Source organism: Escherichia sp. KTE52 (assembly GCF_000408325.1).
GTDB lineage: Bacteria > Pseudomonadota > Gammaproteobacteria > Enterobacterales > Enterobacteriaceae > Escherichia > Escherichia marmotae.
Genome location: NZ_KE138677.1, coordinates 537362 through 595032, shown reverse-complemented (window position 1 = coordinate 595032; position 57671 = coordinate 537362). Strand labels below are relative to the sequence as shown.

At 50.3% G+C, this 57671-nt stretch carries 52 protein-coding genes (1 of these 52 cut by a window edge); 25 read left to right on the top strand and 27 right to left on the bottom strand.

The window, feature by feature from the left end:
• Window positions 1-217 carry the 5' portion of a 50S ribosomal protein L25 gene (rplY, locus tag A1SC_RS14295; RefSeq protein ID WP_000494188.1) on the bottom strand. 68 nt of this gene lie to the left of the window's left edge, so the window shows 217 of its 285 coding nt (coding positions 1-217); the start codon lies at window positions 215-217; its stop codon lies off the left edge, out of view.
• Between the two features lie 124 nt (window positions 218-341).
• A complete protein-coding gene (locus A1SC_RS14300; protein WP_000578097.1) occupies window positions 342-2102 on the bottom strand; it encodes a DNA repair helicase RadD in 1761 nt (586 codons plus the stop codon).
• 148 nt (window positions 2103-2250) lie between these two features.
• Between A1SC_RS14300 and rsuA the strand changes: the two genes are divergently transcribed.
• The 3 genes from rsuA (at window position 2251) to A1SC_RS14315 (ending at window position 4841) form a co-directional block, all read left to right on the top strand.
• Window positions 2251-2946 carry a 16S rRNA pseudouridine(516) synthase RsuA gene (gene rsuA, locus A1SC_RS14305; RefSeq protein WP_001234858.1) on the top strand — a complete coding sequence of 232 codons (696 nt, stop codon included), beginning with the start codon at window positions 2251-2253 and terminating at the stop codon, window positions 2944-2946.
• A gap of 27 nt (window positions 2947-2973) precedes the next feature.
• Window positions 2974-4164, top strand: coding sequence for a multidrug efflux MFS transporter Bcr (bcr, locus tag A1SC_RS14310; protein ID WP_000213385.1), 1191 nt, complete (start codon window positions 2974-2976; stop codon window positions 4162-4164).
• Window positions 4165-4496: 332 nt separating this feature from the next.
• Window positions 4497-4841: a YejG family protein gene (locus A1SC_RS14315; RefSeq protein ID WP_000202798.1), complete on the top strand. Its 345-nt coding sequence runs from the start codon at window positions 4497-4499 to the stop codon at window positions 4839-4841.
• Between the two features lie 3 nt (window positions 4842-4844).
• Here the strand turns inward: A1SC_RS14315 and yejF are convergent, their stop codons facing one another.
• From yejF to yeiP, 10 genes are all read right to left on the bottom strand, one after another.
• Window positions 4845-6434 (bottom strand): microcin C ABC transporter ATP-binding protein YejF, encoded by a 1590-nt coding sequence (gene yejF / locus A1SC_RS14320; protein WP_016262157.1) that lies wholly within the window; start codon window positions 6432-6434, stop codon window positions 4845-4847.
• Between the two features lies 1 nt (window position 6435).
• Window positions 6436-7461 (bottom strand): ABC transporter permease, encoded by a 1026-nt coding sequence (locus tag A1SC_RS14325; protein WP_016262156.1) that lies wholly within the window; start codon window positions 7459-7461, stop codon window positions 6436-6438.
• Window positions 7461-8555 carry a microcin C ABC transporter permease YejB gene (locus A1SC_RS14330; RefSeq protein WP_016262155.1) on the bottom strand — a complete coding sequence of 365 codons (1095 nt, stop codon included), beginning with the start codon at window positions 8553-8555 and terminating at the stop codon, window positions 7461-7463. The genes A1SC_RS14325 and A1SC_RS14330 overlap by 1 nt, the downstream gene beginning before the upstream one ends.
• Window positions 8556-10370 carry an extracellular solute-binding protein gene (locus A1SC_RS14335; protein ID WP_016262154.1) on the bottom strand — a complete coding sequence of 605 codons (1815 nt, stop codon included), beginning with the start codon at window positions 10368-10370 and terminating at the stop codon, window positions 8556-8558.
• Between the two features lie 81 nt (window positions 10371-10451).
• Entirely contained in the window at window positions 10452-12008 is a 1557-nt protein-coding gene (locus tag A1SC_RS14340) for a cyclic di-GMP phosphodiesterase (RefSeq protein ID WP_000470617.1), read from the bottom strand.
• Window positions 12009-12190: 182 nt separating this feature from the next.
• On the bottom strand, window positions 12191-12757 hold the full coding sequence (gene mepS / locus A1SC_RS14345) for a bifunctional murein DD-endopeptidase/murein LD-carboxypeptidase (protein ID WP_000241011.1): 567 nt from the start codon (window positions 12755-12757) through the stop codon (window positions 12191-12193).
• A gap of 421 nt (window positions 12758-13178) precedes the next feature.
• Window positions 13179-13883 (bottom strand): phosphatase PAP2 family protein, encoded by a 705-nt coding sequence (locus A1SC_RS14350; RefSeq protein ID WP_016262153.1) that lies wholly within the window; start codon window positions 13881-13883, stop codon window positions 13179-13181.
• A 38-nt stretch (window positions 13884-13921) separates the two neighbouring features.
• Window positions 13922-14908: a zinc-binding GTPase YeiR gene (gene yeiR / locus A1SC_RS14355; RefSeq protein ID WP_016262152.1), complete on the bottom strand. Its 987-nt coding sequence runs from the start codon at window positions 14906-14908 to the stop codon at window positions 13922-13924.
• A 118-nt stretch (window positions 14909-15026) separates the two neighbouring features.
• Complete coding sequence (locus A1SC_RS14360; protein ID WP_016262151.1) at window positions 15027-16493, bottom strand: mannitol dehydrogenase family protein; 1467 nt, start codon at window positions 16491-16493, stop codon at window positions 15027-15029.
• A gap of 221 nt (window positions 16494-16714) precedes the next feature.
• Window positions 16715-17287: an elongation factor P-like protein YeiP gene (gene yeiP / locus A1SC_RS14365; RefSeq protein WP_001136827.1), complete on the bottom strand. Its 573-nt coding sequence runs from the start codon at window positions 17285-17287 to the stop codon at window positions 16715-16717.
• 154 nt (window positions 17288-17441) lie between these two features.
• Here yeiP and A1SC_RS14370 point away from each other — a divergent pair, with 154 nt between their 5' ends.
• Entirely contained in the window at window positions 17442-17696 is a 255-nt protein-coding gene (locus A1SC_RS14370) for a YkgJ family cysteine cluster protein (protein ID WP_016262150.1), read from the top strand.
• Here A1SC_RS14370 and setB read toward each other — a convergent pair.
• A complete protein-coding gene (gene setB, locus A1SC_RS14375; RefSeq protein WP_000551958.1) occupies window positions 17693-18874 on the bottom strand; it encodes a sugar efflux transporter SetB in 1182 nt (393 codons plus the stop codon). The two genes, A1SC_RS14370 and setB, sit on opposite strands and share 4 nt — an antisense overlap.
• A 367-nt stretch (window positions 18875-19241) precedes the next feature.
• Here setB and fruB point away from each other — a divergent pair, with 367 nt between their 5' ends.
• The 6 genes from fruB (at window position 19242) to A1SC_RS14405 (ending at window position 26652) form a co-directional block, all read left to right on the top strand.
• The gene (gene fruB, locus A1SC_RS14380) at window positions 19242-20372 is read left to right on the top strand and encodes a fused PTS fructose transporter subunit IIA/HPr protein (protein ID WP_016262149.1); all 1131 of its coding nucleotides are present in this window, start codon (window positions 19242-19244) and stop codon (window positions 20370-20372) included.
• Complete coding sequence (gene fruK, locus A1SC_RS14385) at window positions 20372-21310, top strand: 1-phosphofructokinase (RefSeq protein WP_001516719.1); 939 nt, start codon at window positions 20372-20374, stop codon at window positions 21308-21310. The genes fruB and fruK overlap by 1 nt, the downstream gene beginning before the upstream one ends.
• A gap of 16 nt (window positions 21311-21326) precedes the next feature.
• Window positions 21327-23018, top strand: a complete 1692-nt coding sequence (gene fruA, locus A1SC_RS14390) for a PTS fructose transporter subunit IIBC (protein ID WP_001516718.1) — start codon at window positions 21327-21329, stop codon at window positions 23016-23018.
• Window positions 23019-23441: 423 nt separating this feature from the next.
• On the top strand, window positions 23442-24383 hold the full coding sequence (locus A1SC_RS14395; protein WP_001516717.1) for a pseudouridine kinase: 942 nt from the start codon (window positions 23442-23444) through the stop codon (window positions 24381-24383).
• The gene (psuG, locus tag A1SC_RS14400) at window positions 24371-25309 is read left to right on the top strand and encodes a pseudouridine-5'-phosphate glycosidase (protein ID WP_001516716.1); all 939 of its coding nucleotides are present in this window, start codon (window positions 24371-24373) and stop codon (window positions 25307-25309) included. The genes A1SC_RS14395 and psuG overlap by 13 nt, the downstream gene beginning before the upstream one ends.
• Before the next feature lie 92 nt (window positions 25310-25401).
• Entirely contained in the window at window positions 25402-26652 is a 1251-nt protein-coding gene (locus A1SC_RS14405; RefSeq protein WP_001516715.1) for a NupC/NupG family nucleoside CNT transporter, read from the top strand.
• 71 nt (window positions 26653-26723) lie between these two features.
• On the opposite strand, the gene A1SC_RS14410 is transcribed toward A1SC_RS14405, so the two are convergent.
• Complete coding sequence (locus A1SC_RS14410) at window positions 26724-27422, bottom strand: transcriptional regulator YeiL (protein WP_016262148.1); 699 nt, start codon at window positions 27420-27422, stop codon at window positions 26724-26726.
• Window positions 27423-27551: 129 nt separating this feature from the next.
• Here A1SC_RS14410 and rihB point away from each other — a divergent pair, with 129 nt between their 5' ends.
• Window positions 27552-28493 carry a ribosylpyrimidine nucleosidase gene (gene rihB / locus A1SC_RS14415; RefSeq protein WP_000415437.1) on the top strand — a complete coding sequence of 314 codons (942 nt, stop codon included), beginning with the start codon at window positions 27552-27554 and terminating at the stop codon, window positions 28491-28493.
• A gap of 99 nt (window positions 28494-28592) precedes the next feature.
• Entirely contained in the window at window positions 28593-29843 is a 1251-nt protein-coding gene (locus tag A1SC_RS14420) for a NupC/NupG family nucleoside CNT transporter (RefSeq protein WP_000382959.1), read from the top strand.
• Window positions 29844-29949: 106 nt separating this feature from the next.
• On the opposite strand, the gene A1SC_RS14425 is transcribed toward A1SC_RS14420, so the two are convergent.
• From A1SC_RS14425 to A1SC_RS14435, 3 genes are all read right to left on the bottom strand, one after another.
• The gene (locus A1SC_RS14425; protein WP_001064961.1) at window positions 29950-31038 is read right to left on the bottom strand and encodes a sugar kinase; all 1089 of its coding nucleotides are present in this window, start codon (window positions 31036-31038) and stop codon (window positions 29950-29952) included.
• 2 nt (window positions 31039-31040) lie between these two features.
• Window positions 31041-31898 (bottom strand): deoxyribonuclease IV, encoded by an 858-nt coding sequence (gene nfo, locus A1SC_RS14430; protein WP_000873880.1) that lies wholly within the window; start codon window positions 31896-31898, stop codon window positions 31041-31043.
• 73 nt (window positions 31899-31971) lie between these two features.
• Window positions 31972-33021: a YeiH family protein gene (locus A1SC_RS14435; RefSeq protein ID WP_000182053.1), complete on the bottom strand. Its 1050-nt coding sequence runs from the start codon at window positions 33019-33021 to the stop codon at window positions 31972-31974.
• Window positions 33022-33119: 98 nt separating this feature from the next.
• Here A1SC_RS14435 and yieE point away from each other — a divergent pair, with 98 nt between their 5' ends.
• The 3 genes from yieE (at window position 33120) to cirA (ending at window position 37959) form a co-directional block, all read left to right on the top strand.
• Window positions 33120-34001: a DNA-binding transcriptional regulator YeiE gene (gene yieE / locus A1SC_RS14440; RefSeq protein ID WP_000548304.1), complete on the top strand. Its 882-nt coding sequence runs from the start codon at window positions 33120-33122 to the stop codon at window positions 33999-34001.
• A gap of 205 nt (window positions 34002-34206) precedes the next feature.
• Window positions 34207-35676, top strand: a complete 1470-nt coding sequence (gene lysP, locus A1SC_RS14445) for a lysine-specific permease (RefSeq protein WP_000253267.1) — start codon at window positions 34207-34209, stop codon at window positions 35674-35676.
• A 291-nt stretch (window positions 35677-35967) separates the two neighbouring features.
• The gene (gene cirA, locus A1SC_RS14450) at window positions 35968-37959 is read left to right on the top strand and encodes a catecholate siderophore receptor CirA (RefSeq protein ID WP_000489220.1); all 1992 of its coding nucleotides are present in this window, start codon (window positions 35968-35970) and stop codon (window positions 37957-37959) included.
• Window positions 37960-37990: 31 nt separating this feature from the next.
• Here cirA and yeiG read toward each other — a convergent pair whose 3' ends face one another.
• The gene (gene yeiG / locus A1SC_RS14455) at window positions 37991-38827 is read right to left on the bottom strand and encodes an S-formylglutathione hydrolase (protein ID WP_001516709.1); all 837 of its coding nucleotides are present in this window, start codon (window positions 38825-38827) and stop codon (window positions 37991-37993) included.
• Window positions 38828-39084: 257 nt separating this feature from the next.
• Here yeiG and folE point away from each other — a divergent pair, with 257 nt between their 5' ends.
• From folE to mglC, 6 genes are all read left to right on the top strand, one after another.
• Entirely contained in the window at window positions 39085-39753 is a 669-nt protein-coding gene (gene folE, locus A1SC_RS14460) for a GTP cyclohydrolase I FolE (RefSeq protein WP_001139613.1), read from the top strand.
• Between the two features lie 16 nt (window positions 39754-39769).
• Complete coding sequence (gene yeiB, locus A1SC_RS14465) at window positions 39770-40927, top strand: DUF418 domain-containing protein YeiB (RefSeq protein WP_001516708.1); 1158 nt, start codon at window positions 39770-39772, stop codon at window positions 40925-40927.
• A gap of 141 nt (window positions 40928-41068) precedes the next feature.
• The gene (galS, locus tag A1SC_RS14470) at window positions 41069-42109 is read left to right on the top strand and encodes an HTH-type transcriptional regulator GalS (RefSeq protein WP_016248965.1); all 1041 of its coding nucleotides are present in this window, start codon (window positions 41069-41071) and stop codon (window positions 42107-42109) included.
• 278 nt (window positions 42110-42387) lie between these two features.
• Entirely contained in the window at window positions 42388-43386 is a 999-nt protein-coding gene (gene mglB / locus A1SC_RS14475) for a galactose/glucose ABC transporter substrate-binding protein MglB (protein ID WP_016262146.1), read from the top strand.
• Between the two features lie 60 nt (window positions 43387-43446).
• Complete coding sequence (mglA, locus tag A1SC_RS14480; protein ID WP_000255047.1) at window positions 43447-44967, top strand: galactose/methyl galactoside ABC transporter ATP-binding protein MglA; 1521 nt, start codon at window positions 43447-43449, stop codon at window positions 44965-44967.
• Between the two features lie 15 nt (window positions 44968-44982).
• Window positions 44983-45993 (top strand): galactose/methyl galactoside ABC transporter permease MglC, encoded by a 1011-nt coding sequence (gene mglC, locus A1SC_RS14485; protein WP_001275110.1) that lies wholly within the window; start codon window positions 44983-44985, stop codon window positions 45991-45993.
• Window positions 45994-46097: 104 nt separating this feature from the next.
• Here the strand turns inward: mglC and preA are convergent, their stop codons facing one another.
• From preA to A1SC_RS14520, 7 genes are all read right to left on the bottom strand, one after another.
• Window positions 46098-47333: an NAD-dependent dihydropyrimidine dehydrogenase subunit PreA gene (gene preA / locus A1SC_RS14490; RefSeq protein ID WP_016262145.1), complete on the bottom strand. Its 1236-nt coding sequence runs from the start codon at window positions 47331-47333 to the stop codon at window positions 46098-46100.
• On the bottom strand, window positions 47327-48565 hold the full coding sequence (locus A1SC_RS14495; RefSeq protein ID WP_016262144.1) for an NAD(P)-dependent oxidoreductase: 1239 nt from the start codon (window positions 48563-48565) through the stop codon (window positions 47327-47329). The genes preA and A1SC_RS14495 overlap by 7 nt, the downstream gene beginning before the upstream one ends.
• Before the next feature lie 196 nt (window positions 48566-48761).
• The gene (locus A1SC_RS14500; protein WP_000383084.1) at window positions 48762-49001 is read right to left on the bottom strand and encodes a DUF2542 family protein; all 240 of its coding nucleotides are present in this window, start codon (window positions 48999-49001) and stop codon (window positions 48762-48764) included.
• A 2-nt stretch (window positions 49002-49003) separates the two neighbouring features.
• A complete protein-coding gene (gene sanA / locus A1SC_RS14505) occupies window positions 49004-49723 on the bottom strand; it encodes an outer membrane permeability protein SanA (protein ID WP_000920076.1) in 720 nt (239 codons plus the stop codon).
• A 195-nt stretch (window positions 49724-49918) separates the two neighbouring features.
• Window positions 49919-50803 carry a cytidine deaminase gene (cdd, locus tag A1SC_RS14510; RefSeq protein WP_000553575.1) on the bottom strand — a complete coding sequence of 295 codons (885 nt, stop codon included), beginning with the start codon at window positions 50801-50803 and terminating at the stop codon, window positions 49919-49921.
• Between the two features lie 129 nt (window positions 50804-50932).
• Entirely contained in the window at window positions 50933-51628 is a 696-nt protein-coding gene (locus A1SC_RS14515; RefSeq protein ID WP_000968214.1) for a CidB/LrgB family autolysis modulator, read from the bottom strand.
• Window positions 51625-52023 carry a CidA/LrgA family protein gene (locus A1SC_RS14520; RefSeq protein WP_001516704.1) on the bottom strand — a complete coding sequence of 133 codons (399 nt, stop codon included), beginning with the start codon at window positions 52021-52023 and terminating at the stop codon, window positions 51625-51627. Before A1SC_RS14520 ends, A1SC_RS14515 begins: the two co-directional genes overlap by 4 nt.
• Before the next feature lie 273 nt (window positions 52024-52296).
• On the opposite strand from A1SC_RS14520, the gene dusC reads away from it, so the two are divergent.
• Complete coding sequence (gene dusC / locus A1SC_RS14525; RefSeq protein WP_001264859.1) at window positions 52297-53244, top strand: tRNA dihydrouridine(16) synthase DusC; 948 nt, start codon at window positions 52297-52299, stop codon at window positions 53242-53244.
• 180 nt (window positions 53245-53424) lie between these two features.
• On the opposite strand, the gene yohP is transcribed toward dusC, so the two are convergent.
• A complete protein-coding gene (yohP, locus tag A1SC_RS25795; RefSeq protein WP_000691708.1) occupies window positions 53425-53508 on the bottom strand; it encodes a small membrane protein YohP in 84 nt (27 codons plus the stop codon).
• A 223-nt stretch (window positions 53509-53731) separates the two neighbouring features.
• Here yohP and mdtQ point away from each other — a divergent pair, with 223 nt between their 5' ends.
• Window positions 53732-55171, top strand: coding sequence for a multidrug resistance outer membrane protein MdtQ (mdtQ, locus tag A1SC_RS14530; protein WP_024214592.1), 1440 nt, complete (start codon window positions 53732-53734; stop codon window positions 55169-55171).
• 26 nt (window positions 55172-55197) lie between these two features.
• Here the strand turns inward: mdtQ and A1SC_RS14535 are convergent, their stop codons facing one another.
• A complete protein-coding gene (locus A1SC_RS14535) occupies window positions 55198-55767 on the bottom strand; it encodes a DedA family protein (RefSeq protein WP_000365434.1) in 570 nt (189 codons plus the stop codon).
• Between the two features lie 169 nt (window positions 55768-55936).
• Between A1SC_RS14535 and A1SC_RS14540 the strand changes: the two genes are divergently transcribed.
• Entirely contained in the window at window positions 55937-56524 is a 588-nt protein-coding gene (locus A1SC_RS14540) for a Yip1 family protein (protein ID WP_010379386.1), read from the top strand.
• Between the two features lie 173 nt (window positions 56525-56697).
• Entirely contained in the window at window positions 56698-57627 is a 930-nt protein-coding gene (gene pbpG, locus A1SC_RS14545) for a D-alanyl-D-alanine endopeptidase (protein WP_001516701.1), read from the top strand.
• Window positions 57628-57671: the final 44 nt, after the last annotated feature.

The following is a 57671-nucleotide window of genomic DNA, read 5'->3' as shown; positions in this document are numbered from 1 at the left end:
TAACTTTGATTTCTTTACCGTCAACAACGATGGTCAGAACTTCGCTGTAAAATTCAGCTTTAACTTGCATGTTCATGACTTTGTCGTGATCCAGCTCAATTGCCAGCGGCGCTTCGTTGCCACCGTAGATGATTGCCGGGAATTTGTTAGCGGCACGCAGGCGGCGGCTCGCACCCTTACCCTGCTCTTTACGTACTTCTGCGTTGATAGTAAACATTTCTTTCTCTCTTAATTGATTCCTGCTACAGGCGACCCAGCAACAGGTAAGTGATCTGCTTTGCGTATGCAAAAGCGGGCGAGATTCTATACTCAAACGCCTTTCACATCAATCAAAACTACCATTAACCGCGTAATTCGTGCGCCCGACGAAAACGGCCTTCGTAATCGAACACTTTTTCACGAACCTGCCAGTACTGGCCTTTCATTCGTGCAACGACAAAATCCGGGTGGCGCAGCAACGCTTGCTGGGCGAGGATATCGGCGGCGGTTATCCAGCGCAGAGGGATGCCCGGTGTGCGCGTATGCGGGCGGATAAAAAGCTGCTCGAAGGCGGTTCGCTGGGCGGGTGTTTGCAGACGGAAGCGCTCACTCACATCAGCACCATCTTCATCGTAATAGGTGATTTTCAGCCATTCGCCTTTTTCATCGTGCCCATGCTGTAAAGACATGCCGCTACAGCGTAGCACCAGAGCATCTTTCAACCGTAGCGCCGCTTTTAACATATCATCCGGATCAACCAGAATGGTGTCGCACTCGCGGCAGCGGCGCGCGGCAATGTCATTTTCTGCATTGCACTGGGGGCAGTTTTTAAAGCGGAAGCGAAAATCACACTGTTCGCGATGCCCGTCGTCATCTTCGAACCATCCCTGACAACGGCGACCAAAGTGTTCAATCAATGTGCCGTCGGCGGTTGTTTTACCCCAAAACGTGTTGGCAAAGCCGCAGGCAGGGCAGAAAACCTGCACCGGGACGTTGTCACTTTTGCCTTTCGGCGTACCTACTTCCGGGGCGTAGAGATCGTGAGGGTTACCTGCATAATCAAGAATTAAGCAATCTGTCTTACCCGGAGCCAGACGCAGACCACGCCCGACAATTTGTTGGTAAAGACTTACCGATTCGGTAGGGCGCAGAATGGCGATAAGATCGACATGTGGCGCGTCAAATCCGGTGGTCAGTACCGCAACGTTGACCAGGTAGCGAAAACGCTGGGCTTTAAAATCTTCAATTAATACATCACGTTCAGCGCCGGGCGTGTCGCCGGTAATAAGCGCGGCATCTTCGGCGGGCAGTAGACCAACGATCTCTTTTGCGTGTTCGACCGTCGCGGCGAAAATCATCACCCCTTTGCGCGTTGCGGCGAACTCCATAATCTGGCTAATAATGTGTGGCGTAATGCGTTGCTGTTTTTTCAGCTCGCGGTTGAGATCCGCTTCGCTGAACAGCCCGTTGCTCTGTGCCTGTAAGCGGCTGAAATCATATTGCACTACCGGCATATCCAGCCGTTCCGGTGGTGTCAGATAACCGTGTTTAATCATATAGCGCAGCGGTAACTCATAAATGCAGTCCCGGAAAAGGGCTTTCTCGTCGCCGCGCACCATGCCGTGATAATGAAACTGATAGATCCAGCCTTTCCCCAGCCGAAAGGGCGTGGCAGTCAGCCCCAGCAGGCGTAAGTGGGGATTCACTTTTGTCAGGTGAGTAAGGATTTGCTGATACTGGCTCTCTTCGTCGTCGCCAATACGATGGCATTCATCGACAATCAACAGTGAAAATTCACTCTGAAAGGCGTCGAGATTGCGGGCGACCGACTGTACGCTGCCAAATACTACTTTACCGTGGCTCTCTTTGCGCTTTAGTCCGGCAGCAAAAATATCCGCTTCCAGCCCCAGCGCCTGATATTTTGCATGGTTTTGCGCTACCAGTTCTTTGACGTGTGCCAGCACCAGCACGCGACCACGCGCCAGCCGTGCCAGTTCCGCTATCACCAGACTTTTACCCGCACCGGTAGGGAGTACGATAACGGCAGGAGTTTTATGACGACGAAAATGGTTGAGCGTGGCATCCACGGCTTCTTGCTGATATGGACGGAGTGTAAAAATCATGGTCTCGCGTAGGTAGATTATTCTGCTAATAGTATGCCACGGATCTTTTTCCCTTGAGGGAAGTTATTAGACCGCTATACTGGGCAGACAACAGTTCAGATTTTCGGGTCAATGCCCGACCTCCGTTTTTACAGGCAAAATCACACACATGCGACTTGATAAATTTATCGCACAGCAACTCGGCGTTAGCCGTGCTATTGCCGGGCGTGAAATCCGCGGCACTCGTGTCACCGTCGATGGCGAAATCGTCCGCAATGCAGCGTTTAAACTGCTTCCTGAACACAGTGTGGCTTACGATGGTAACCCGTTGGTACAGCAACATGGCCCACGTTACTTCATGCTCAATAAGCCCCAGGGCTATGTTTGTTCCACGGATGACCCGGATCACCCAACGGTGCTCTATTTTCTTGATGAACCTGTAGCATGGAAACTGCATGCGGCAGGGCGGCTGGATATCGATACTACCGGTCTGGTGCTGATGACCGACGATGGTCAGTGGTCGCACCGCATTACTTCTCCACGTCATCATTGCGAGAAAACGTACCTGGTGACGCTGGAATCACCCGTAGCGGACGACACGGCAGAGCAATTTGCTAAAGGTGTACAACTGCATAACGAAAAAGATCTCACTAAGCCTGCGGTGCTGGAAGTGATTACCCCAACGCAGGTTCGTTTGACCATTAGTGAAGGGCGTTATCATCAGGTGAAACGTATGTTTGCCGCTGTGGGTAACCACGTGGTTGAACTGCACCGTGAACGTATTGGCGGCATTACGCTGGATGCAGATTTAGCACCCGGTGAATATCGTCCGTTAACTGAAGAAGAAATTGCCAGCGTCGTTTAATACTTTAATGACTTTCAGGAGCCAGTTGTGACCACCCGACAGCATTCGTCGTTTGCTATTGTCTTTATCCTTGGCCTGCTGGCCATGTTGATGCCGCTGTCGATTGATATGTATCTGCCTGCGCTGCCGGTGATTTCTGCCCAGTTTGGTGTGCCTGCGGGCAGTACGCAGATGACTCTGAGTACTTATATTCTGGGGTTTGCGTTGGGGCAGTTAATCTACGGGCCGATGGCGGATAGCTTCGGGCGCAAGCCGGTTGTCCTCGGTGGTACATTGGTGTTTGCCGCGGCGGCGGTGGCGTGCGCGCTGGCGCAAACCATCGATCAGTTGATTGTGATGCGTTTCTTTCACGGTCTGGCGGCGGCAGCGGCCAGCGTGGTTATCAATGCCCTGATGCGCGATATTTACCCGAAAGAAGAGTTCTCGCGGATGATGTCGTTCGTTATGCTGGTGACCACCATTGCGCCGCTGATGGCACCGATTGTTGGCGGCTGGGTGCTGGTGTGGTTGAGCTGGCATTATATTTTCTGGATCCTCGCTGTAGCGGCGATTCTGGCTTCGGCAATGATCTTCTTCCTGATCAAAGAAACCTTGCCGCCGGAGCGTCGCCAGCCGTTTCACATCCGTACCACCATTGGTAACTTTGCCGCGTTGTTCCGCCATAAGCGTGTCCTGAGTTATATGTTGGCCAGCGGTTTTAGCTTTGCCGGGATGTTCTCGTTCTTAAGTGCCGGACCGTTTGTCTACATTGAAATTAACCATGTCGCACCGGAAAACTTCGGTTATTACTTTGCGTTAAACATTGTTTTCCTGTTTGTGATGACCATTTTTAACAGTCGCTTTGTTCGCCGCATTGGCGCGCTGAATATGTTCCGCTCGGGGCTGTGGATTCAATTTATTATGGCGGCGTGGATGGTCATCAGCGCATTACTGGGGCTAGGATTCTGGTCGCTGGTAGTGGGTGTGGCGGCGTTTGTTGGCTGCGTATCGATGGTGTCTTCTAACGCGATGGCGGTAATTCTGGATGAGTTCCCTCATATGGCGGGAACCGCGTCGTCGCTTGCAGGAACTTTTCGTTTTGGCATTGGCGCAATTGTTGGCGCGCTGCTTTCGCTGGCGACCTTTAATTCCGCATGGCCGATGATTTGGTCAATCGCATTCTGTGCAACCAGTTCAATTCTCTTCTGTTTGTACGCCAGCAGACCCAAAAAACGGTGAACTATTGCTCAACAGGGAAGCTAAAAGGCTTCCTTTGTTGATGCATATCAACCACAAATCTATCAATCCCCCGTCATTTGTTTGTTTTATGTAAAATCAATTTATGTAAAAAGTCACATCATTGTAGTTAAAAAGGTTGAGTTAGATCTCAGAAACGGGTACATATAGCCCCGCAAACGTGACCACGCCCGCAGATATTATTTAAATCAGAGCCATAGAGGCCACGCAGGCGAGGCATCAATCTTTACGATCTGTTTAAAGACGGGTTGTTGATGATGTGTTAAAATTAATGTAAATAAATTGTGAATTAAATGTGCTTCCGGGGAAAATAAGTGACTTCATTACAACTCTCAATCGTCCATCGACTGCCGCAGAACTATCGTTGGTCTGCTGGTTTCGCAGGTTCAAAAGTTGAACCGATTCCGCAAAATGGACCGTGCGGTGACAACAGCCTGGTGGCGCTTAAATTGCTTAGCCCGGATGGCGATAACGCATGGTCGGTGATGTACAAACTCAGCCAGGCATTAAGCGATATTGAAGTTCCGTGCTCGGTACTGGAGTGTGAAGGTGAGCCATGTCTGTTTGTTAATCGGCAGGATGAGTTTGCCGCCACCTGTCGACTGAAAAATTTTGGTGTGGCAATTGCCGAACCTTTCTCAAACTACAATCCTTTTTAAGCATCAGCTCAACGCCAGTAGCTGACGCGTATACTCCTGCTGCGGTGCGGCAAACACGCGCGCGCACGGTCCTTGTTCCACTACTTCTCCCTGTCGCAGCACGATAACCTGATGACATAATGCGCGAACAACATGCAAATCATGGCTGATAAACAAATAGGCTAGTTGGTGCTTTTGTTGCAATGATTTTAATAGCGCCAATATTTGCGCCTGTACCGTTTTGTCGAGCGATGATGTTGGTTCATCAAGAATGATCAGCGAAGGTTTCAGAATCAATGCTCGGGCAATCGCAATACGTTGTCGTTGACCTCCCGAGAACTCCGCCGGATAACGGTGGCGCGTTTCAGGATCTAACCCCACTTCCTGCATTACGGCTTTCACTTGCTCTTCGCGTTGCGTGGCTGAAAGGGTGGGTTGATGCACACGTAACCCCTCCTCAATAATCTGCAACACGTTGAGTCGTGGGTTGAGTGAGGAGTTTGGATCCTGAAATACCACCTGAATGCGATGGCGAATGGGCAATAGCTGGCGACGAGTTAGATTTTGCAATGGCTGACCGTCAAAAACGATGCTGCCCTGAGAGTCAATTAATCGTAGCAACGCCAGTCCTGTGGTGCTTTTGCCGGAGCCGGACTCGCCCACTAAACCCAGCGTTTCACCCGCCCGAAGCGTAAAACTGACGCTTTTCACCACCACGTTATGATCGACGACGCGTTTCAGGAGTCCCTTACGAATGGGGAAAGCGACCTGAAGCTGTTCAACATCAAGCAACGTTGAGGCTGGCTCTGGCAACGGCACTGGATCGCCTGACGGTTCGCTGTTGAGTAGTTTTTGCGTGTAAGGATGAACGGGGGAGGCAAAGAGCGCAGTGGCGCGATTTTCCTCCACACAGCGACCGTTTTGCATCACTGCCACGCGGTGGGCCAGTTTTCTGACAATGCTGAGGTTATGAGTAATAAATAACATGCCCATATTCAGTTCATGTTGCAGTTCGCGTAATAATTGCAAAATCTGCGCCTGGACAGAGACGTCCAGCGCGGTAGTCGGTTCATCAGCAATCAATAATTCCGGTCGAGTGAGTAGCGCCATTGCAATCATCACCCGCTGACGTTCGCCGCCGGAGAGCTGATGCGGGTAGTCTGTCAGCCGTTTTGCTGCCTGGCGGATACCGACGCGATCGAGGCAATTAAGGATTTCACCACGCGCCGCTTCCCGACGCATCCCGCGATGCAGTGAAAGCACTTCATAAAGCTGTTTTTCCAGAGTATGCAATGGGTTTAACGATACCATCGGCTCCTGGAAAATCATGGCAATCTTATTTCCCCGCACACCACGCAACGTTTGCTCGCTGGCATGAAGCAGCGATTCGCCATGAAAACGAATATCGCCAGAGAGATATTCAACAGGCGGGGAAGGGAGAAGACGTAAAATCGACAGCGCAGTAACGCTCTTGCCGGAGCCAGACTCACCCACCAGCGCCAGCGTTTCGCCAGCTTCAATGCGTAGCGAAACATCATTCACTACGGTGCGAACGGTTTGCTGATGGCGAAAACCCACCGACAAATTTTCAATCGCTAACAGAGTTTGCGTCATGCTACACCGCCTTATTAGGATCAAATGCGTCGCGGACTGCTTCACCAATAAAGATCAGCAATGACAATAATATCGCCACCGACAAGAAGGCGGTGATCCCAAGCCACGGTGCCTGAAGGTTATTTTTCCCTTGTAACAGCAGTTCTCCGAGCGATGGTGAACCGAGTGGCAAGCCGAAGCCGAGGAAATCGAGCGAGGTCAGGGTGGTGATCGAGCTACATAAAATAAACGGTAAAAAGGTGAGGGTAGCGACCATTGCATTTGGCAACATATGACGCAGGATAATACTGCGATCGTTGACGCCAAGCGCCTGCGCTGCGCGGATGTAGTCGAAATTACGGGTACGCAAAAATTCCGCACGCACTACGCCCACCAGACTCATCCAGCCAAACAAGACGGTAATCGCCAGCAGCCACCAGAAGTTAGGTTGAACGACACTGGAAAGCAGAATTATCAGAAACAGCGTCGGCATCCCCGACCACACTTCAATGAAGCGCTGCCCCCAGAGATCCACTTTTCCGCCGTAATAACCTTGCAGCGCCCCCGCCAGCACGCCCATCACACTGGAACAGAGTGTCAGCATCAGACCAAACAGAACCGAGATCCGTGTGCCATACAGAATACGCGCCAGCACATCGCCGCCGTTGGCATCCGTCCCCAGCCAGTTTTGTGGTGAGGGTGGGGAGGGGAAGGGTTTATCGGTCGCAAAATTGATACTGGTAGCACCAAAGCGAATCGGTGCCCACAGTACCCAGCCTTTATCCTCCAGTCGTTGTTTTAGCCACGGATCCTGATAATCCGCCTGGCTTGCCAGCGGGCCGCCAAAATTACTTTCACTGTAGTTTTTCAGCAACGGGAAATACCAGCTACCGTCATAACGTACCAGCAACGGTTTATCGTTGGCGATCAGTTCAGAACACAAACTCAAACTGAATAAGAAGAGGAAAATCCATAACGACCAGTAGCCGCGACGATTATGACGAAAACGCGCCCAACGGGCCTGATTGACGGGGCTGAGTTGCGGCATTAGCGTCCCTCAAAATCAATACGAGGATCGACCAGTGTATAGCTGATATCACTGACGATATTCAGGAGCAGGCCAATCAGGGTGAAAATATACAAGGTGCCAAACATCACCGGATAATCGCGCGAGACGGTCGCTTCATAGCCCAGCAAACCGAGGCCATTGAGTGAAAACATCACCTCAATCAACAGCGAACCGGTGAAAAACATGCTGATGAAAGTCGCTGGAAAACCGGCAATCACCAGCAGCATGGCGTTGCGGAACACATGTTTCCAGAGAATGTTTTTCTCACTCACTCCTTTCGCGCGCGCGGTAACCACATATTGCTTGCGCACTTCATCAAGAAAGGCGTTTTTTGTCAGCATGGTGAGCGCCGCAAAGCCGCCAATCACCGTCGCCAGCACGGGTAGCGTGATGTGCCACAGATAATCGGTGATTTTCTGATACCACGGTAGTGAATCAAAATTAGCGGAAACCAGGCCGCGCAGAGGGAACAGGTCGAAATAACTGCCGCCCGCGAAGAAGACAATCAGCAGGATTGCAAACAAAAAGGCCGGAATAGCGTAGCCGATGATAATAAATGTGCTACTCCAGACATCAAAGCGACTACCGTTATAAACGGCTTTGCGAATACCCAGCGGAATTGACACCAGATAGATAATCAACGTGCTCCACAATCCGAGGGTGATGGAAACCGGCAGACTGTCTTTAATCAATGTCAGCACTGAGGCGCTACGAAACAGGCTGTCGCCAAAATCAAAACAAATGTAGTCCCGGAGCATTTTGAAGTAACGTTCGTGGATCGGTTTATCGAAACCGTAGCGATGGGTGATCTCTGCGATCACTTCTGGATCCAATCCGCGTCCACCGCGGTAGTTGCTGTCGCTGATGTTGCCGACGCCCGTTTGTGCATGGCTGGCACGCACGCCTTCGCCGCCTGCACCTGGTAATACTCCGGCATTACCAAACTCAATGGCGGCGATGGCCTGGTCGACCGGACCGCCAGGCGCAATTTGCACGATAAAAAAGTTGATGGTGATAATCGCCCATAACGTTGGGATCACCAGCAACAGACGGCGAATCAGGTAAGCGCCCATCTACTCTCCCTGTTGTCTGGCTGACGGCAGTTTGGCCGCTTTATTGACGTCATACCACCAGGTATCAATACCGAGACTATAAACGGGACGCACTGCCGGGCGGGAGAATTTATCCCACCAGGCGAGACGGTCTTCCGCCATGTACCACATCGGCAACATGTAATAATTCCACGTTAATACGCGATCCAGGGCGCGCCCCAACGGCAGTAATTTTTCTTTATTTCCCTGGGCGGCAATAATTTGGTTGATCAGCGAGTCGATGACCGGACTTTGTACGCCGGGAGCATTATAAGTAGAGTTGATATATTCCGATGACCAGGAAATCTGTAAATCGGAGCTGGGCCACGGCATCGCCCGCCACACGCGTGGCATCATGTCATAGTCGCGGCTGCGCATTCGGTTGGTGATTTGTGAGTTATCCACCTTGCGAATGTCCATGTTGATACCAAGCCGTTGCAGGCTGTGCTGGAACGGCAATACCCACTGGCTATTACTGCTGGCTGGAAGCAATAATTCAAAGCTGAGAAGCTGACCCGTCGTAGCGTTAACGCGTTGCTGACCCTTCAGTACCCAGCCTGCTTCGTTGAGAAGTTTGTCGGCTTTTAACAGATTATCACGGTCGTAGCCATCGCCTTTGGATTCTGGCGGCTGGTAGATTTGTGTGAACACCTCTGGCGGTAGATCTTTTTTCATTGGTGCCAACAGCACCAGTTCCGCAGCGTCGGGGTAATTTCTGGCAGCGTATTCGGTATTCTGAAAATAGCTGTTAGTGCGACTCCAGGCATTGTAAAACAAGGCCTTGTTCATCCATTCAAAGTCGAAGGCGAGGGTGATGGCTTCCCTAACCCGGCGATCGTTGAATACCGGGCGCTGAATATTAAACGCCAGCCAGCGTGTATCCTGGGCTGATTCGTTCTTTTGCTCATCTTTGATAATGTATTTTTTGTCGAAATTTTTACCGGTATAGCGCGTGGCCCAGTTTTTGGCGTCGTTTTCCATGCGCAAATCAAAGGCACCAGCTTTAAATGCTTCAAAAGCGACGTTATCGTCAAGGTAATAATCGTAGCGAATGGTGTCGAAATTCCAGCGTCCACGGTTTACCGGTAAGTTTGCCGCCCAGTAATCTTTCACGCGGGAATAGACAATATTTTGCCCCATTTTCCAGGCCGTAATGCGATACGGACCACTGGCAAGTGGAGGCGTAGCAAGCGGGTCGCTCAGTTTGTGACCCTTCCAGTATTTTTCTGGAAATACCGGCAGTGAAAACAGGCTAAGCATATCTTCTTTGCCGGGTTTAGCTAATTCGATGCGCACGGTTAACGGCGCAATGGCTTTAACTGTGGTGCCTTTGTATACCAGGCGAAATTGCGGCACGCCTTCAGTCATAAACTTTTGAAAAGTGAACTCAACATCGCGGGCAGTAATGGGCGAACCATCATGAAAACGGGCGCGCGGATTAATAGCAACTTCAACCCAGGAATAATCGTCGGCATAGCGCGCGCTTTCGGCAATTAGCGGGTAATAACTACCCGGCTCGTCATCGGAGGTGGTAAATAGTGTGTCGTACAACTGCTCGGTACGTGCACCGGGGTTTCCGCGTAGTGCATAGCGGTTGAAATTATCGAAGGTGCCAATGGAGGATAACGTTATCTGCCCGCCTTTTGGCGCGGCAGGATTAACATAATCAAAGTTGTTGAAATTAAAGGCATATCTGGGTTCTCCCAGTACTGCAAAGGCATAGCTTTCCTTAATAGCCTGCGCCTGCACACCGAAGGTGAACAGGGTGATAAACACCAGCAGTATGCGCACAATCATCTGCAATGGATTTCCTTTTACTCATCATTAGCCGCAATCCGGCATGCTTTCTCTATGAATAATAAGGGACACAAGCACTCCTTACCACTGCGGCGTATGCGGTTTCTCCAACCAGCGGATAAAATCATCCAACGGCAGAGGGCGACTAATCCAGTAACCTTGCAGGAAATTAACACCACGTTCGCGTAACCAGCGTGCCTGTTCCGGCGTTTCAACCCCTTCAGCAACTGTCAGCATATTGAGACGCTTCGCCAGCGTCAGCACCGCGTCAAGCACTGGTGAGGTGACCGTTTCCGTACCTATGGCATTGATGAAACCGCGGTCAATTTTCAGGTAATCGAGCGTGAAACGTTCCAAATAGATAAGCGCGCTGTGTCCGGTGCCGAAGTCATCAATGGCAATTTCCACGCCGACAGAATGCAGCCATGCGAAGAGTTGTGACGCTTCATGTTCTTTCAACATATCGCGCTCGGTAATTTCCAGCACAATCTGGAAATGGTGAGCGGGCAGGGAGGCAAGCAGTCGATGTATATCGGCTTTAAAGCTCTCGTTGTGCAAATGGTCCGGCGCAATGTTAATACCAAACTTTACGCCCACCGGCAGTACGTTGTGTAATTCTGCCGCGTCACGAGCAATCAGCTCAAACAGGTGCTGGGTCAGTGGCACAATCATCTTTTGCGATTCGGCATAATGAATGAAGGCATCCGGGGGGATTTCACCCACTACCGGATGACGCCAGCGCAGTAACACTTCCAGACCCGTTACCCGCAGCGTTTGTGTATCAACCACCGGTTGATACACCACGTAAAACTGCTCACGCTTGATGGCCATCATAATCTCTCTGCCAGGGCGCATACGCACGCTCATCAGGTAATAGCAGAGCAGGCCAACGACAGTTCCACTCATTCCACCCAGTAAAAACGCGTACCACACATCACTCCATGTCCAGTCGTTAGCATAAAGTCGAACAGTCAGCGGAATGCCTGCGATTTTGGTTTCACGTACCGGCGTGCCGGTTAACTCGCGGACGTTCATCAAATGCGGCGTAAAGGTCGATATCGCAGTATTACCAATAATGAGTGCTATACCATCGAAATCTTGCTGGTGAGAGCTATAGAGAAGATACGGCGTCAGGTTCAGGTTCAATGCTGCAAAAACGCCGCTATTTTTTAATAAAGGATTGCGATACCAGATGACGATCGTGGGTTTGTTGGGCACCATCGGTGTGCCAGGCAACATTGCCATATCAATATTTTTACTAATGTCGAGCGCCGGAATCAGTTCATTGAGCGGAATGTCCATCTCACCAGTCGCAGAAGAACAGAAACTCTTTTTATCCTTTACCAGCACAAACGTTCGTACATTCATACTGAATGCCGCACGTGCAGTCAGTTCAGGGTTGGCTTGCTGACAGGTATCTAAGGTGAGTGGCTGGAGGTGATCAGTAGTGGACTTCAGCTCGGTGAAATAGGTGTCGAGATATTTTTGTACGTCGGTAATCAAGGTGTCGTATTTGACTTCATGTTTATGCCAGGCCACTAAAAACTGAAGGCAACTGACAAGTATCGCGATCATCACGCCCGCAATAATGCAGGTAAGCAGGATCTTACGTCCGGAAGAGGGAGCGCGTATGAACATAGTTCCGTTAATATTCCTGAGATTACGATAACGCTGAAGTAGAAGAGAATGACGGGACTATAGCCTGGATCAAGGCATGGAAACATCATTTTCTATAATGGATGAAAATAAAAAAGCACTGCTTAAGCAGTGCCTTCAGTTAACTCGTCAGGATAGCCAAGGGATTGCATCCAAACGGTTTATTAGCTGCGACTAAGAACCCGACGTGCTTCGTTGTAACGCTTTTTCCAGTACGGCTCATTCATGCTGGAAATAATAACACCACTGCTGGTGGAAGCATGAACGAACTGATTATTGCCGATATAAATACCGACATGGCGTCCCGTTGAACCGGCACGGAACAGAACTAAGTCACCTGTACGCAAATTACTGCGGGAAACTGACTTGCCCATTTCCTGTTGTTCATAAGTTGAACGAGGGAGTTCTAAGCCAAATTGTTCGCGGAATGTACGCTGTACGAAACCAGAACAATCGATACCTTTTTTGGTGCTGCCGCCCAGACGATAACGCACGCCTTTCCAGTCAGCATACTGATCCATAATTCGCGATTTTACGTCGACATTACGAACCAGGTTTTCAAATTCATCCTGAGAAGCTTGCAGTGATGATGTTTCACTACCCACTGCACGTGTCTCAGGATGCATATTCTTTGCGGTGTTGTTTGCACTACATGCAGAAAGCAGAACCGCTACTGCAATCGCGGGAATGCCGCGCAAGATATATCTCAAAATCGGTTGAGATTTGACCATGTTGTTTGTTTTCCCTTGAAGTCCTTAACGACAAATATCGTTATAAAAAAATGCCAAGCGAGACGAGACTAATTACCTGGGCATGTTGAAACAATTCCCTAAGGCCAAATCTGTGGACTAACGCACAAAATTATATGCTGTGAGGGTAATTTACCGCCGAGGCAAAACGAGTTCGAGATTACCCGATTGGCGCGGTCTTGGCGAGGGGTTTTACATGATTTTTTATAAGAAAAAGTGATACAGAAAGTTAATAACCGGGATTGGTCAATTAAAGAACGATTGAGCAAAAAGCATGCAATCCATTCATTTAGTTAGAGAATGACTATTTTACTCGATGAACGAAAGCAACGCAGTGCATCATCAGGATTATCCGGTCTATGAAAATAAACCTGATGATGTTAATTACTGTGAGTTATTTGTTTTAGGAATGTTTTCTTTTTCCTGGCAATGATTTGTCAAAGAAGGTGATTAATCGATCACTTAATGGCGTCATCAACCACCAGGGCAAACCAATCAATATCACAGTCAGGGAACCGACAATGATATCGGTAAACCAGTGTGCGCCAATCATCACTCTGGGAAATGCAAATACCACAAAAATAATAAGGGCGATGACGCCTGCGACTTTTCCGAAATAACGCCACATGAATGCAGAAAAAATAAGCAACATCATGCCATGATCGCCAGGAAAACTATCTCGCGAGGCATCTTTTGTTGGCACAGATAACAGTTCGCTGACGCGGTTAATATTCGCAAATGTTAATGTCGGGCTGGCTCGCTTTACCGGAATTAATGCCTGGCCCAACTGGTTTAATACCACTGCGGTTAACAGCATGACGAGACCGATAATCATGATATGGCGTCTGCCGGAGGCGTTTTCTTTCAGCCAGAAACTCAGCATCAGCAGTCCCATTGTCAGCAGTGAACAGCCGTCAAAAGCGCGATTATTGGTCAATGCGACCAGCCATAAAAAAGCCTTGCTTTCGACCAGTTTCTGATTAAAAAAATAGAAAATATCCGCGTCAATCGGCAACCAGAATCCATGATTGACGGGAATGTACCAGGAAAGAAACTGCGCGAGGCCGACAACGTTTAACAACGCTATTTGCGGCAAATTTTTAATCATATTTTCTCTAATCATCTTACTGAAAAACGCAAGCAACCTTACGCGTTGGTCACTAAACGAAGCTTCAACAGCGCGCTCTGTAAGGCATTCCAGTCAGTTTCGCTGCTGGAAATCAGCTCAACGCGACTGTCCGGTGGTGCCACGTTTTGCGTTTCAATGTGCAAGTCATCGCCCTGACGGTTGATTCGCACCAGTCCTTCAGGAATACGCATCACGCCTTTCACGCGTTCCACTGGTGCAAGCCGCGCCCATTCCAGAATGCCAACGGTGTCGAACACCGTATCAGCATCGAATATCCAACCGCAGGCCTGATGCCCTTGTCCGCTGTTGAGACTGCGACGCCAGCGCTGATGCTCTGGCAGGCTTAACGCGGCTAACCCTTTTTTCACGGTATGCTGATGTGAATGGGCGGCGCTGGCGGGTAATTTGATTAAATTGCGACGGGGTAAATCCAGAAGATGACCATCAATTTGCCCATGTTCGCTGTGAATTAATTGCCGATCGCCACCATTTTGTTGCCACCAGCGTTGCAACGCTTGCTCGCTTTCGGACGTCGCTCGGTCGGATTTATTGGCGACAATAATGTCTGCGGCAGCCAACTGGTCACGGAAATTTTCATTATTGACGCTTTTTTCATCCAGCAGCAGGCGAGGATCGAGAATACATAACGTGGCGCGCAGATCGATCCACGGTTCATAAACCGGAGCGGTTAACAGATCGAGGATCTGTTTTGGATGGCCCAGCCCTGTAGGCTCTATCAGCAAGCGGGCTGGTTTTCCCTGGCGCAGTAAGGTATTCAGCCCCACCTGCATCGGTAAGCCATTAACGCAGCACATGCAGCCGCCGGGGATCTCTTTTAGTAATGCACCGCTGTCAGCGAGCAAAGCACCATCTATCCCGACTTCACCAAATTCATTAACCAGCACCGCCCATTTTTCTTGCGGATCTTTGTGGGCTAATAGATGAAGAATTGACGTCGTTTTCCCGCTGCCGAGAAAACCGGTGATGAGGTTGGTCCTGGTCACAACGGCTCCGCAATAATCAGATTAGTTAACTGTGCGTTAATCCTGGCTAAAAAAGCTGGAAAAGAGAAGAGAAGGAGCGGACGAAGCATGCCTCCGTCCACCTTAACCGCAGAAATCGTTAAATTTTGAGGGTATTTAACAGTGCCTGATGCGCTCCAAACTGCGCTATTTGTTGCCAGGCATTTTTGATTGTCTGCACAAAATGCGGGTTATTGGGCAGGTCATCACCGAAAACTTCACGCAGAGAAAGCAGGGCGCTAACGCGTTGTTCACTGCTACTTTCCGCAACCAGATCGCGAATTTTATCGCTGAGCGGATCGCGAACATCAATGGCATTTCCGGCATCATCAACGCCGCTCACATAGCGCATCCAGCCTGCGACTCCTAACGCCAGTAACGGCCAGTTTGTTTCGCGCGCCAGATGAATGCGAATGCTCGCCAGCATGCGTTGCGGTAATTTCTGACTGCCATCCATCGCGATTTGCCAGGTTTTATGTTTCAGTGCGGGATTGGCAAAACGTTCAATTAACTTATCCGCATATTGCGTCAAATCGACATTTTTAATCCGTAGCGTCGGCGCTTGCTCATCCAGCATTAACGTTCTGGCGGCATGGCGAAATGCGCGGTCATGCATGCAATCACTGATATGGGCAAACCCTGCGAGATAACCCAGATAAGCGAGAAAAGAGTGGCTGCCATTAAGCATGCGCAGTTTCATCTCCTCCCAGGGCAAAACATCATCCACCAGTTGTACACCTGCGACTTCCCAGGCTGGACGTCCTGCAACGAAGTGATCTTCCACTACCCACTGGATAAACGGTTCGCAGCTAATCGCACAGGGATCATTGACGGCCAGATGCTGGCTAATTTCTGCCAGCGATTCGTCGGTTGCTGCCGGAACAATGCGATCAACCATCGTTCCCGGAAAGCTGACGTGTTCTTTTATCCATTCGGTGAGTTCTGGTGAGCGTTTTTCTGCCATTCCCAACACCGCATTTTTCACCACATGGCCATTGTCGGGAATATTGTCGCAGGAGAGCACGGTAAATGGCGCAAGGCCGCGTTCACGGCGGCGTTTCAGTGCTTCGACAAGAATGCCTGGTGCGGAATGAGGTTCTTCCGGCGTTTGTAGATCGTGAATAATGCGCGAATTGCTGGTGTCGAGCGTGCCGGTGGCCGGGTCGATGCAATACCCCTTTTCGGTAATCGTCAGGGAAACTATCGCCACCTGCGGTTCGCAAAATTTCTCAATAATCGCTGCTAATGAATCCAGTTTTGCATTCAGGCATTCGTGAACGGCACCGACAATAATCGCCTGATTGCCGTCTGCACCTTTCTCTAACACAGTGTATAAATGGTCTTGTGCGCGAAGCTGGCTCATCAATTGCTCACCGCTGAACAGGCTGATTTCACAAATTCCCCAGTCGCCACCCTGCGCATTCAGCACACGATCGGTTAATAATGCCTGATGTGCGCGGTGAAAGGCTCCAAAGCCAAAATGAACGATACGGGATTTCAATTGCTGGCGATCGTAGCATGGAGTGTGTACGTGATGGGGGTGCGTAACGGAGGCAATAGTATTCATAGAGGTCACGTCTCAGTAACGATTAATTAACAATGGCAGTGTAAAGTTATATGACAGCAATTGAAATTGGTCTGGATTGTTAATGCAATGAAGTGTGAGGGCGATCAATCAACGAGTAAATTTTACGGGCGGAAGGCGTTCAGTAAGCACAAAATAGCAGATTGGTATAATAAATTAAAAAAGGGACAGCCTGAGCAGTCCCTTTTTGAATGTGGCTGAAGTTAGTCAGCACGCCCCATGTAACGGCGTTCTTCGATATGGATACGGATTTTTTCGCCCGGGCTTAAGTATTCTGGCACCTGAATCACCAGACCGGTGCTTAATGTTGCCGGTTTGTTACGTGCGCTGGCAGAAGCACCTTTAATGCCTGGTGCGGTTTCAACGATTTCCAGATCAACGGTCTGCGGCAGTTCAAGTGCCAGCAGTTGGCCGTCCCAGGTCAAAACCTGCATGTCAGGCATACCGCCTTCCGGCATAAACAGCAGTTCTTCTTCAATCTGATCTTTCGTGAAGGTATACGGCGTATAGTCTTCTTTATCCATAAAGACATATTCGTTGCCATCAACGTAGGAGAAGTCAACATAGCGGCGGGTCAGCGTCACGGTGTCAACGATATCATCACCTTTGAAACGCTCTTCTACTTTCAGCCCGGTACGGACATCAGAAAAGCGCATTTTGTACAGCGTAGCGGCACCGCGGGCAGTGGGGGACTGAATATCAATATCCTTAACCAGCAGCAATTTGCCGTTGTAATTCAGAACCATACCTTTTTTAATTTCGTTCGCTCTTGGCATCGAAAAATTCCTGTAGTCGAAAATGTCAAAAATATCGCGACAAACTACTCGCGACGGCCATTTCAGGCAAGAGGTATTCGCACTTTTGCTGGTGCAAAAAAGGTGGTACTGTGCGCGCTCATCAATCCGGTGGTTAACCTGAAGAGAACAATGTATGGAATGCCGTCCGGATTGCGGGGCGTGTTGTACCGCCCCCTCAATCTCCAGCCCTATTCCGGGTATGCCAGATGGCAAGCCCGCCAATACACCCTGCATTCAGCTCGATGAACAGCAACGCTGTAAAATTTTTACCTCGCCACTGCGCCCGAGAGTCTGCGCAGGCTTACAAGCCAGTGCAGAAATGTGCGGCGACACGCGTCAGCAGGCAATGACCTGGCTTATCGATCTGGAAATACTGACCGCGCCTTAAACATCTTTAATCCGCAGTAAGCAGAACAGGGTGGCGATAATCATCACCATCGCAAACCAGAACACTGCATGATAATTCCAGATCTCTGCGACTATTCCGGCTACTGAACCGGCGATAATCCAGCCCACACGTGATGTATTGGTATAGAGCGTGGTTGCTGAACCCGCCTGGCCGGGCATCAGATCCTGAAAATAGAGCATCCCAATACCGCCAAGAATACCGATAAAAATAGCATTCAGCATCTGTAAGCCCAACAGAATGACAGGTGAATGTGCCATCAGCATACCTGCGTAAAAACAGATGCCACCCACGGCTGCTACGCGCATCAAGAACCGCTTACCCAGACGTTTGGCAAAATAACCGGCAATTAACATCGTCGGGATTTCCAGCCCGGCGGCGGTCCCCATCATCACACCCGCCAGTTTTTCTGGAAGATGTAGTTCGTTAATAATAAATAGCGGCATGTTGATGATGTACAGGCTATTTGAACCCCACATCAACGTACAAATGACAAACAGCAATAGCGTATCGCGACGGTTACGCCGCGGTGCTTCAACCGTGCCGGTCGCCAGAGGAACCTCTTTTTGCATCGACGGTAAAAACAGCCACACCATCACGCCGCAAACAATAAACGCTACCGCCGCGCTGAGATACATCACCGTAAAGCTGAAACCCATCGCTAAGGCATAAGCCAGCGGCGGGCCGATGACCCATGCCAGTGAAACCTGGGCGCGCAAAAAAGAGCTGAACATCACTGCTTCACGCCCGGTTTTATCGGCATGTTCACGGGCAAGAGCAAACATCTGCGGGTTGGCGGTAGAGCCAAAGCTGCTAAGAAAAACGCCGACAAACAACAGGATGAAGTAGTTGCGATTCCAGGCGAAAAGGGTGCAGGCCAGCACGCCTAACAGGCAGCAAAAGACAATCAGTGATTTACGATCGCCGCGCTTATCGGAGCGCCCGGCGAGAAACTGGCTGACCAGAATCCCGATGACGGCGCTGCCGGTAAAGAAGAATCCCACCATTGCCGGGCGGGCGTGTACCTCATCGGTAAGAAAAATACTGAGCGTTGGGGTTTGCAGAGCGCCTGCAATGCCGGTGAGAAAGGCAACAATTAAGAATGCCGTTGATGTCAGGTCAAACGATTTCGCGCTGGAGACTGCGGGGGAATTATGCATGCTGGTCGATCACTGAAAGATGAAGACGCGGAGTTTACGCCGCTTGTCAGAAAATAAACAGTCAGTGAAATCAAACTCGCCATGAATAATCAAAATGCTATTTCACTCTTGTTGAACCTTTGCTGACGCTGCTGAAATGATCATGTTGATAACAAATTTCGCCATCAGCGATTCAGATTATCGGCAAAAAAATGTGCAGCACATCAAACTTTTGTACATAATTTAGCGCCATCCCTTGCGTGCTGAAACAGAAGTATTATGCTTTCTTGAAACGTTTCAGCGCGATCTTGTCTTTAACCCTAAGCCAGGTTAGCGCTTTTTTTCTCATAGAAGCTGAATCGTTTCAATTCAGCAAGAGAGGAGAACTATGTTCCAGTTATCCGTACAGGACATCCATCCGGGCGAAAAGGCCGGAGACAAAGAAGAGGCGATTCGCCAGGTCGCTGCGGCGCTGGTGCAGGCCGGTAATGTCGCTGAAGGCTACGTCAATGGCATGCTGGCGCGCGAACAGCAAACCTCAACGTTCCTCGGCAATGGTATTGCTATTCCACACGGCACCACCGACACCCGCGATCAGGTACTGAAAACCGGCGTTCAGGTGTTTCAGTTCCCGGAAGGCGTGACATGGGGTGAAGGTCAGGTGGCGTATGTTGCTATCGGTATTGCCGCCAGCTCGGATGAACATCTGGGGCTGTTGCGTCAACTGACGCACGTCCTGAGCGATGATTCCGTTGCTGAACAACTGAAATCAGCCACCACTGCAGAAGAACTGCGCGCACTGCTGATGGGCGAAAAGCAGAGTGAACAGTTGAAGCTTGATAACGAAATGCTGACGCTGGATATCGTCGCCAGCGATTTGCTGACTCTTCAGGCGCTGAATGCTGCTCGTCTGAAAGAAGCGGGCGCGGTTGATACCGCTTTTGTTACCAAAGCCATCAATGAACAGCCGTTGAACCTCGGGCAGGGGATCTGGCTGAACGATAGTGCCGAAGGCAACCTGCGCAGCGCCATTGCGGTAAGCCGTGCGGCAAATGCTTTTGATGTTGAAGGCGAAACGGCAGCCATGCTGGTGAGTGTGGCGATGAATGACGATCAGCCAGTCGCGGTACTTAAGCGTCTGAGCGACCTGCTGATCGACAATAAGACTGAACGTCTGTTGAAAGCTGATGCAGCAACGTTGCTGGCGCTGCTGACCAGCGATGATGTGCCGACCGACGACGTGTTAAGCGCGGAGTTTGTGGTGCGCAATGAACACGGCCTGCATGCCCGCCCAGGCACCATGCTGGTCAATACCATTAAACAATTTAACAGTGATATTACCGTGACAAACCTTGATGGCACCGGCAAACCGGCAAATGGACGTAGTCTAATGAAAGTTGTAGCACTTGGCGTTAAGAAAGGTCATCGCCTACGCTTTACCGCCCAGGGAGCAGATGCTGAACAGGCGCTGAAAGCCATTGGCGACGCCATCGCCGCCGGTCTTGGGGAGGGCGCGTAATGAGCAGACGTGTTGCTACGATCACCCTCAATCCGGCCTATGACCTTGTCGGTTTCTGCCCGGAAATTGAACGCGGCGAAGTGAACCTGGTGAAAACCACCGGTCTGCATGCAGCGGGTAAAGGCATCAACGTGGCCAAAGTTTTAAAAGACCTGGGGATTGATGTCACCGTTGGCGGCTTCCTCGGCAAAGACAATCAGGACGGTTTTCAGCAACTGTTCAGCGAGCTGGGCATTGCCAACCGTTTCCAGGTTGTCCAGGGGCGTACCCGCATTAACGTCAAGCTGACAGAAAAAGACGGTGAAGTCACCGATCTCAACTTCTCTGGTTTCGAAGTTACTCCAGCCGACTGGGAACGCTTTGTGACGGATTCTTTAAGCTGGCTTGGTCAGTTCGATATGGTCTGTGTCAGCGGTAGTTTACCGTCAGGTGTCAGCCCGGAAGCATTCACCGACTGGATGACTCGTCTGCGTAGTCAGTGTCCTTGCATTATCTTTGATAGTAGCCGTGAAGCGTTAGTGGCTGGTTTGAAAGCGGCACCATGGCTGGTGAAACCTAACCGCCGTGAGTTGGAAATCTGGGCGGGTCGTAAACTGCCTGAAATGAAAGATGTCATTGAAGCTGCACATGCGCTACGTGAACAAGGTATCGCGCATGTTGTAATTTCACTGGGTGCCGAAGGCGCGCTTTGGGTTAATGCCTCCGGCGAATGGATCGCCAAACCACCGGCAGTCGATGTCGTAAGCACCGTTGGTGCAGGGGATTCTATGGTTGGTGGCCTGATTTATGGCTTGCTAATGCGTGAATCCAGTGAACACACACTGCGTCTGGCGACGGCTGTTGCAGCCCTGGCGGTAAGTCAAAGTAATGTAGGTATTACCGATCGTCCGCAGTTGGCCGCAATGATGGCGCGCGTCGACTTACAACCTTTTAACTGACAGCAGGAGAGGCATAATGAAAACGCTGCTGATTATTGACGCTAATCTCGGTCAGGCACGCGCCTATATGGCGAAGACCCTGCTGGGCGCGGCGGCGCGAAAAGCAAAACTGGAAATCATCGATAATCCTAACGACGCTGAAATGGCGATTGTTCTTGGTGATTCCATCCCGAACGATAGCGCGCTGAACGGTAAAAATGTCTGGCTGGGCGATATTTCCCGGGCCGTCGCGCATCCGGAGCTGTTCCTGAGCGAAGCCAAAGGCCATGCGAAACCTTACACTGCGCCGGTAGCTGCTACAGCACCGGTTGCAGCCAGCGGTCCGAAACGCGTGGTTGCGGTTACTGCTTGCCCAACCGGCGTGGCACACACCTTTATGGCGGCTGAAGCTATTGAAACTGAAGCGAAAAAACGCGGTTGGTGGGTGAAAGTTGAAACCCGTGGCTCTGTTGGTGCGGGGAATGCCATCACGCCTGAAGAAGTGGCGGCAGCGGATTTGGTGATTGTGGCGGCAGACATTGAAGTCGATCTGGCAAAATTTGCCGGTAAACCCATGTACCGCACTTCTACCGGACTGGCGCTGAAGAAAACGGCGCAGGAGCTGGATAAAGCGGTTGCTGAAGCGACGCCTTATGAGCCAGCAGGTAAAGCCCAAACGGCAAGCTCTGAAGCTAAGAAAGAGAGTGCAGGCGCGTATCGTCACCTGTTGACGGGCGTTTCTTACATGTTGCCGATGGTGGTTGCTGGCGGTCTGTGTATCGCGCTTTCTTTTGCGTTTGGTATTGAAGCATTTAAAGAGCAAGGGACGCTTGCTGCGGCGCTGATGCAGATTGGCGGCGGTTCAGCTTTTGCGCTGATGGTTCCGGTACTGGCGGGTTATATTGCCTTCTCTATTGCCGATCGTCCGGGGCTTACTCCGGGTCTGATTGGCGGTATGCTGGCGGTCAGCACCGGTTCTGGCTTCATTGGCGGTATTATTGCGGGTTTCCTGGCCGGTTACATTGCGAAGTTAATCAGTACGCAACTGAAACTGCCACAGAGTATGGAGGCGCTAAAACCGATTCTGATCATTCCGCTAGTTTCCAGTCTGGTGGTGGGTCTGGCGATGATCTACCTGATCGGTAAACCGGTTGCTGGCATCCTCGAAGGCCTGACCCACTGGCTGCAAACTATGGGGACTGCGAATGCGGTTCTGCTGGGTGCAATCCTCGGTGGAATGATGTGTACTGACATGGGCGGTCCGGTAAACAAAGCGGCGTACGCGTTTGGTGTGGGTCTGCTGAGTACTCAAACCTATGGCCCGATGGCGGCGATTATGGCGGCAGGTATGGTGCCACCGCTGGCAATGGGGCTGGCTACGATGGTGGCACGTCGCAAATTCGACAAAGCGCAGCAGGAAGGCGGTAAAGCGGCTCTGGTTCTGGGACTGTGCTTTATTTCTGAAGGTGCAATTCCGTTTGCCGCCCGCGATCCGATGCGAGTACTGCCGTGCTGTATCGTTGGTGGGGCGCTGACTGGTGCAATCTCTATGGCGATTGGTGCGAAACTGATGGCACCGCACGGTGGTCTGTTTGTTCTGCTGATCCCTGGCGCAATTACGCCGGTTCTGGGATACCTGGTGGCAATCATTGCCGGTACGCTGGTGGCAGGTTTGGCCTATGCTTTCCTGAAACGTCCGGAAGTGGACGCTGTAGCGAAAACAGCATAATAAAACGTGAACTGCAGGGCAGGAATTTTCTGCCCTGTATCCGTTGATGACCGCAAGATAAGTGAAAAGTGTTTGAAATTAATTCTATGAATTTAAATGGTTTTTACTTCAAATAGAAACCTGAACCTCTCATCAAACAGCAACGTCATTTTCTCAAGGGCAGATTAATTTCTGCCCTTTTTTATTGTTTCAGTTCTGTGCATTACTTCACAATTTCTTCGCTTTTTCTAAAACCGCCAATAATAGAGTTTTGTGAGCCTGCTCAAATCTGCTCATTTTGCCCCTCTGGCAGTAATTTACTTTAAGTAAAACAAGCATACTATGAGCACATGTTTAAATATGAACATATGTTTAAACGGTCTTTGCAGTACCTATATTCTTGTGGATTGACAGGGTTGGTAATTTTTTACCAGAGGACGTGCTATGCGCGAAAAGGAATATGTCGTAATTATAGGTTCGGCTAATATTGATGTCGCCGGATATTCACATGGATCATTAAATTATGCGGATTCAAATCCTGGGAAAATAAAATTTACCCCCGGTGGCGTAGGGCGCAATATTTCACAAAACCTGGCGTTGCTGGGGAAAAAATCCTGGCTACTGAGCGCCGTAGGAAGTGATTTTTATGGTCAATCGCTCCTGACACAAACTAATCAGTCCGGTGTTTATGTCGATAAATGCCTTATTGTGCCAGGGGAAAATACCTCAAGTTATTTATCTCTACTCGATAATACCGGCGAAATGCTGGTTGCTATAAATGATATGAATATTAGCAACTGTATTTCAGCGGAGTTCCTCTCACAGCACCGTGATTTTATTCAAGGGGCAAAGGTCATTGTCGCAGACTGTAATATCAGTGAAGAGGCGCTGATCTGGCTCCTGGATAACGCCGCCGACGCACCTGTATTTGTCGATCCTGTTTCAGCATGGAAATGCGTCAAAGTACGCGAACGGTTAAAGCAGATCCATACACTGAAGCCAAACCGTCTGGAAGCGGAAACCCTGAGCGGTATTGCCCTTTCGGGGCGTGAAGATGTGGCGAAAGTTGCCGCCTGGTTCCATCAAAATGGCCTGAACCGACTGGTTCTGAGCATGGGCGGTGACGGTGTTTATTACAGCGATATCCGCGGTGAAAGCGGCTGGTCTGCGCCGATTAAAACCAATGTCGTCAATGTTACCGGAGCGGGCGATGCCATGATGGCGGGACTTGCTTCGTGCTGGGTCGACGGGATGCCGTTTGCCGAATCCGTTCGTTTTGCACAGGGATGTTCGTCAATGGCGCTCTCCTGTGAATACACCAATAACCCTGATTTATCGGTTGCCAACGTTATATCGTTAGTGGAGAACGCAGAATGTCTGAATTAAAAATTTCCCCGGAGTTATTACAGATTTCCCCGGAAGTGCAGGATGCTTTAAAAAACAAAAAACCGGTTGTGGCGCTGGAGTCGACCATTATTTCTCACGGTATGCCGTTTCCACAAAATGCCCAGACTGCAATTGAAGTAGAAGAAACTATTCGTCAACAGGGAGCCGTACCAGCCACTATCGCTATTATTGGCGGTGTGATGAAAGTAGGCTTAAGCAAAGAAGAAATTGAATTACTGGGGCGTGAAGGACATAACGTAACCAAAGTTAGCCGTCGCGATTTACCTTTTGTTGTTGCGGCCGGAAAAAATGGCGCTACTACTGTTGCTTCAACCATGATTATTGCGGCGCTTGCCGGAATTAAGGTATTTGCCACCGGCGGTATTGGTGGGGTACATCGTGGCGCGGAACAGACATTCGATATTTCTGCCGATTTACAGGAATTGGCGCATACCAATGTTACCGTGGTTTGTGCCGGAGCGAAATCTATTCTCGATTTAGGTTTAACCACCGAATATTTAGAAACCTTCGGTGTGCCGTTAATTGGTTATCAGACCAAAGCATTACCGGCATTTTTCTGCCGCACCAGTCCGTTTGAGGTCAGCATCCGTCTCGATAGCGCCAGCGAAATTGCCCGTGCGATGGCGGTGAAATGGCAAAGTGGTCTGAACGGTGGCCTGGTGGTGGCGAACCCGATCCCGGAACAGTTTGCGATGCCGGAAGAAAGTATTAACGCTGCAATTGATCAGGCCGTTGCCGAAGCTGAAGAGCAAGGTGTAATCGGTAAAGAGAGTACGCCGTTCCTGCTGGCGCGAGTTGCTGAACTGACCGGCGGCGATAGCCTGAAATCTAACATCCAGTTGGTGTTTAACAATGCCATTCTGGCGAGCGAAATTGCCAAAGAATATCAACGTCTCGTGGGTTAATTTCTGACGGGCAGAAAGCCGTCGCCCGTACTTATCATACATACCGAAACCTGGCGTTGACGCCGGGTTTACTGGCATGAAGGGAAATCATTATGGATATAATGAGAAGTGTTGTGGGGATGGTGGTATTGCTGGCAATCGCGTTTTTGTTGTCAGTGAATAAAAAAAGCATCAGTTTACGCACCGTAGGTGCCGCGCTGCTGCTGCAAATCGCCATTGGCGGCATTATGCTCTATTTTCCGCCGGGAAAATGGGCGGTAGAGCAGGCGGCGTTAGGCGTACATAAAGTCATGTCCTACAGTGACGCCGGCAGCGCCTTCATTTTTGGCTCGCTGGTGGGGCCGAAAATGGATGTCCTGTTTGATGGCGCAGGCTTTATTTTCGCCTTTCGCGTACTTCCGGCGATTATTTTCGTTACCGCACTCATCAGTTTGCTGTACTACATTGGTGTGATGGGACTGCTGATCCGTATTCTTGGTAGTATTTTTCAGAAAGCCCTCAACATCAGCAAAATCGAATCATTTGTTGCGGTTACCACTATTTTCCTCGGGCAAAATGAGATCCCGGCGATCGTTAAACCGTTTATTGATCGCATGAATCGCAACGAGTTGTTTACCGCAATTTGTAGCGGCATGGCATCTATTGCCGGTTCGATGATGATTGGTTATGCCGGAATGGGCGTGCCGATTGACTATCTGTTAGCAGCATCGCTGATGGCTATCCCTGGCGGGATCTTGTTTGCGCGTATTCTTAGCCCGGCGACGGAATCTTCGCAGGTGACATTTGAAAACCTGTCATTCAGCGAGACGCCGCCAAAAAGCTTTATCGAAGCGGCGGCGAACGGTGCGATGACCGGGTTGAAAATCGCCGCAGGTGTGGCGACGGTAGTAATGGCATTTGTCGCAATTATTGCGCTGATCAATGGCATTATCGGCGGTATTGGCGGCTGGTTTGGTTTTGCCAATGCCTCTCTGGAAAGTATTTTTGGCTATGTGCTGGCACCGCTGGCGTGGATCATGGGGGTTGACTGGAGTGATGCCAACCTTGCGGGGAGTTTGATTGGGCAGAAACTGGCGATTAATGAATTTGTCGCTTACCTGAGTTTCTCGCCCTATCTGCAAACGGGCGGCACGCTGGACGTGAAGACCGTGGCGATTATCTCCTTTGCGCTTTGTGGTTTTGCTAACTTCGGCTCTATCGGTGTTGTCGTTGGGGCGTTCTCGGCTATTTCGCCAAAACGTGCGCCCGAAATCGCTCAGCTTGGTTTACGGGCGCTGGCAGCCGCGACGCTCTCCAACCTGATGAGTGCGACAATTGCCGGGTTCTTTATTGGTCTGGCGTAATGCTCGATTCGTAGGCCGGATAATACGCATCAAGCGTCGCATCCGGCAATCACGCAGCATTCAAATAATTTTTACTGCATCATCCCGGAGAGTTTATTCTCCGGGTCCATCTCCCGCGCCAGCTCTAACAACTGCTTTCTGTTTTTAATTAAATATCCTTTCTTATTTTTAATTAATAAACCATCGTGAATGAATTGTGCGAGAACATATAACAGGTGTCGATAAGAAACACCCAGATACTCTGCCGCCTGGGTATGCTTTTCGTGATAAAGATCACCTTCCTGCGAGAGTAATATAAATGCGGCCAGGCGATTCACTAACGGAAATGATTGATTCTGCGTTAAAGAAACAATATTGCGATAATTTTTATGGCTTAAGGTGACGCAGAGTTTTCGTAAAAATAGTGTGTCGTTTAATAACAGCGGACGGTAATTTTTCATGGGAAGCGCAATACACCAACACTCTTCAATAGCCTGCACCGCGCGCGGTTTATGGTCTTTATCGATTAACTCAATCTCGCCAATAAAACAGGGTGCGGCAAAGAAATCGAACAGCGACACCCGACCATTAGCAAGCGTGGCGTAGAGTCTGGCGCGGCCTCGCGTCAGGTAAAACAGCCATGACGGTTGTTGTCCTTCCTGCACAATGTAGTCACGCGCTAAAAAATGAAACAGCCGCGTGTCCACTGAAACATCCGTTGCAAAGCACACCTTAAATGCGGATTCGTCAATTAATTGCTGCTTAAGATCATTATTGTGGATTTCTTTCACGATGTTTACCCGCTATGAGATTTCTCATATTTAGCATACGTACGCTGTTGTTAAGATTCAATTATCGGCCCGATTGAATTTTCTTTGCTGTAGAAAAAATAACGCAACTTGAAACAGAGGGAATAAACAATGGAAAAAAGAAAAATTATCCTGGATTGTGATCCGGGTCATGATGACGCTATTGCAATAATGATGGCAGCGAAACATCCGGCGATTGATTTATTAGGTATTACCATTGTGGCCGGTAATCAAACCCTCAATAAGACATTAATTAATGGTCTGAATGTTTGTCAGAAACTGGAGATTAATGTTCCGGTTTATGCGGGGATGCCGCAGCCGATTATGCGCAAACAAATCGTTGCCGATAATATTCACGGTGAAACCGGACTGGATGGCCCGGTATTCGAGCCGCTGACCCGTAAAGCTGAAAGCACCCATGCGGTGAAATACATCATCGATACCCTGATGGCAAGCGATGGCGATATCACTCTGGTGCCGGTTGGTCCACTTTCAAACATCGCGGTGGCAATGCGGATGCAGCCTGCAATTCTGCCGAAAATCCGTGAAATTGTGCTAATGGGCGGCGCTTACGGTACAGGTAACTTTACGCCGTCTGCCGAGTTCAACATCTTTGCTGATCCGGAAGCCGCACGCGTAGTGTTCACCTCCGGCGTTCCGTTGGTGATGATGGGCCTCGATCTCACTAACCAGACCGTTTGCACCCCGGATGTGATTGCGCGGATGGAAAGGGCAGGTGGCCCTGCCGGTGAACTGTTCAGTGACATCATGAATTTCACCCTCAAAACTCAGTTCGAAAATTATGGTCTGGCTGGTGGCCCGGTGCATGACGCCACCTGCATTGGCTATCTGATTAACCCTGATGGCATTAAAACCCAGGAAATGTATGTCGAAGTAGACGTCAACAGCGGCCCTTGTTACGGGCGTACCGTCTGCGACGAACTGGGTGTTCTCGGTAAGCCCGCTAATACCAAAGTCGGCATCACAATTGATACCGACTGGTTCTGGGGATTAGTCGAAGAATGCGTTCGCGGCTACATCAAAACCCATTAAGTGTTGATAGCAAGTCGGGCCTGTATCGCAAGGTGCAAGCCCGGCTATTTATAATGGGCAGAAAGCCGTCGCCCAAAATGACATGAAGAGATAATAACTATGGATGTCATGAGAAGTGTTCTGGGAATGGTGGTATTGCTGACGATTGCGTTTTTGCTGTCGGTGAATAAGAAGAAGATCAGCCTGAGAACCGTCGGCGCGGCGCTGGTATTACAGGTCGTGATTGGCGGTATTATGCTTTGGCTTCCGCCTGGACGTTGGGTTGCAGAAAAGGTCGCTTTTGGTGTCCATAAAGTGATGGCGTACAGCGATGCGGGTAGTGCCTTCATCTTCGGTTCTCTGGTTGGGCCGAAAATGGACACCCTGTTTGATGGCGCAGGATTTATCTTTGGTTTCAGGGTATTACCGGCAATTATCTTCGTTACTGCACTGGTGAGTATTCTTTACTACATTGGCGTGATGGGGATCTTAATTCGTATTCTTGGCGGTATATTCCAGAAAGCTTTACATATCAGCAAGATTGAGTCATTTGTTGCTGTCACCACCATTTTCCTCGGGCAAAACGAAATTCCGGCGATCGTGAAGCCATTTATTGATCGTCTGAATCGCAATGAATTATTTACGGCGATTTGTAGTGGCATGGCCTCAATTGCCGGTTCGACGATGATTGGGTACGCTGCACTGGGCGTGCCAGTGGAATATCTGCTGGCGGCATCGTTAATGGCGATCCCCGGCGGGATCTTGTTTGCTCGCTTGTTAAGCCCGGCTACGGAATCTTCGCAAGTTTCCTTTAATAACCTCTCTTTCACCGAAACACCGCCAAAAAGCATTATTGAAGCCGCTGCTACAGGGGCAATGACCGGGCTGAAAATCGCCGCAGGTGTAGCGACTGTGGTGATGGCATTTGTCGCCATCATTGCGTTGATTAACGGTATTATCGGCGGTGTTAGCGGTTGGTTTGGTTTTGAAAATGCCTCGCTGGAGTCCATTTTAGGTTACCTGCTGGCTCCGCTGGCGTGGGTGATGGGGGTTGACTGGAGTGATGCCAACCTTGCGGGAAGTTTGATTGGGCAGAAACTGGCGATTAACGAATTTGTCGCTTACCTGAGTTTCTCACCGTATTTGCAAACCGCAGGCACTCTGGATGCTAAAACCGTAGCGATTATTTCTTTTGCGCTGTGCGGTTTCGCTAACTTTGGTTCTATCGGCGTGGTGGTTGGGGCATTTTCTGCGGTTGCGCCGCACCGTGCGCCGGAAATCGCCCAACTTGGTTTACGGGCGCTGGCGGCGGCGACGCTCTCCAACCTGATGAGTGCGACCATTGCCGGGTTCTTTATTGGTTTCGCTTGAGTGTCATTGCCTGATGCGCAAGCTTATCAGGCCTACATTTACTTGCTGAAATTGCCTGATTTGTAGGCCGGATAAGACGCGTCAAGCGTCGCATCCGGCAACATTGTTACACCATTGGCACTAATGAAAGCGCGTTATCGGCAGACAGAGTAGGGTTGTTTATGTTGCCGCTGGCGCGCGAAATTGCCGCGCAGGCCATCGCAAAACGGGCGCTATCGCGAAAACTGCTTCCTTCCAGAAAGCTATACACCAGTCCCGCCATAAAACCATCGTCGGCGCCAAAACTGTCTACCGTCGTATGTTTTGGTGCAGTCAGTAAAAATTGCTCGCCATCCTTTTCGCTGCAATAAACTGACTCATCGGGCAAATAAACAAACAGTTGCTGAACACCTTGCTGATGCAACGCATTCACTGCGGCATTACGGTCAGCATCGCTGGTGATCGCCTGTCCCCATAAAATTTCCAGTTCCTGCAAAGTCGGTTTCAGGGTGTGAATATGTGCCAGCCAGTGTTTGATTTTTCCTGCTTTAAATTCCGAAACGGTATCGACAAACACCGGAATTTCATCGGCAAGGGTAAAGACCCACTCCAGCGCCTCAGCAGTCAGGTTACAATCAGCCAGTACCACGCCCGCATGGCGAAGTAAATCACGCGACCCGTTCAGTAATTGCGGCGTCAATTGATCCAGAAGATGGGTATCGTTTATCGCCAGCACGGTTTCATCGTCTTGATTGGCAATCGCGAGATACGTTGACGTACTTTGACCGTGTAAACGAACGCAGCCTGAGACATTCACTCCGGCACGGCGCGTCTCTTCTAAGAGCATTTCGCCATAAAAGTCATCGCCAATCACCGAGAGTAAATGCACGTCACGGCCCAGTAGTGCCAGATTGTGGGCGATATTGCGCCCGACGCCGCCAGCCGAGCAATGAATTGTACCGGGATTAGAGGCCGCTTGCGGATAACGGATATCCGCCATCCCGCGAATATCCATATTGATTGTCCCCACCACCACACAGTATTCCTGCTCGGTGAGAATGTAACCTTTGCCTTTAATCAGGCCTTTGCGCATTAAATCCATAATATGCGCCGCTACGCGCGAACGGCTGATTTGCAGCATATCAGCAATTTCATTCTGCTGGATCAGCGGGTTACGCCGCAAAATTGCAAGGATCTCCTTCTCCCGGTTATTCATTTTCAGGCTACCGCTTTTTCAGTTTGTTGCGCTTTCAGCCAGGCGATTTCTTCCGCCCAGATATCCGGGTTAATGGTTTCGAGGATCAGCGGAATACCGTCGAAGCGATCATCCTGCATGATCCAGCGGAAAGCATCATGGCCAATATTACCTTCACCAAGACTGTGATGGCGGTCGACGCGGCTACCAAAGGTGCTTTTCGCATCGTTGAGGTGCATCCCGCGCAGATACTTAAAGCCGACAATACGGGCAAAATCTGCGAACGTTTTCTCGCATTCGGCAGGGGTACGCAAATCATATCCGGCAGCAAAAGCATGGCAGGTATCAATGCAAACGCCGACGCGGGATTTATCTTCCACGCCGTCAATAATCGCCGCGAGATGTTCGAACTTAAATCCTAAGTTGCTGCCCTGACCGGCAGTATTTTCAATCACCGCCGTCACACCTTGTGTTTTATCCAGCGCAATGTTGATGGATTCGGCAATGCGCGCCAGGCAATCCTCTTCTGAAATTTGCATCAGGTGACTACCGGGGTGGAAGTTGAGCAAAGAGAGACCCAGTTGTTCGCAACGCTGCATTTCATCTATAAACGCATCGCGCGACTTTTCCAGGGCTTCTGCGACCGGATGGCCAAGGTTAATCAGATAACTGTCGTGGGGAAGAATTTGCGCCGACGTGTAGTGATACTTTTCGCAGGCGGCTTTGAATTCATCGATGGTTTGCGTCGTGAGCGGTGCAGCACGCCACTGACGTTGATTTTTGGTGAACAAGGCAAACGCGGTTGCGTCGATTTCGGCGGCGCGAATTGCGGCATTTGCCAGACCGCCAGCAGCACTAACGTGCGCTCCAATGTATTTCATGCGAGGACTCCTGTTAAACCCGCTGGAGGAAAACGGTAATCATAGCGGGTTAACAGGAGCAAGATGTAGTGGTTTATGCGATGACGCTTTGAATCACATAGTTAATTGCACCACCACCAACAATCAGCCAGGCAAACAGTACCAGTGCCATCAGCAGAGGTTTCGCCCCGGCTTTTTTCAGCGCGCTGACGTGAGTGGTCAGACCCAGCGCCGCCATCGCCATTGCCAGCAGGAAGGTATCCAGCGTTACCAGCATGTTCACCACGCTCTGCGGTAACAGGTGGAACGAGTTAAAGATGGCAACTACGATGAACAAGATGGCAAACCACGGAATGGTGATTTTGCTTTTCTCGCCGCTGTTCGCCCCAGATAGCTGTTTAACACGTGCAGCCAGCAGAATAAGGAACGGGGCCAGCATCATCACACGCAGCATTTTGGAAATAACTGCTGCGTTTTCTGCATCCGGGCTGATGGCATGACCTGCCGCCACCACCTGCGCCACTTCGTGCACAGTAGAACCAATGTAGATACCGAAAGTTTCCGGGCTAAACCATTGAGACATCAGCGGATATATCGCCGGGTAGAGGAAAATCGCGACGGTCCCGAAGATAACAACGGTTGCAACAGCCACGGTTACTTTACTGGCTTCCGCTTTCACTACCGGCTCAGTTGCCAGTACTGCAGCGGCACCACAAATACTGCTACCGGCACCAATCAACCAACTGGTGTGCTTATCCAGGCCAAACACTTTCTGCCCCAGGAAGCAAGCCAGCAGGAAGGTACTGGACAGCGTCAGCACGTCAATGATGATCCCACTGATACCGACATCGGCAATTTGCGAGAACGTCAGACGGAAGCCATAAAGAATGATACCCAGACGTAATAAATATTGCTTGGCAAACAGCACGCCACCGTCACAGCTTTTCCAGATGTGCGGATAGATGGTGTTGCCTAAAACCATCCCCAACAAGATTGCGAGGGTGAGGGCACTAAACCCGGCACCCGCAACGGCGGGAATGGAACCACCCCACAGGGCGACCCCGGTGATAACTGCACTCAGGGCTAACCCCGGAATAAAATGCCACAGTGTACGATGTTGTTTCTGTAAGGTGATATTCGTCATAACCCTCTCCTTTAACCGGGCATAAGGTTACGTCTAACTGGTTTAAAAATAAAATTGATTATATATTTATAATTAATCTTTATAAGTGGTAAGCGACTATGCACATCACCCTCCGACAGTTGGAAGTTTTTGCAGAAGTATTGAAAAGTGGATCCACCACCCAGGCGTCGGTGATGCTGGCGTTGTCGCAATCAGCAGTGAGCGCAGCCTTGACCGACCTGGAAGGGCAGCTTGGCGTGCAACTGTTTGATCGCGTGGGGAAAAGACTGGTTGTTAATGAACACGGACGGCTGCTTTATCCGCGCGCGCTGGCGCTGCTGGAACAGGCTGTTGAAATTGAACAACTGTTTCGCGAAGACAACGGCGCGATTCGTGTCTATGCCAGTAGCACCATCGGCAATTACATTTTACCCGCTGTTATCGCCCGTTATCGCCATGATTACCCGCAGTTGCCGATTGAACTTAGCGTTGGTAACAGCCAGGACGTGATGCAGGCGGTGCTGGATTTCCGCGTTGATATTGGCTTTATTGAAGGGCCGTGCCACAGCACTGAAATCATTTCTGAACCTTGGCTGGAAGACGAACTGGTGGTTTTCGCCTCGCCAACCTCGCCGCTTGCTCATGGTCCGGTCACCTTAGAACAGCTTGCTGCCGCACCGTGGATCCTGCGTGAACGCGGTTCTGGTACGCGGGAGATTGTCGACTATCTGTTACTGTCGCATCTGCCGAAGTTTGAGATGGCGATGGAGTTGGGAAACTCCGAGGCCATCAAACATGCTGTGCGTCACGGACTGGGGATTAGCTGCCTGTCGCGACGGGTGATTGAAGAGCAATTACAGGCTGGCTCTTTACGTGAAGTTGCTGTCCCGCTGCCGCGCCTGATGCGCACGCTGTGGCGTATTCATCATCGGCAAAAACACCTTTCCAACGCGTTAATGCGCTTTCTGGACTACTGCAATCCTGCCAATTTACCGCGTTAAGTTGCTGTACAGGAACATGCTGGCGCTGTGTCGATTTCGTGACGTAGCGCCAGCGTCAGGTATTCGCCAGAAAAGAGATTGGCTGCTTTACTTATAATTCCAGGGCGATCATGAAGGTCTCTTATAAAAGCGCATTTCTATCGGAAGGATTGCAAATCGTCTGCTACAATCGCGCCTCATTTTTAATGATGGATAGCATTTTCGTATGGTTTCCGAAACTAAAACCACAGAAGCGCCGGGCTTACGCCGTGAATTAAAGGCGCGTCACCTGACGATGATTGCCATTGGTGGCTCCATCGGTACGGGTCTTTTTGTTGCCTCTGGCGCAACGATTTCTCAGGCAGGTCCGGGCGGGGCGCTGCTCTCGTATATTTTGATTGGCCTGATGGTCTACTTCCTGATGACCAGTCTTGGCGAACTGGCGGCGTATATGCCAGTTTCTGGTTCGTTTGCGACTTACGGTCAGAACTATGTAGAAGAGGGCTTTGGCTTCGCGCTGGGCTGGAACTACTGGTACAACTGGGCGGTAACTATCGCTGTTGATCTGGTGGCCGCGCAGTTGGTAATGAGCTGGTGGTTCCCGGATGTCCCTGGTTGGATCTGGAGTGCGCTGTTCCTCGGCGTTATCTTCCTGCTGAATTACATTTCGGTCAGAGGCTTTGGTGAAGCGGAGTACTGGTTCTCACTGATCAAAGTTACGACCGTGATTATCTTTATCGCCGTTGGCGTGATGATGATTTTCGGTATCTTCAAAGGTGCACAGCCTGCTGGCTGGAGTAACTGGACGATAGGCGAGGCACCGTTTGCCGGTGGTTTTGCGGCGATGATCGGTGTGGCGATGATTGTCGGCTTCTCCTTCCAGGGAACCGAACTGATTGGTATTGCGGCGGGTGAATCTGAAGAGCCGGGGAAAAATATTCCGCGTGCGGTACGTCAGGTGTTCTGGCGAATTCTGCTGTTCTATGTATTCGCGATCCTGATCATCAGCTTGATCATTCCGTACACCGATCCAAGTCTGTTACGCAATGATGTGAAAGACATCAGCGTCAGCCCGTTCACGCTGGTGTTCCAGCACGCAGGACTGCTTTCTGCGGCGGCGGTGATGAACGCGGTTATTCTGACAGCAGTACTGTCAGCGGGTAACTCCGGTATGTACGCGTCTACCCGTATGCTGTACACCCTGGCGTGCGATGGCAAAGCGCCGCGTATTTTCTCTAAACTGTCGCGCGGCGGTGTACCACGTAATGCGCTATATGCCACGACGGTGATTGCCGGTCTGTGCTTCCTGACCTCCATGTTTGGTAACCAGACGGTGTATCTGTGGCTGCTGAATACCTCCGGGATGACCGGCTTTATCGCCTGGCTGGGGATTGCTATCAGTCACTATCGTTTCCGTCGCGGCTATGTATTGCAGGGACACGATATTAACGACCTGCCGTATCGTTCGGGCTTCTTCCCGCTGGGACCGATCTTCGCCTTTGTGCTGTGCCTGATTATCACTCTGGGCCAGAACTACGAAGCGTTCCTGAAAGATACCATCGACTGGGGCGGCGTAGCGGCAACGTATATCGGTATCCCGCTGTTCCTGGCCATCTGGTTTGGTTACAAGTTGATTAAAGGAACTCACTTCGTGCGTTACAGCGAAATGAAGTTCCCACAGAACGACAATAAATAAGCGTTATCTCTTCCTTATTAAGCCCTCTCACCTGAGAGGGCTTTTTCAATTCTATTTCCCATATAAATCATACGTATATAAAATTTAACAATTGAATTGATAATTGTTATCGTTTGCATTATTGTTACGCGAAATGAAAAAGGCTGACAAATCAGAGGCTGTTCAGGCGCTCTGGGATGATCACCTGCATACAAAAAAAGTCCACTGCGATGCTGCCGTGCGCAAGAGGACGTGAAGAAGATGTGAGCGATAACCCATTTTATTTTCGTAGTTACCTCATGGAGATATGGAATGTTTAGGTTGAACCCCTTCGTACGGGTCGGGCTGTGTTTGTCCGCGATTTCTTGTGCATGGCCTGTGTTAGCGGTTGATGATGATGGCGAAACGATGGTTGTCACCGCCTCTTCCGTTGAACAAAACCTCAAAGACGCACCTGCCAGTATCAGCGTCATTACCCAGGAAGACTTGCAGCGTAAACCGGTACAGAACCTGAAAGATGTCCTCAAAGAAGTGCCAGGCGTACAACTGACTAACGAAGGGGACAATCGCAAGGGCGTCAGCATTCGTGGTCTGGACAGCAGCTATACCCTGATTCTTGTCGATGGTAAACGCGTGAACTCCCGCAATGCTGTCTTCCGTCATAATGACTTCGATCTGAATTGGATCCCGGTTGATTCCATCGAACGTATTGAAGTGGTACGTGGCCCGATGTCCTCGTTATATGGTTCTGATGCGCTCGGCGGCGTGGTCAACATTATCACCAAAAAAATTGGCCAGAAATGGTCAGGAACCGTTACGGTCGATACCACCATTCAGGAACATCGCGATCGCGGCGACACCTACAACGGTCAGTTTTTTACCAGTGGGCCACTAATTGACGGCGTGCTGGGAATGAAAGCCTACGGCAGCCTGGCGAAACGTGAAAAGGATGACCCGCAGAACTCAACCACCACCGATAGCGGAGAAACGCCGCGCATTGAAGGATTCTCCAGCCGCGATGGCAATGTCGAATTTGCCTGGACGCCGAATCAAAATCACGATTTTACCGCTGGTTACGGTTTCGACCGCCAGGATCGTGATTCCGACTCGCTGGACAAAAACCGCCTGGAACGCCAGAACTACTCTGTCAGCCATAATGGTCGCTGGGATTATGGCACCAGTGAGCTGAAATACTATGGCGAGAAAGTCGAAAACAAAAACCCTGGTAACAGCAGCCCGATTACCTCAGAAAGTAATACTGTTGATGGCAAATACACGTTACCGCTGACGGCGATTAATCAGTTTGTCACGGTCGGCGGTGAATGGCGTCACGACAAACTTAGCGATGCGGTAAACCTGACCGGCGGCACCAGCACCAAAACATCTGCCAGCCAGTATGCACTGTTTGTGGAAGACGAATGGCGGATCTTCGAGCCGCTGGCGCTGACGACCGGCGTGCGTATGGACGATCACGAAACCTACGGCGATCACTGGAGCCCGCGTGCCTATCTGGTCTATAACGCCACCGATACCGTAACGGTGAAAGGCGGCTGGGCGACGGCTTTTAAAGCACCTTCTTTACTGCAACTTAGCCCTGACTGGACGACTAATTCCTGCCGTGGCGCATGTAAGATTGTTGGTAGCCCGGATCTGAAGCCAGAAACCAGCGAAAGTTGGGAGCTGGGGCTTTACTACATGGGGGAAGAAGGCTGGCTGGAAGGCGTTGAATCCAGCGTGACTGTTTTCCGTAACGATGTGAAAGATCGCATCAGTATCAGCCGCACGTCCGACGTCAACGCTGCACCGGGCTACCAGAACTTTGTAGGTTTTGAGACCGGGGCTAATGGTCGACGTGTACCGGTATTCAGCTACTACAACGTTAACAAAGCGCGCATTCAGGGCGTGGAAACCGAGTTGAAAATCCCGTTCAGTGACGAATGGAAACTGTCACTCAACTACACCTATAACGATGGTCGTGATGTCAGCAATGGTGAAAACAAACCGCTTTCCGATCTGCCGTTCCATACCGCCAACGGTACGCTGGACTGGAAACCACTGGTGCTGGAAGACTGGTCATTCTATGTTTCTGCTCATTATACCGGGCAGAAACGTGCCGATAGCGATACGGCTAAAACGCCGGGTGGCTATACGATCTGGAATACCGGTGCGGCATGGCAGGTGACCAAAGACGTCAAACTGCGCGCGGGCGTGCTGAACCTGACAGATAAAGATCTCAGCCGTGATGACTACAGCTATAACGAAGACGGACGTCGTTACTTTATGGCGGTGGATTATCGCTTCTGATGAGAAGATGCCCGGCGAACCGGGCGGACTGTCACTTCAGTAAATACTGCGCATGGAAGCGCAGATGATCCTCTATAAAAGAAGCAATGAAGTAATAGCTGTGATCATAACCCGGCTGAATACGCAGCGTCATCGGCCACGCTTTCTGGCGCGCGGCTTCTGCCAACACGGCGGGTTGTAACTGGTCGGCAAGAAACTGATCGTTATCACCCTGATCAATCAGCGTCGGGATCGCATCCTGCGCATTGCTGGCGTACATCAGCGCACAACTGTCCCATGCCACCCAGTCATTTTTATCCTCACCCAGATAGGTGCTAAATGCTTTGATTCCCCACGGAACGCTGCACGGATTCACAATCGGCGCAAAGGCGGAAACGCTGGTATATTTGCCCGGATTTTTCAGCGCCATAATCAGAGCACCATGACCTCCCATCGAATGGCCGCTGATGGCGCAGCGATTGCTGACGTTAAATTGCGACTGAATCAGTGCTGGTAATTCATCACGCAGATAATCATACATCCGGTAATGTGCCGCCCACGGCGGTTGCGTGGCGTTAAGATAAAACCCGGCACCCTGGCCTAAATCATAGCCGTCGTCATTGGCAACATGTTCGCCACGCGGGCTGGTGTCTGGCATTACCAGTACAATCCCCAGTTCTGCCGCCATGCGCTGGGCACCTGCTTTGGTGGCGAAGTTTTCATCATTACAGGTTAAGCCTGAAAGCCAGTACAGCACCGGCGGCGGGGCGTTATCGCGGGGCGGTGGGAGAAAGATACTGAACGTCATCGGGCAGTTTAAGGTACTGGAGTCATGTCGCCAGCGTTGCTGCCAGCCTTCAAAACAGCGATGCTCTTCGAGCATTTCCATGCGTGGCTCCTTGTTATGTTGTTTGCAATTTTTTCATCATACCGTTTATTCAGTGTGTTGTGAGTAACTTTCACTTCCGCATATGCATAACGATGTTTTAACATCTACGGCTGAAAGGCAGCGGCAATTACAATAATTATCGCTGTGAATACTGGATTATGTGCGCCACCTCACGCACAATAATCAGGCTGCGAATCAGCTTAATAACTTTGCCCCCACGCAGGGCGGAGGCGTCACACCTGCAGGAGAAATCATAAATGCCATCACTCAGTAAAGAAGCGGCCCTGGTTCATGAAGCGTTGGTTGCGCGAGGACTTGAAACACCGCTACGCCCGCCCGTGCATGAAATGGATAACGAAACGCGCAAAAGCCTTATTGCCGGTCATATGACCGAAATCATGCAGTTATTGAATCTCGACCTGGCTGATGACAGTTTGATGGAAACGCCGCATCGCATCGCCAAAATGTATGTCGATGAAATTTTCTCCGGTCTGGATTACGCCAACTTCCCGAAAATCACCCTCATTGAAAATAAAATGAAGGTCGATGAAATGGTCACCGTGCGCGATATCACCCTGACCAGCACTTGTGAACACCATTTTGTCACTATTGATGGCAAAGCGACGGTGGCCTACATCCCGAAAGATTCGGTCATCGGCCTGTCGAAAATTAACCGCATTGTGCAGTTCTTTGCCCAGCGTCCGCAGGTACAGGAACGTCTGACCCAGCAAATTCTCATTGCGCTACAAACGCTGCTGGGCACCAATAACGTGGCGGTCTCTATCGACGCGGTGCATTACTGCGTAAAAGCGCGTGGTATTCGCGACGCGACCAGCGCCACGACAACGACTTCCCTCGGTGGTTTGTTCAAATCCAGTCAGAATACACGCCACGAATTTTTGCGCGCTGTGCGTCATCACAACTGATTAAAAGGCAGGAACCATGGAGCGCAACGTCACGCTCGATTTTGTTCGCGGCGTCGCCATTCTGGGGATCCTGCTTCTCAACATCAGCGCCTTTGGACTCCCAAAGGCGGCTTATCTCAATCCCGCCTGGTACGGCACCATTACACCGCAGGATGCCTGGAGCTGGGCTTTTCTCGATCTTATCGGCCAGGTGAAATTCCTCACGCTTTTTGCGTTGCTGTTTGGTGCCGGTCTGCAAATGTTGCTGCCGCGTGGCAGACGTTGGATCCAGTCACGTCTAACACTGCTGGTCTTGCTGGGCTTTATTCACGGTTTATTATTCTGGGACGGCGATATCCTGCTGGCTTACGGGTTGGTGGGCTTAATCAGTTGGCGACTGGTGCGCGATGCGCCATCGGTAAAAAGCCTGTTTAACACCGGCGTCATGCTTTATCTGATAGGGCTTGGTGTTTTGCTGTTGTTGGGGGTGATTTCCGATAGCCAGACCAGCCGTGCCTGGACACCGGATGCATCCGCCATTTTGTATGAAAAATACTGGAAACTTCACGGCGGCGTTGAAGCTATCAGTAACCGCGCCGACGGGGTAGGGAACAGTTTGCTGGCCCTGGGAGCGCAGTATGGCTGGCAACTGGCGGGGATGATGTTGATTGGCGCGGCATTGATGCGTAGTGGTTGGTTGAAAGGGCAGTACAGCCTGCGCCACTATCGCCGTACCGGTTTTGTGCTGGTGGCAATTGGGGTGATGATTAACCTTCCTGCTATCGCACTACAATGGCGGCTGGACTGGGCATATCGCTGGTGCGCCTTCTTACTCCAGATGCCACGAGAACTGAGTGCACCATTTCAGGCGATTGGCTATGCCTCGTTACTGTTCGGCTTTTGGCCGCAATTAAGCCGCTTTAAGCTGGTGCTGGCGATTGCTTGCGTTGGGCGGATGGCGCTGACCAACTACCTGCTGCAAACGCTGATTTGTACCACACTGTTTTACCACCTCGGTTTGTTTATGCAGTTTGACCGTCTGGAACTGCTGGTGTTTGTTATTCCAGTATGGCTGGCGAATCTGCTTTTCTCTGTTATCTGGTTGCGTTACTTCCGCCAGGGGCCGGTAGAATGGTTATGGCGTCAGTTAACCTTGCGCGCTGCCGGACCTGCATTATCCAAAACATCCAGATAACGATCTGGATCACATTCATTAACAAAATGGTTGTAACCGTTTCCATTGCTGTGACTCGATTCACGAAGTCCTGTATTCAGTGCTGACAAAATAGCCGCCAGCAAGCAGTAACTTACTGCAATCTCACAACAGGTAGTGAATATGATCACCATTCGTGATGTAGCGCGTCAGGCTGGCGTCTCTGTGGCAACGGTTTCCCGGGTGCTAAATAACAGCGCTCTGGTAAGTGCGGACACGCGTGAAGCGGTTATGAAAGCAGTGAGCGAGTTGGACTACCGACCAAACGCCAATGCCCAGGCGCTGGCAACTCAGGTGAGCGAGACTATTGGCGTGGTAGTGATGGATGTCTCCGACGCCTTTTTCGGTGCGCTGGTGAAAGCCGTTGATCTTGTCGCCCAGCAACACCAGAAATATGTGCTAATCGGCAATAGCTATCATGAAGCGGAAAAAGAGCGGCACGCCATTGAGGTGCTAATCCGCCAGCGTTGTAATGCGTTGATCGTTCACTCAAAAGCGTTAAGTGACGACGAACTGGTGCAGTTTATGGACAACATTCCCGGCATGGTGTTAATCAATCGCGTTGTGCCGGGTTACGCCCATCGCTGCGTTTGCCTGGATAATATCAGCGGTGCCCGAATGGCGACGCGCATGTTACTGAATAACGGTCATCAGCGTATCGGTTATCTTTCTTCCAGCCACGGTATTGAAGATGACGCGATGCGCAAAGCCGGTTGGATGAGCGCGCTGAAAGAGCAGGATATTATTCCGCCAGAGAGTTGGATCGGCACCGGTACGCCAGATATGCCCGGCGGCGAAGCTGCGATGGTTGAACTGCTGGGGCGTAATCTGCAACTCACCGCGGTGTTCGCCTATAACGACAATATGGCCGCTGGCGCACTGACAGCGTTAAAAGACAATGGTATTGCTATCCCGTTACATCTCTCGATCATCGGTTTTGATGATATCCCCATCGCCCGTTACACCGACCCGCAGTTAACAACCGTACGTTATCCCATTGCTTCAATGGCGAAAATGGCCACCGAACTGGCATTACAGGGGGCCGCAGGCAACATTGATCTGCGTGCCAGTCACTGTTTTATGCCGACGTTAGTGCGTCGTCATTCTGTTGCTATACGCCAGAATGCGGCGGCGATCACTAACTCAACAAATCACGCGATGTAACCGCTTTCAATCTGTGAGTGATTTCACAGTATGTTAACAATGCAGTAGTTATGATTGCACCGTTTTAACGTTGTAACCTATGTGTAATAGTGGAAATTCACTTTTATCGAGGTATAGCGTCATAACAACAATTAAAGCTGTTTTCTGGAGCGTTACCGGACATGGAAGAACGAATTTTAAAACGTGAGCTTCGGCGTTCAGTAACACTTCATTAACCATACTGCCCCGCCGAGCATTTATCTCAAGCACTACCCTGCATAAGAAAAACCGGAGATACCATGAATAAGAAGGTGTTAACCCTGTCTGCTGTGATGGCCAGCATGTTATTCGGTGCCGCTGCACACGCTGCTGATACCCGTATTGGTGTGACGATTTATAAATATGACGATAACTTTATGTCTGTAGTGCGTAAGGCTATCGAACAAGATGCGAAAGCCGCGCCAGACGTCCAGTTGCTGATGAATGATTCACAGAATGATCAGTCCAAGCAGAACGATCAGATTGACGTGCTGTTGGCGAAAGGGGTGAAGGCGCTGGCAATCAACCTGGTTGACCCGGCTGCTGCGGGTACGGTGATTGAGAAAGCGCGCGGACAAAACGTGCCAATCGTTTTCTTCAATAAAGAACCTTCCCGTAAGGCGCTGGATAGTTACGAGAAAGCCTACTACGTTGGCACCGATTCGAAAGAATCCGGGATTATTCAGGGCGATTTGATTGCTAAACACTGGGCGGCGAATCAGGGTTGGGATCTCAACAAAGACGGTCAGATTCAGTTCGTACTGCTGAAAGGCGAACCGGGTCATCCGGATGCAGAAGCGCGCACTACGTATGTCATCAAAGAGCTAAACGACAAAGGCATTAAAACTGAACAGTTACAGTTAGATACCGCAATGTGGGATACCGCTCAGGCGAAAGATAAGATGGACGCCTGGCTGTCTGGCCCGAACGCCAACAAAATCGAAGTGGTTATCGCAAACAACGATGCGATGGCAATGGGCGCGGTTGAAGCTCTGAAAGCACACAACAAGTCCAGCATTCCGGTGTTTGGCGTCGATGCGCTGCCAGAAGCTCTGGCACTGGTGAAATCTGGTGCACTGGCTGGCACCGTGCTGAACGATGCTAACAACCAGGCGAAAGCGACCTTTGATCTGGCGAAAAATCTGGCTGATGGCAAGGGAGCCGCTGACGGCACCAACTGGAAAATCGACAATAAAGTTGTCCGCGTTCCTTATGTTGGCGTAGATAAAGACAATCTGGCTGAATTCAGCAAGAAATAAGACTGATTGGGCGCAGTCATTCACTGCGCCCTTATTGTATGGCCAACAAGGTAAAATTATATGGTCAGCTCAACGACTCCGTCATCAGGAGAATACTTGTTGGAAATGAGCGGTATCAACAAGTCTTTTCCAGGCGTTAAGGCACTTGATAACGTTAATTTAAAAGTGCGACCACACTCCATTCATGCGTTAATGGGGGAGAATGGCGCAGGAAAATCGACATTATTAAAATGCCTGTTTGGTATCTATCAAAAAGACTCCGGCACTATTTTATTCCAGGGTAAGGAAATCGATTTTCACTCAGCCAAAGAAGCCCTGGAAAATGGTATTTCGATGGTACACCAGGAGTTAAACCTGGTATTACAGCGTTCGGTCATGGACAACATGTGGTTGGGGCGATATCCCACCAAAGGGATGTTTGTCGACCAGGATAAAATGTACCGCGAAACCAAAGCGATATTTGACGAACTGGATATTGATATCGATCCGCGTGCGCGCGTTGGTACGTTGTCCGTTTCACAAATGCAGATGATTGAAATCGCCAAAGCATTTTCCTATAACGCGAAAATAGTCATTATGGATGAACCAACTTCTTCATTAACTGAAAAAGAAGTCAATCATCTGTTTACCATTATTCGTAAATTAAAAGAACGCGGCTGCGGTATTGTCTATATCTCGCATAAAATGGAAGAGATATTCCAGTTATGTGATGAAGTCACCGTACTGCGCGACGGACAGTGGATCGCTACCGAGCCGCTGGCGGGGCTGACGATGGACAAGATCATCGCCATGATGGTTGGCCGTTCTCTTAATCAGCGTTTCCCGGATAAGCAAAACAAACCTGGCGAAGTGATCCTTGAAGTGCGTAACCTGACGTCACTGCGTCAGCCGTCAATTCGCGATGTCTCGTTTGATCTGCATAAAGGGGAGATCCTCGGTATTGCCGGGCTGGTAGGTGCGAAACGTACCGATATTGTCGAAACCTTGTTTGGGATCCGTGAGAAATCTTCCGGCACCATTACACTGCACGGCAAAAAGATTAATAACCATAATGCCAACGAAGCCATTAACCATGGGTTCGCGCTGGTCACCGAAGAGCGCCGCTCAACGGGGATTTATGCTTACCTGGATATTGGCTTTAACTCGTTAATTTCTAATATTCGCAACTACAAAAACAAAGTGGGGCTGCTGGATAATTCGCGGATGAAAAGCGACACCCAGTGGGTCATTGATTCGATGAGGGTAAAAACGCCGGGTCATCGTACGCAAATTGGTTCACTCTCCGGCGGTAATCAGCAAAAAGTCATTATTGGGCGCTGGCTGCTAACGCAACCGGAAATATTAATGCTCGACGAACCGACGCGTGGCATTGATGTTGGCGCGAAGTTTGAAATTTATCAATTAATTGCCGAGCTGGCGAAAAAAGGCAAGGGGATAATTATTATCTCCTCTGAAATGCCAGAGTTGTTAGGGATAACGGACCGTATTCTGGTAATGAGCAATGGTCTCGTTTCCGGCATTGTCGATACAAAAACAACAACGCAAAACGAAATTCTGCGTCTTGCGTCTTTGCACCTTTAAGATTAGGGGCTTCCCATGAGTGCGTTAAATAAGAAAAGTTTTCTTACTTACCTGAAAGAAGGTGGTATTTACGTCGTTCTTTTAGTTTTGCTGGCTATTATTATTTTCCAGGACCCAACATTCTTAAGTTTGTTGAACTTAAGTAATATTCTTACCCAATCATCGGTGCGTATTATTATCGCGCTCGGCGTGGCAGGGTTAATTGTCACCCAGGGAACTGACCTTTCTGCTGGTCGTCAGGTAGGGCTGGCGGCGGTGGTGGCGGCTACCTTGTTACAATCGATGGATAACGCCAACAAAGTATTCCCCGAAATGGCGACCATGCCGATTGCGCTGGTTATTCTGATAGTCTGTGCCATTGGCGCGGTTATCGGTTTGATCAACGGTCTGATTATCGCTTACCTCAACGTGACGCCGTTCATTACCACGCTCGGCACGATGATTATCGTCTACGGTATCAACTCGCTCTATTACGACTTTGTTGGTGCGTCACCGATTTCCGGTTTTGATAGCGGCTTCTCCACCTTTGCCCAGGGGTTTATTGCGCTGGGGAGTTTCCGGCTATCTTACATCACCTTCTACGCGCTGATTGCCGTGGCGTTTGTCTGGGTGCTGTGGAACAAAACCCGTTTCGGCAAGAATATTTTTGCTATTGGCGGCAACCCGGAAGCGGCGAAAGTTTCTGGTGTTAACGTCGGCCTGAATCTGCTGATGATTTATGCGTTGTCTGGTGTGTTCTATGCCTTTGGTGGGATGTTAGAAGCCGGACGTATCGGCTCTGCCACCAACAACCTCGGCTTTATGTATGAGCTGGATGCTATCGCGGCGTGCGTGGTGGGCGGTGTATCGTTTAGCGGCGGCGTGGGTACGGTCATTGGCGTGGTGACCGGGGTCATTATCTTTACGGTCATCAACTACGGTCTGACCTATATCGGCGTCAACCCGTACTGGCAGTACATCATCAAAGGGGCGATCATTATCTTCGCCGTGGCGCTGGATTCCCTGAAGTACGCGCGTAAGAAGTGATGTGAATTTGGGCATTACCGGATGCGACGTTTACGCCGCATCCGGCAGTTGGTGTCAAATGTCGGATGCGACGCTGGTGCGTCTTATCCGTCCTACTATCCGTCCTACAACGTTACCGGATGTTCTTTCTCTCCCTTCTTAAACTTCACTTCTCCGAGATCAATACAGTTAACCGGGCAAACGTGACCGCAAAGCAAACAACCGACGCATTTCTCAGTATTACAATGCGGCGTGCGTGTTTTCTCATCCCATTCCATCGCCTGGTGACCACCGTCGTAGCAGGAAATATAACAGCGCCCGCAGCCGACACACTTATCAAGATTGATATGGGGATAGACGATATAACTGCGGTCTAAATCTTCCGCCGGGACAATATTGTGATTCGCCAGACCCACCATCTCCTGTAACGAGTCAAATCCCTGATCGGCAAGATAATGCGATAACCCGCTCGCCATATCTTCCACAATCCGATAACCGTACTGCATAATTCCGGTGGTCACCTGCAGTGTAGCCGCGCCGAGCAATAAAAACTCTGCCGCGTCTTCCCAGGTTTCAATGCCGCCAATACCGCTGATCGGGAAATCGCGCAGCTCCGGATGCGTGCGCATTTGCTGAATAAAGCGCAGGGCGATCGGTTTCACCGCTTTACCGGAATAACCGGAAATACTCGATTTACCGTTAACGATCGGCATACCGATTTTCTGATTCAGATCGATATTGGTGATGGATTTAACGGTGTTAATCGCTGCAATGCCATCTGCACCGCCACGCTTAGCCGCCAGCGCCACTTCGCACATATCACCGATATTCGGCGTCATCTTCGCCAGCATCGGCAGCGTTGAACCACGTTTCACCGCCCGACAATATTTCTCTACCAGTTCCGGGCTTTGCCCGACATCGCTACCCATCGCATGAGAAGTCATCTGCGGGCAGGAGAAATTACATTCGATCATATCCGCGCCAGCTTCTTGCACCAGACGCGCCAGATCTTCCCATTGTTGCTCATTTTCCCCCATGATCGAGGCGATCAGCACTTTGTCCGGGTAATCCTCTTTCAGCCGACGCAGAGCGGTCAGATTCTCTTCCAGCGGATGTTCGGCAATCTGCTCCATATTTTTGAAGCCAATAAAACCGGTATCTTCTTTCACCAGATGATCAAAACGTGGCGAAACCTCGTTAGCGATAAAAAAGCCAATAGTTTTGAATACCACGCCGCCCCAGCCGGTGTCGTAGGCTTTGGCACACATCTCATAGCAATTGCCTACTGGCGAAGAAGAGAGGCAGAACGGGTTGGGAAACTTCACGCCGCAAAAGGTAATAGAAAGATCTTTCGTTAACATGAGCAAGCTCCCTCTAAATAGTGATGGATCGCCTCGGCGGCTTCTTTCCCGGTCTTCACGGCATAGACCACGGTTTTATCACCCTCAACAATATCGCCAGCGGCAAACAGTTGCGGGTCACGGGTCTGGTAATTTTTCGTTTCGATAGTGTTACGTTGGGGTTCCAGTGTAGCAAAAGCGGTAAGTTCGGCATGTTGACCGATGGCGAGAATAATTTTGTCTGCCGCCATCGTCAGCTCGCCCGGTAAACGAACATGTTTAAACGTCACTTTATTGCCATCTACCGCCACAGGCGTAAAGCCATCGATAATCGATACCCCCAATTTCTGAGCACCGGTGAACTCTTTCTTGCTTGCCGGAAACACATCTAGCTCTTCACGCGCCACGCAGGTCACCGCCGGACAACCGAGAACTTTCAGCGTACTGGCAACGTCCATCGCGACATCGCCGCCGCCAATAATTAATGCGCTTTGTGGAATGCTGATATCGCCTTGTGCCAGGCGTGCGCGTTGCAGGAAATCGACGGCAATCTCAACGTCGCTATGCTCAAACAGCGGCAGGGTGGAACCACGCGATAACCCCACGGTTACCAGCACCGCGCGGTTTTCTGCTTTCAGTTGCTCCAGCGAGAGCGTTTTGCCAATTTCACAGTTGCACTTAATAGTCACACCCATTTTTTCGATGCGGGTGATTTCCGCATCCAGCACCGACTGCGGCAAACGGAATTGTGGAATGCCGTTACGCAACCAGCCGCCTGGTTGTACTTCTTTTTCGTAAACCGTGACGTCGTAACCCAGGTTGGTTAGCGTCACGCTGGCCTGCAGCCCAGCAGGGCCAGCACCGATAACCGCTACTTTACCAAGCGTCTTACTGCCCGGTTGATAAATTTCCATTCCGGTTTGTTGTTCGAAATCAGTAACAAAACGCTGTAAGCGAGCAATATCAATCGGATCATCGACACCTGCGCGGGTACAACCGCTCTGGCATAATTTTTCTGTGGGGCACACTCTGGCACAAACGGCACCGAGGGCATTATTTTCGCGAATAGTCTCGGCAGCGCCTTTAAAATTACGAAAATAGATTGAGCGAATAAATTTTCCCGGATCGGTTTGCGCCGGGCACGCCTGGCTGCAAGGGGCGTCGTGGCATAATAAACAACGAGAGGCTTCTTTAATCGCCAGTAAAGGCGTAAAAGCCGGAGTGAGTTCATCCAGATAATTTTGTTGCGGCATGTGATCTTCCTTAATGCTATGGGTAATTAAGGCGAACGTATAGTAAATATAACGTGCTGATATTAAGGCTAAGCGTGCGGGGGAATTTAAACTGTGAAAAGATTCACAAATAGCTGCGGTTCAGAATGTGATATCCGCAGCTTAGCGGGGGAAATAATAATTATTCTCAATAGTTAACAGTGGGCGAGAAATAATATTATCGGTAAAAAATAAGATAAATAATCATACCGATGGATAAAATACCGAAGCCGCTATACGCCACTATATAAGCAAAGAAGAGACCGGGATTTTTTTCACGCCAGACATACACCGGTTCCGGCACATTTTTAACCCGTTTATCAATTGCGCCAGCACGCCAGCCTTTCCATGCTTCGCGAAAACAAAATACCGGGATAAGGAAAAAAACGGCAATGACAAAAAACTGCTGAACATCCATAACTACTTTCCTTGTTTCTTTTGTAATTCAAGTAACTGTTCTGGCGTGACGGCGGGATAACCCTGCGCATCTTCGGGCACCTGGTGCATTGCCGGAATAGGGACCAGTGGTCCTAAAAAGCGCGGTTCACGTTTAAAAATATAAAGGTCAGCCAGCGCACCGAAGCGGGCGGCAAATTCGCGAATACGTACTGACCACATATCTTTTGGTGACGGTACGGCATAACACTGCGCCTGAATACCCATATGCAGAGCGATAAATAATGCCCGCTCACAGTGGAAGCGCTGAGTAATAATAATGAAGTCGTTGGTATCGAACACCTTGCGTGTACGCACGATGGAATCCAGGGTACGAAAACCGGCGTAGTCGAGAACAATATCAGCCGGATCGACGCCAGCGGCAATTAAATCTTTGCGCATGGTCATCGGTTCGTTATAACTCTGTAATGCGTTATCACCGCTAAGTAATAGATAATTCACCTTACCGCTGTTATAGGCATTTATTGCACCCTGAATACGGTAGCGGTAATACTGATTAATCACCCCAGTACGATAATATTTTGCCGTGCCAAGTACCACGCCGACCTGGCGGTAGGGGAGATCCTGCAATTCATCGTAGATATAAGGCGCAGTTTTCCAGCTCATCCAGCGGTCGAGGCCGAGCACTGTCAACAGCAGCAAGCCGATCAGGACTAACAGGCTGTAGAACACGCGCTTTAACATGCTGAAAACTCGATCTTGGGGAATTTCAATCAGGCTACTTTACCTGTGGGCTTTGCGCAAGAAACGGCAAACTGTTTGCCGGGATTTTCGACACCAGGGTGAGTAGAAATGCCGGATGCGCTACGCTTATCCGGCCTACGAAATTTTGCACTCTGTAGGCCGGATCAGGCGTTCACGCCGCATCCGGCACCGGGCTTAAGCGAGAAGCACGCGGTCGATATTGTGACAACCGAGAGCTTTCAGCGTTGCCGAGGTTGCATCCCACTGAACCAGCGGCGCATCGGCTTTTTCTGCCAGAATCGCCCGCTGAATATCCGGGTAATCATAACCTTTGAGATTTAACAGAATTAATGCGCCCTGCAACGGCGGTAGAGTTGGGTTGAATGCGGCGTTTTCAGCATAGCTACCACTGAAAATACGACCGTCTTTGCATTCCAGCGCCACGCCGCTTGGAGACTTGCTGTAAGGCATGTGCGAACGGTTGGCCGCGGCAATTGCCGCCTGAGAAAGCGCATCGCCAGTCAGCGCATAGCCGTGATCCTGCTCGTCCATCAGCAGTGTCTTAATCTCCAGATCTTTCGGCCCAAAGGCATCCGGCAAATAGTCACGCAGCGCATGCGCTTCGCGGCCCGGCAGATGAATGCGTAGATCCAGCCCGCTGTTCAGTTCGTTCATAAACTGACGGCAGTGACCACAAGGTGTGTAGTTAACGGTGATGGCCGCGAGCGCTTTCTCACCGCTCAGCCAGGCGTGGCTGATTGCGCTTTGTTCGGCATGAACGGTTTGCTGCATTGTTGCGCCAATAAATTCCATATTGGCACCAAAATACCAGGTTCCACTCACGCCGCGCGCAATGGCACCAACATTAAAATTCGACAATGGCGTGCGGGCACAGGCCGCCGCCAGTGGTAGCAGTGCGAAAGCCAGCGCGTCTTCGTCCAGCCCCGTTGCGCTCTTCAGCGAAGAGACCTGCTCTCTGGTCAACAACGCGGGGAAATACTTATCTGCCAGAATGGGTTCCAGTGCAGATTGCAAGTTATCCGCAAGTTGGGCAAAAGCAGTTTGAAAACGTGGATGCATGGCGTTGCCTCATAATCATGTAATGGGATAACAGTTTACGAACCCATTATGGCTTTATATGTGATCTGAATCTCATTAATTATGCAACGCGTGAAACTTACATCAAAAATGCGCGACGCATCGCAAATTTTAGCCCATTACTGCCAGAATAATCGGGAAAAGAAATGGTGCAACCAGCGAGGTAATAATCCCGCATAACACCAACGCCAGCGAACTAAATGCGCCTTCCTGATAATCCAGCTCGGCACAGCGCGCTGTTCCGAGGGCGTGAGAGGCCGTCCCCATCGCCAGGCCACGCGCTGCTTTGGTACGAATACGCATCGCATTGAGTAGCGTATGACCAAACACCGCACCCAAAATACCGACAAAAATCACACAAACCGCGCTGATTGCCGGAATACCGCCAATACTGCCACCAACGGCCATCGCAATTGGTGTGGTAACCGATTTCGGTAATATTGATGCAGCGATTTCCGGTGAAGCGCCCATCAACAATGCTACGCAAGTTCCCGTCACCATCGCGACCACGCTACCGATAAAACAGATAGTGATGATGGATTTCCAGCGCGCGCGGATCTGGTGCAGTTGTTCATATAAAGGATAGGCCAGTGCGACCACCGCCGGTTGCAACAGATCGTTTAACACTTCGCTACCTTTAAAGTAGCTGTCGTAAGAGATGCCGGTCAGCATTAAAAAAGGAATGATCACCACCATTGCCACCAGCAACGGGTTAAGCAACGGAAACTTATACCGTGTTGCCAGTTTGCGGGCGGCAAAAAAGACAATCAATGTCAACGGTAATGACCACCAGATATTCGCCATCATTTTTCTGATCCTTTCTGACCTATGACTTTACGTTCACCGTGTACCAGGTGCGAACTCCAGCTCACCACCAGAAAAACCACCAGCGTACTAATGGCACAGGAAACCACCACCGGGCCAAACTGTGCGCGTAGCAAATCAAAATATTGCATTACGCCTACGCCAATTGGCACAAACAACAGTGCCATATAGCGAATCAGTACGTAACACCCCGGATTGACCCACTTCGCCGGAAGAATTTGCAAGGCCAGCAGGACAAACAGGATTAGCATCCCGATGATGCTGCCCGGAATGGTTACCGGTAGCAGGGAAGCAATGAAAATGCCTGCATATAGGCAGGCATAAATCAGGACAAAAGCGCGTAAATATTGCCAGATAATGTTCAGTGTCTTACTCATAATCAACACCCCAGATGAGATGGATTCATCATACAATTAATCTGTAAAATGTGCTACCGATCACATTAAGAAAACATCGCTTATTTTTCGCGCCAGGGCATGACGATGTGAGCAGCGAACTCAGGCATACCATACTTTTGCAGATCAGAAAGCGCGCCAGCCATACATCAAGCATAGAGAGGGATTGTAGTTTGCAGCAATCCCTCTCTGCAGACCTTTAATCCGTTGACCGGAGGCGCTACCATAGCGCCTCATTTTTTTGCGGGTGATGATATGCGTGTGTTACTGGCACCGATGGAGGGTGTGCTTGACTCCCTGGTGCGTGAATTACTGACCGAAGTTAATGACTACGATCTGTGCATCACCGAATTTGTCCGCGTGGTGGATCAACTGCTGCCGGTAAAAGTTTTTCATCGCATTTGTCCTGAGCTGCAAAACGCCAGCCGAACGCCTTCCGGGACACTGGTGCGGGTACAACTGCTGGGGCAGTTCCCGCAATGGTTAGCAGAGAACGCCGCCCGTGCGGTGGAGTTGGGTTCCTGGGGCGTGGATCTCAACTGCGGTTGCCCGTCGAAAACGGTTAACGGCAGTGGCGGCGGGGCAACGTTACTCAAAGATCCTGAACTTATCTATCAGGGTGCAAAAGCGATGCGCGAAGCTGTACCGGCGCATTTACCCGTCAGTGTGAAAGTGCGGCTTGGTTGGGACAGCGGTGATAAGAAGTTTGAAATTGCCGATGCTGTCCAGCAGGCTGGAGCTACGGAACTGGTCGTTCATGGGCGGACAAAGGAGCAGGGTTACCGTGCAGAGCATATCGACTGGCAGGCGATAGGCGATATTCGTCAGCGATTGGCCATTCCGGTTATTGCCAACGGAGAAATCTGGGACTGGCAGAGTGCGCAACAATGTATAGCTATCAGCGGTTGTGACGCGGTGATGATTGGGCGTGGGGCGCTTAATATTCCTAACCTGAGCCGAGTGGTGAAATATAACGAACCGCGGATGCCGTGGCCGGAGGTCGTTGCATTGCTGCAAAAATATACCCGTCTGGAAAAACAGGGCGATACCGGGTTATATCACGTCGCACGGATTAAGCAGTGGTTGAGTTATTTGCGTAAAGAATATGATGAAGCAACGGATTTATTTCATCATGTTCGGGTGTTGAATAATTCCCCTGATATTGCAAGGGCTATTCAGGCGATTGATATAGAAAAACTCTAAAAATCATCGACCCGATAGTCATAAGGGATAAGCCGGGGGGCAGGGGGAGGAGGTGATTATCCACCCCCTGCGTGCTCCTTGCGCCAGTGATTATATGAAGCAATGTACATGACAGGGGCGCAACAGGATGAGAGACTGAAATATCCTCGTTATTTTCGGAGCTGATGACATTAATTAATTTTAAAATATCATCTTAAATACGCCAGTCACCACCAGTAGCCCAATCAGGAAAATAATCAATACTGCCCAGAGTATAATTTTCATTGGCGTTCCTTTATTTGTGAGTGCTAAATAAGTATAGGAAAAAACAAAACCCTTTGCCGCCATTCATAAAGAATTAAGATAAATCGGAGAATATCATTCACTTACTTTATATTTTTCTGAATATGTCGCTTTATTGCCACTGATGTATTGCCACGCGAAACTAAAAAATATATCGCAACACACGGTAATCTCCGCGCACCTTTTCTTACCTGATTACTCCCCCATGAATCGTGATTCCTTTTATCCGGCAATCGCCTGTTTTCCGTTGTTACTTACTCTGGCCGGGTGTGCGCCTATGCATGAAACACGCCAGGCTTTAAGCCAGCAAACGCCCGCCACACATGTTGACACCGCATTACCGGTATCTCTGAAAAACGGCTGGCCGGACAGTCAGTGGTGGCTGGAATATCACGATAATCAACTCACTTCCTTAATTAATAATGCCATACAGAACGCGCCGGATATGCAGGTTGCTGAACAGCGCATTCAACTGGCTGAAGTACAGGCGAAGGCCGTCGCCGCCCAGGATGGTCCACAGCTCGATTTTTCTGCGGATATGGAACGGCAAAAAATGTCGGCAGAAGGGTTAATGGGGCCGTTTGCCCTGGACGATCCTGCCGCAGGCACTACCGGCCCCTGGTACACCAACGGCACCTTTGGTTTAATGGCGGGCTGGCATCTCGATATCTGGGGAAAGAATCGGGCGGAAGTGACTGCGCGCCTCGGTACGGTAAAAGCGCAGGCGGCAGAACGCGAGCAGACCCGGCAATTGCTGGCAGGCAGTGTGGCTCGTTTGTACTGGGAGTGGCAAACCCTGGCAGCTTTAAACACTGTCTTGCAGCAAATCGAAAAAGAGCAGAACACGATTATCGCGACCGACCGCCAGTTATATCTGCGCGGCATTACCTCGTCGGTTGAAGGTGTCGAAACCGATATCAATGCCAGCAAAACCCGGCAACAGCTCAACGATGTCGCGGGGAAAATGAAAATTATTGAGGCGCGGCTAACTGCGCTGACTAACAGCCAGACGAACGCCTTAAAACTGCATCCGGTTGCGCTGCCCAAAGTGGAAAGCAAACTTCCTGACGACCTGGGCTATTCTTTGCTGGCTCGCCGGGCAGACTTACAGGCGGCACACTGGTACGTTGCATCATCCTTAAGCACCATCGATGCGGCAAAAGCTGCCTTTTACCCCGACATCAACCTGATGGCCTTTCTGCAACAAGATGCGCTGCACTTAAGCGATTTGTTCCGTCATTCTGCGCAGCAAATGGGCGTTACGGCAGGTCTGACGCTACCTATTTTCGATAGTGGTCGTCTTAACGTCAACCTTGATATTGTGAAAGCCGAAAGCAATTTGTCGATCGCCAGTTACAACAAAGCGGTGGTTGAAGCGGTGAATGACGTGGCGCGGGCAGCAACTCAGGTTCAGACACTGGCGGAGAAAAATCAGCATCAGGCGCAAATTGAGCGCGATGCCCTGCGGGTAGTTAGTCTGGCGCAGGCGCGTTTTAACGCAGGTATCATCGCAGGTTCTCGCATCAGCGAAGCCCGAATCCCGGCGCTCCGTGAACGGGCGAACGGTCTGCTTTTGCAAGGGCAATGGCTGGATGCGTCCATTCAGCTCACCGGTGCGCTGGGTGGTGGTTATAAACGTAGCTGATGAGTATGCCCGTGGGGACGTTAGGTTTATCCAGCGTTTCTCTTCCCACGCCGTTTCAGCCACCAGCGCACGCCAACCACCAGAACCACGACCAGAATCAACCAAATCCAGTGTTTCAAATGCTGATCGAGATTGTGCAGCCACGGCGCAATCACCTGGCCTCCCGCGTAACCAATAGCGGTAAAAATCAGCGCCCAGGCCAGCGCGCCGAGAATATTCAGTGGCAGAAAGATTTTCGGTGGGAGCTGGCTGGCACCGATTAGCGTTGGGCCAATCACCCGAAAGCCGTACATAAAACGCGTGCCGATGACAAACAGATAAGGATGGCGCTGGATCAGCTTTTGTGCGCGCTCAATTTTGTCCTGATGTTTTGATAACCGGCGTAACAGTTTGCCGCCAAATCGCCGTCCGCACAGATAAAGCACCTGGTCGCCAATCATGCCGCCAAGCGCCACAGAAAGAACCACCAGTGGGAATTTTAATAATCCCTGATGTGCCGCAACGCCTCCCAGCAATGTCACGGTTTCACCCTCTGCCAGACTACCGAGCACCAGCGCGGCATAACCATATTGTGAGATGAGTGTATTGAGATCCATAGGTCGGTCTGTCTCCGTTTGATTGTCTGTAAGCATACACCCTGTGAATTGTTTACGCAGGAGAAGGCGTTTTATCACGCGACGCAAATTTTGCGTCAGAACAAAAAACAACCACAAGCTGACTTATACTTGAACTGTCAGGTTCATGAACTCACAACAAGGGGGCGGTATGAGCCATGTCTGGGGACTGTTTTCCCATCCCGATCGTGAAATGCAGGTGATTAATCGTGAAAACGAAACGATTTCTCATCACTACACCCACCACGTTCTGCTGATGGCGGCGATCCCGGTGATCTGCGCCTTTATTGGCACTACACAAATCGGCTGGAATTTTGGCGATGGCACTATCCTGAAGTTATCCTGGTTTACCGGACTGGCGCTGGCTGTCTTGTTTTATGGCGTTATGCTGGCTGGGGTGGCAGTGATGGGACGGGTCATCTGGTGGATGGCACGCAATTACCCACAGCGCCCGTCGCTTGCGCACTGTATGGTTTTCGCGGGCTACGTTGCAACACCGCTGTTTTTAAGCGGCCTGGTGGCGCTTTACCCGTTGGTCTGGCTGTGTGCGCTGGTGGGAACGGTGGCGCTGTTTTACACCGGCTATCTGCTTTATCTCGGTATTCCAAGCTTCCTGAATATCAACAAAGAGGAAGGTCTTAGCTTCTCCAGTTCGACACTGGCGATTGGCGTACTGGTGCTGGAAGTGCTGCTCGCCATTACCGTTATTCTGTGGGGTTACGGTTATCGCCTGTTCTAGAAAGTTCTTTTGTGCTGCATTGCTGGCGTAAATATCAGCAATGCAGCATTTCCTCACGATTCTCCTTTGACGATCGCACTTTTTGCTCGTTATGATGGCCTCGCCAGCCTCAGTAAATCCTTACTCCGGCGGTGCGCAACCCATGCGCGTGAACCACTATCTGAATGCTCATCATGCCGAAATTTCGAGTTTCTTTATTTAGCCTGGCCCTGATGCTGGCTGTGCCTTTTGCGCCTCAGGCCGTTGCCAAAACGGCAGCCGCGACTACAGCTTCGCAGCCGGAAATTGCCTCCGGTAGTGCGATGATTGTTGATCTCAATACCAACAAAGTGATCTATTCGAACCACCCGGATTTGGTGCGTCCGATTGCTTCAATTACCAAATTAATGACTGCGATGGTGGTGCTTGACGCACGATTGCCGCTGGATGAAAAACTGAAAGTGGATATCAGCCAGACGCCAGAGATGAAAGGCGTTTATTCGCGCGTGCGACTGAACAGCGAAATCAGCCGCAAAGAGATGCTGTTGTTGGCGCTGATGTCTTCAGAAAACCGCGCAGCGGCAAGCCTGGCGCACCATTATCCTGGTGGCTATAACGCATTTATTAATGCGATGAATGCGAAAGCGAAATCTCTCGGAATGAACAACACGCGCTTCGTTGAACCGACCGGATTGTCGGTGCATAACGTTTCAACTGCCCGTGATTTAACCAAACTGCTGATTGCCACCAAACAGTATCCGTTGATTGGTCAGTTAAGTACCACTCGCGAAGAGATGGCGACCTTCTCAAACCCGGCTTATACCTTGCCATTCCGTAATACTAACCACCTGGTGTATCGCGATAACTGGAATATCCAGTTAACCAAAACCGGTTTTACTAATGCGGCGGGGCATTGCCTGGTGATGCGTACGGTCTTCAATAATAAACCGGTGGCGTTGGTGGTGATGGATGCATTTGGCAAATATACCCATTTTGCCGATGCGAGTCGTTTACGCACGTGGATTGAAACCGGCAAAGTGATGCCTGTTCCGGCAGCGGCGTTGAGCTATAAAAAACAAAAAGCCGCCCAGATGGCGGCTGGGCAGATGGCTCAGAACGATTAAGGGTAGGCAGGATGAGGCGTTCACGGCGCATCCGGTATTAGGTG

Bases quoted from the DNA above. Each gene is read 5' to 3' on its own strand.
- A1SC_RS14300 (WP_000578097.1), bottom strand. From the start codon at position 2,102: ATGATTTTTACACTCCGTCCATATCAGCAAGAAGCCGTGGATGCCACG.
- rsuA (WP_001234858.1), top strand. From the start codon at position 2,251: ATGCGACTTGATAAATTTATCGCACAGCAACTCGGCGTTAGCCGTGCT.
- yejF (WP_016262157.1), bottom strand. From the start codon at position 6,434: ATGACGCAAACTCTGTTAGCGATTGAAAATTTGTCGGTGGGTTTTCGC.
- A1SC_RS14325 (WP_016262156.1), bottom strand. From the start codon at position 7,461: ATGCCGCAACTCAGCCCCGTCAATCAGGCCCGTTGGGCGCGTTTTCGT.
- A1SC_RS14330 (WP_016262155.1), bottom strand. From the start codon at position 8,555: ATGGGCGCTTACCTGATTCGCCGTCTGTTGCTGGTGATCCCAACGTTA.
- A1SC_RS14335 (WP_016262154.1), bottom strand. From the start codon at position 10,370: ATGATTGTGCGCATACTGCTGGTGTTTATCACCCTGTTCACCTTCGGT.
- A1SC_RS14340 (WP_000470617.1), bottom strand. From the start codon at position 12,008: ATGTTCATACGCGCTCCCTCTTCCGGACGTAAGATCCTGCTTACCTGC.
- mepS (WP_000241011.1), bottom strand. From the start codon at position 12,757: ATGGTCAAATCTCAACCGATTTTGAGATATATCTTGCGCGGCATTCCC.
- A1SC_RS14350 (WP_016262153.1), bottom strand. From the start codon at position 13,883: ATGATTAAAAATTTGCCGCAAATAGCGTTGTTAAACGTTGTCGGCCTC.
- A1SC_RS14360 (WP_016262151.1), bottom strand. From the start codon at position 16,493: ATGAATACTATTGCCTCCGTTACGCACCCCCATCACGTACACACTCCA.
- yeiP (WP_001136827.1), bottom strand. From the start codon at position 17,287: ATGCCAAGAGCGAACGAAATTAAAAAAGGTATGGTTCTGAATTACAAC.
- A1SC_RS14370 (WP_016262150.1), top strand. From the start codon at position 17,442: ATGGAATGCCGTCCGGATTGCGGGGCGTGTTGTACCGCCCCCTCAATC.
- setB (WP_000551958.1), bottom strand. From the start codon at position 18,874: ATGCATAATTCCCCCGCAGTCTCCAGCGCGAAATCGTTTGACCTGACA.
- fruB (WP_016262149.1), top strand. From the start codon at position 19,242: ATGTTCCAGTTATCCGTACAGGACATCCATCCGGGCGAAAAGGCCGGA.
- fruK (WP_001516719.1), top strand. From the start codon at position 20,372: ATGAGCAGACGTGTTGCTACGATCACCCTCAATCCGGCCTATGACCTT.
- fruA (WP_001516718.1), top strand. From the start codon at position 21,327: ATGAAAACGCTGCTGATTATTGACGCTAATCTCGGTCAGGCACGCGCC.
- A1SC_RS14395 (WP_001516717.1), top strand. From the start codon at position 23,442: ATGCGCGAAAAGGAATATGTCGTAATTATAGGTTCGGCTAATATTGAT.
- psuG (WP_001516716.1), top strand. From the start codon at position 24,371: ATGTCTGAATTAAAAATTTCCCCGGAGTTATTACAGATTTCCCCGGAA.
- A1SC_RS14405 (WP_001516715.1), top strand. From the start codon at position 25,402: ATGGATATAATGAGAAGTGTTGTGGGGATGGTGGTATTGCTGGCAATC.
- rihB (WP_000415437.1), top strand. From the start codon at position 27,552: ATGGAAAAAAGAAAAATTATCCTGGATTGTGATCCGGGTCATGATGAC.
- A1SC_RS14420 (WP_000382959.1), top strand. From the start codon at position 28,593: ATGGATGTCATGAGAAGTGTTCTGGGAATGGTGGTATTGCTGACGATT.
- A1SC_RS14425 (WP_001064961.1), bottom strand. From the start codon at position 31,038: ATGAATAACCGGGAGAAGGAGATCCTTGCAATTTTGCGGCGTAACCCG.
- nfo (WP_000873880.1), bottom strand. From the start codon at position 31,898: ATGAAATACATTGGAGCGCACGTTAGTGCTGCTGGCGGTCTGGCAAAT.
- A1SC_RS14435 (WP_000182053.1), bottom strand. From the start codon at position 33,021: ATGACGAATATCACCTTACAGAAACAACATCGTACACTGTGGCATTTT.
- yieE (WP_000548304.1), top strand. From the start codon at position 33,120: ATGCACATCACCCTCCGACAGTTGGAAGTTTTTGCAGAAGTATTGAAA.
- lysP (WP_000253267.1), top strand. From the start codon at position 34,207: ATGGTTTCCGAAACTAAAACCACAGAAGCGCCGGGCTTACGCCGTGAA.
- cirA (WP_000489220.1), top strand. From the start codon at position 35,968: ATGTTTAGGTTGAACCCCTTCGTACGGGTCGGGCTGTGTTTGTCCGCG.
- yeiG (WP_001516709.1), bottom strand. From the start codon at position 38,827: ATGGAAATGCTCGAAGAGCATCGCTGTTTTGAAGGCTGGCAGCAACGC.
- folE (WP_001139613.1), top strand. From the start codon at position 39,085: ATGCCATCACTCAGTAAAGAAGCGGCCCTGGTTCATGAAGCGTTGGTT.
- yeiB (WP_001516708.1), top strand. From the start codon at position 39,770: ATGGAGCGCAACGTCACGCTCGATTTTGTTCGCGGCGTCGCCATTCTG.
- galS (WP_016248965.1), top strand. From the start codon at position 41,069: ATGATCACCATTCGTGATGTAGCGCGTCAGGCTGGCGTCTCTGTGGCA.
- mglB (WP_016262146.1), top strand. From the start codon at position 42,388: ATGAATAAGAAGGTGTTAACCCTGTCTGCTGTGATGGCCAGCATGTTA.
- mglA (WP_000255047.1), top strand. From the start codon at position 43,447: ATGGTCAGCTCAACGACTCCGTCATCAGGAGAATACTTGTTGGAAATG.
- mglC (WP_001275110.1), top strand. From the start codon at position 44,983: ATGAGTGCGTTAAATAAGAAAAGTTTTCTTACTTACCTGAAAGAAGGT.
- preA (WP_016262145.1), bottom strand. From the start codon at position 47,333: ATGTTAACGAAAGATCTTTCTATTACCTTTTGCGGCGTGAAGTTTCCC.
- A1SC_RS14495 (WP_016262144.1), bottom strand. From the start codon at position 48,565: ATGCCGCAACAAAATTATCTGGATGAACTCACTCCGGCTTTTACGCCT.
- A1SC_RS14500 (WP_000383084.1), bottom strand. From the start codon at position 49,001: ATGGATGTTCAGCAGTTTTTTGTCATTGCCGTTTTTTTCCTTATCCCG.
- sanA (WP_000920076.1), bottom strand. From the start codon at position 49,723: ATGTTAAAGCGCGTGTTCTACAGCCTGTTAGTCCTGATCGGCTTGCTG.
- cdd (WP_000553575.1), bottom strand. From the start codon at position 50,803: ATGCATCCACGTTTTCAAACTGCTTTTGCCCAACTTGCGGATAACTTG.
- A1SC_RS14515 (WP_000968214.1), bottom strand. From the start codon at position 51,628: ATGATGGCGAATATCTGGTGGTCATTACCGTTGACATTGATTGTCTTT.
- A1SC_RS14520 (WP_001516704.1), bottom strand. From the start codon at position 52,023: ATGAGTAAGACACTGAACATTATCTGGCAATATTTACGCGCTTTTGTC.
- dusC (WP_001264859.1), top strand. From the start codon at position 52,297: ATGCGTGTGTTACTGGCACCGATGGAGGGTGTGCTTGACTCCCTGGTG.
- yohP (WP_000691708.1), bottom strand. From the start codon at position 53,508: ATGAAAATTATACTCTGGGCAGTATTGATTATTTTCCTGATTGGGCTA.
- mdtQ (WP_024214592.1), top strand. From the start codon at position 53,732: ATGAATCGTGATTCCTTTTATCCGGCAATCGCCTGTTTTCCGTTGTTA.
- A1SC_RS14535 (WP_000365434.1), bottom strand. From the start codon at position 55,767: ATGGATCTCAATACACTCATCTCACAATATGGTTATGCCGCGCTGGTG.
- A1SC_RS14540 (WP_010379386.1), top strand. From the start codon at position 55,937: ATGAGCCATGTCTGGGGACTGTTTTCCCATCCCGATCGTGAAATGCAG.
- pbpG (WP_001516701.1), top strand. From the start codon at position 56,698: ATGCCGAAATTTCGAGTTTCTTTATTTAGCCTGGCCCTGATGCTGGCT.